Here is a 57,671-nt window from a genome sequence, read left to right on the forward strand (position 1 = left end):
CATCCCGGGCTCGGCGGCGTCGGGCGCGATCATCCGCGTCGCCGGGATCACCGGCCGCATCCGGGGCATGAAGCACAAGCGCGTCGACGGCGTGAGCGTGCGCCCGTCGCTGGTGCTGATCGACGACCCGCAGACCGACGAGAGCGCCCGTTCGCCATCGCAGTGCGCCAACCGCGAGCGGATCCTTGCCGGCGCGATCTTGGGGCTGGCCGGTCCGGGCCGGAAGATCGCGGGGCTCATGACGCTGACGGTCGTCCGGCCCGACGACCTAGCTGACCGCATTCTCGATCGGGACAAGCACCCGCAGTGGCAGGGCGAGCGGACGAAGATGGTGTACTCGTTCCCCACCGCAGACCGCTTGTGGGCCGAGTACGCCCGGCTGCGTGCCGAAGGGCTCAAGGCCGACCAGGGCGGAGCAGTGGCGACCGCGTTCTACAAGACCCATCGCGCGGAGATGGACGCGGGGGCGGTCATCGCTTGGCCCGAGCGATTCAACCACGACGAACTGTCCGCCGTGCAGCACGCCATGAACCTGCGGCTGCAGAACGAGGCGGCGTTCTTCGCCGAGTACCAGAACGAGCCGCTGCCGGAGGTCGAAGTCGCCGACGACCTGCTGAGCGCCGACCAGATCGCCGCCAAGGTGAACGGGCACGCCCGCGGGCTCGTGCCCCTGGGGTGCTCGCACCTGACGATGTTCGTGGACGTGCAGGGCAAGGCCTTGTTCTATCTCGTGGCCGCATGGGAGGACGACTTCACGGGGCACGTCATCGACTACGGGACCGAGCCGGACCAGAAGCAGGCGTACTTCACGCTCCGCGACATCAAGCGGACGCTCGGGGCCGCTTCTCCCCGTGCCGGCGTCGAGGGTGCGATCTACGGCGGGCTGGAGCGTCTTATCGAACAGACCGTTGCCCGCGAGTGGCGGCGCGACGACGGTGCGATGGTGCGGATCGACCGCTGCCTGATTGACGCCAACTGGGGATCATCCACGGATGTGGTCTACCAGTTCTGCCGCCAGAGCCCGCACGCGAGCGTGCTGATGCCCAGCCACGGCCGATACGTCGGTGCGAGCAGCCTGCCATTCAGCGACTACAAGCGCAAGCGGGGCGAGCGAGTTGGGCTGAACTGGCGCGTCCCGGTGGTCACCGGCAAACGAGCGGTGCGGCACGTGCTCTTCGACACGAACTTCTGGAAGTCGTTCGTGCATGCGCGGCTCGCCGTGCCGATGGGCGACCCGGGCGGTCTGTCGCTCTTCGGTCACAAGCCCGAACATCACCGCCTCCTCGCGGAACACCTGACCAGCGAGTACCGGGTGCGGACCGAGGGACGTGGACGCACCGTCGACGAGTGGAAGCTCCGCGTCGAGGGTCTCGACAACCACTGGCTGGACTGCATGGTCGGGTGCGCTGTGGCGGCGTCGATGGAGGGGGCGGTGCTCTTCGGGACCGACGCCAAGGTGGTCGCGCGGCCGCGGCTGAAGCTCTCGCAACTGAGGAGAGGCAAGCCGTGAACGAGCCCAAGCCATCACCACGACCGAGCGGGGTCCAGGCCAGGGGGCTGGCGTGTCCGAAGTGCGGGTGTCGTCACTTCGAGGTGCTCTACACCCGTGCGGCGCTTGGAGGCGTGATCCGCCGCCGTCGCGCGTGCCGGAACTGCGGCCGGCGCGTGACGACCACCGAGCGGCTCGGAGCCTAAGCGAGCCAGCCGAGTTCTACCGGTGGAACAACTTCGCACATTCGGGACACGCGGTTCGGGATCAGAGTGTGCAACGGGTTAGGTGCTCTATGGAGAACTGCGCCTTGCCCGACCCCACCCCCAATCTTGACCAGGCCATCCGCGACAACGCGTCGCAGCCTGCAAAGGCGTCCGTGGACGGCCAGTCCGTCGAGCAGCACCCGCTGAAGGACCAGATCGAGGCCGACCGCTACCTCGCGTCCAAGGACGCCGCGAGGAAGCCCGGCCTCGGCATCAAGTTCGCCAAGATCGTTCCTCCCGGTTCCGTCTGACCCGATCTCACGCCCATGCTGAAAGCCATCGCCAACATCATGAGCCGGGTCGGTCGCGGGACGCAGACCGGCTCCCCCTCCCCGGCGGCGTCGCGAGACTCGCATGGACGTGGGTCGCGCGGCGGCCGTCGTTTGGTCGTCGCCAAGTTCGACTCGGCACAGACCACCGCCGACAACCGCAAGCACTGGGCGAACGCCGATGGCCTGTCGCCCAACGCCGCCATCAACCCCGAGGTCCGTCGCGTCCTCCGCAACCGGGCCCGCTACGAGGTCGCCAACAACAGTTACGCCAAGGGCATCGTCCTCACGCTCGCCAACGACACCATCGGCACCGGTCCCCGGCTGCAGATGCTCACCGGCGACGCCGAGGCCAACGCCCGTATCGAGGACGCGTTTGAGCAGTGGTCCCGGGCGGTCGACCTGCCCGGCAAGCTCCGCACCATGCGGATGGCCCGCGCCGAGACTGGCGAGGCGTTCGCGCTCTTGGTGAACAACCCCGGAGTCCTGTCCCAGGTCTCGCTCGACGTGAAGCTCATCGAGGCCGACCAGGTCTGCTCGCCCCTTATCCGTCGTGGCCGGAGCGATGAGATCGACGGCATCCTGCTGGACCAGTGGGGCAACCCCTCCGCGTACCGCGTGCTCAAGCGGCACCCCGGCGACAGCAGCGCTCTCCGTGCCCCTGCCGACGATCTGCTGGCGTACGACACGCTCCCCGCCGCGGCGGTGGTGCACTACTTCCGGGCCGATCGGCCGGGCCAACTCCGCGGCATCCCCGACATCACGCCCGCGCTCCCGCTGTTCGCGCAGCTCCGCCGGTACACATTGGCGACGATCGCGGCCGCCGAGACCGCCGCCAACTTCGCCGCCGTGATCTACACCGACGCGCCGGCCAACGGCGAGGCCGATCCGCTGGAGCCGATGGACGAGGTGGAGCTTGAGCAGCGTCTCGCCACGGTGCTTCCGGGCGGATGGAAGCTCGGCCAGGTCCATGCCGAGCAGCCGACGACGACCTTCGGCGAGTTCAAGCGCGAGATCCTCAACGAGATCGCCCGCTGCCTGAACATGCCGTTCAACGTCGCGGCGGGCAACTCCTCGGGTTACAACTACGCCAGCGGCCGCCTGGACCACCAGGTGTACTTCAAGAGCATCCGCGTCGAGCAGCACCAGATGCAGCTCGCCGTGCTCGACCGCATCCTCAAGGCCTGGCTCAACGAGGCGGTGCTGGTCGAGGGTCTGCTCCCGCAGTCGCTCCGCACGATCGCACGCACGCTCCCGGACCACGCGTGGTTCTGGGATGGCGTCGAGCACGTCGATCCCGCCAAGGAAGCAAGCGCCCAGGCTACGCGTCTGGCCAACCACACCACCACGCTCGCCGTCGAGTTCGCCCGGCAGGGTCGCGACTGGGAGCAGGAACTCCGCCAGCGGGCCAAGGAGCTCGCGCTCATGAACGAGCTCGGCCTCGCACTCGCAACCGCACCGGCTGCCGCTCCGGCCCCGAACGCGCCCGCCGAGAACACCGACCCCGCAGACACCGTTGACGAGGAGACCGCCAGTGCCAACTGACTCCATGAAGATCCTCCCCGCGCTCACGTTCACCGCGACTGCGGACATCACCTTCTCCGCCGCGGCGGACGGTCAGAGCGCGCCGCTGCCCCGGTTCAAGATGGTCGCGTACACCGGCGGCGCGATGCGCGTCGCGGGGTGGCGCGCCCCTGTCGTGATCGATCTCGCGGGCCTGGCTGTACCGTCGCAGGCACGCCCCATCCGCTTCGGGCACGACCCGCTCTCGGGCGTCGGCCACACTGACGCGATCCGCGTGGAGGCCGGTCAGCTCGTCGCGACTGGGGTCATCTCCCGCGACACGCCCGCCGCCAAGGAAGTCGTCGCCTCCAGCCGGAACGGATTCCCCTGGCAGGCCTCCGTCGGCGCGAGCGTCGAGGAGTTCGAGTTCATCAAGGACAACCAGAAGGCGACGGTCAACGGCCAGGAGATCACCGGCCCGGTGAACGTCGTCCGCAAGGCCACGCTCGGCGAGATCAGTTTCGTGGATCTCGGCGCAGACGGCCGCACCAGCGCGAGCATCGCCGCGCGTCTTCACAAGGAGCCCAGCGTCATGGCCGACGATTCCAATCCCACTCCGTCTCCCTCCGCGAATGCCCCCGTCACTGGCACCGAGCAGACGCCCGAGCAGATCCGCGCCGCGGCGCTGGCCGAGACGGCCCGCATCGACGCGATCCGCAAGGTCTGCGGCGGCAAGCACACGAGCATCGAGGCCCAGGCCATCCGTGACGGCTGGGACGCGACCCGCACCGAGCTCGAAGTGCTCCGTGCCAGCCGCCCCAAGATCCCGTTCGTTCAGACTCCGGACACGAGCGTGACCACCGAGGTGCTGGAGGCCGCGTGCTTCCAGAGCGCCAAGCTCGAAGGCATCGAGAAGGTCTGCTCGGAGCAAGCAATGGACGTCGCCGCCAAACGCTTCAATGGCGGCCTAGGCCTGCAGGAACTCCTCTTCGAGGCCGCGATCGCCAACGGCTACACGGGCCGCACGTTCCGTGACAGCCGCCGCGTGCTCGAAGCCGCCTTCGGTCGCGGGATTGAGGCGGGCATGACCACCATCGATGTCGGCGGCATCCTGTCGAATGTCGCCAACAAGTTCCTGCTCGAAGGGTTCTTCTCGGTCGAGCGCGTGTGGCGGAACATCTGCGCGGTCCGCAACGTCAACGACTTCAAGACGGTCACCAGCTACCGCCTCATCGGTAAGGACCAATACGAGGAGATCGGCGCGGGTGGCGAGATCAAGCACGGCACGCTCGGCGAAGAGACCTACACCAACAAGGCCAGCACCTACGCCCTGATGCTGTCGATCGATCGCCGCGACATCATCAACGATGACCTCGGCGCGATCACCACGGTGCCCCGCAAGCTCGGCCGGGGCTCGGGCCTGAAGATCAACGACGTCTTCTGGACGGCGTTCCTGAACAACGCGGCGTTCTTCAGCGCCGGCAACAAGAACTTCGTCACCGGCGCGGATACGGCGCTCGGCATCGATGGTCTGACCAAGGTCGAGCAGGCGTTCATGGACCTGGTGGACTCCGATGGCAAGCCCACGGGCGTGATGCCGTCGATCATGCTGGTGCCCACGGCGCTCTCGGCCATGGGCACGCAGCTCTACAAGAGCGTCGAGCTCCGGGACACCACCGCGAACACCAAGTTCCCGATTGCCAACCCACACCAGGGCAAGTTCCGCATCGAGGTCAGCCGCTACCTGGCCAACGCCGTCTACACCGGCAACTCCGCCAAGGCGTGGTACCTGCTGGCGGACCCCAACGACCTGCCGGTGATCGAGGTCGCGTTCCTCGACGGCAAGGAAGCCCCGACGGTCGAGAGCTCGGAGGCCGACTTCAACATGCTCGGCATCCGGATGCGTGGGTACCACGACTTCGGCGTCAACCTGCAGGACCCGCGTGGCGGCGTCAAGAGCAAGGGCGAGGTGTAAGCCATGCCCGGGCAGGTCAGCACAGGCGCTGGGGGGCTCGGCGAAGAGCTCCCCGGCGACCTTCAGAGCGGCATCGATCAGCAATCGGGCATCGACACCGATGGCCCACCAACAGATGGAGGTTCAGGTATGGCTTCAGGACCAGCGAAGTTCGTTCAGGAAGGCGGCTCGATCGACTACACCCCGGGCGCGGATGTGCTCGTCGGCGCAGTGATCGTGCAGGCCGATCTCATCGGCGTGGCGCAGGCACCGATCAAGGCGGGGCAGTTGGGGTCGATCGCCGTCACCGGCGTCTTCGACTTCAACAAGGCGGTCGGCGCTGGCAGCGCCATCCCCGCGGGCACGCTCACGTACTGGGATGCGGCCGCCCAGAACGCCACCAAGAACGCGGCGGCGGGCGCGAACAAGCTGATCGGCAAGGCGGTGAAGGCCACCGTCGACGCCGACACCGTCGTTCGCGTGCGGCTGCAGCAGTAGCCCCCAAGGAGCCACTCGTGGGTGACCTGCTCGATCGCGGCGCGGCGTTCCTCGACGCCCAGCGTCACCAGCACCTCTCCCGCCCGGTCCTTTACCGGCGTGGCACGGACGAGAAGGAAGTCCAGGCCACCATCGGCAAGACCGAGTTCGAGCAGGTCGACGACGTTGGGGGGGCGGGGCTCATTCACCGGGTGGAGTCGCGGGACTTCCTCGTGCGGACGGCGGAACTGGATCTGGGCGCTGGCCCGATCCTCCCGCGGGCGGGCGATCAGGTGCGTGAGACGGTTGGGGCGAGCGTGTTCGTGTACGAGGTCAATGCCCCCGGTGGACAACCGCCCTGGCGCTACAGCGACCCGTACCGCAGGCTTCTTCGGATTCACACCAAGCACATCGGCACGGAGACGTGATGGCGGACTCAGGCAACAACTCCAACGGACAGAATGGCAGCGCCCGTTGGGCCGGCGTGGTCGTCACGGTTGTGCTCGCGGCCGGCGCGATGACCGTCCAATGGGGCGTGGTCACCACCAAGCTCCAGCAGGTGGAGAAGCGGCTCGACGAGTTCATCGGCGAGGCCCGCAGCATCCGCGCTCAGTACGCCGAGATGGAACGCAAGATCTGGTTCCTGGAAGGCAAGCTGTCCGGACTGACGTCCAACTCGCCGCGCCAGAGTGTGCCAACCACGGGCTCCCCGGTGATCGGAGGTGGTCCGTGAGCACCATCGCCGCCCTCGCCGACGCCGTCGCGGCGCACGTGAGCGCCGGGTCCTACGGACAGCCCGTCACGGCCGTCCGGATGTACCAGCCCGCGTTCACGCTAGAGGACCTCAAGGACCTCAGCGTATCGGTGGTGCCGCGCACGGTGCAGATGACCCCGGTGACGCGGGACAGCCTGGCCATCGAGTATGTCATCGACGTGGGCGTGCAGAAGAAGCTCCCTGCCGAAGGGGCGGACGCGGCGATCGATGAGCTGCTCGTGCTGGTCGAGGCGATCGCGGATCACCTGCGGTTCAAACGGCTGGAGGACTTCCCCGAAGCGGCGTGGGTCGGGATCAGCAACGAGCCGGTGGTGTCGAGCGAAGCGCTCGAGCAGCACCGGGTGTTCACGAGCGTGCTCAGCGTCACCTACCGGGAGCGGAGGTAGCCATGCGCAACACGATCATCTTCGGCGTGGCGATGACCGACGAGCTCAAGCCGCTGGCGACGCAGAAGACCATCGCCACCTTCACGCTCACCGCGTCGCACAAGAACACGCAGGACCTGCTGCTCTCGGACGGCAAGACGGACCCGATCGATGTCGCGCCGGGCACGCAGTACTACTTCGAACGGGTCAACCTGGCGGACATTCTGGTCAAGAGCAAGGCGGGCGAGATGGTCTTTGTGGTCGGCCACAGCGCCGAGTGAAAGGAGTCAGCGATGGCGATCAAGCTCGGCATGGAGGCAGCCCTCAAGTACAAGGTCGGCGGTCAGGGCGGCGCGGGTGCGTGGACGGCGCTGGGCAACACGCGGGACGTGACACTCAACCTCGAGGCGGGCGAGGCGGATGTGACCACGCGTGCCAACAGCGGCTGGCGGGCGACGGTCGCCACGCTTAAGGAGGCGAGCGTCGAGTTCGAGATGGTCTGGGACACTGGCGATGCCGGGTTCACCGCCATCAAGAACGCCTTCTTCAACAACGACCCCATCGGCCTGCAGATCCTCGACGCGGCCGCGGGCCAGGGCCTGCAGGCGGACTTCTCGATCACCAACTTCAGCCGCAGCGAGGCCCTCGAGGAGGCCATCACGGTGTCGGTGACGGCGAAGGTGACGTATTCGACCACGGCGCCCTCATGGATCGGCAGCTAAGCACGGAGGCACGGATGCGGCAGTTCAAGGACAACGCGGGTCGGACCTGGACGGTGGACATCAACGTCGCCACGCTCAAGCGCGTGCGCGGGCTCACGGGCGTCGACCTCATGCAGGTCATCGAGGGGACGCTCATCGAGAAGCTCATCCGCGACCCGGTGCTCCTGTGCGATGTGGTCTACGCCGTCTGCAAGCCCGAGGCCGACTTGGCCAAAGTCTCCGACGAGGAGTTCGGCAAGGCGATGGCGGGCGATGCCATCGAGGCCGCGACGGGCGTGATGCTGGATGAACTCATCAGTTTCTGCCCGAGCCCGAGGGACCGGGCCAACCTCGGGCGGGTGCTCCAGGCCACCAACCGGGTGCTGGACAAGGCCCGCGACCTGACGGAGAAGCGGATCGAGAAACTGACCAGCGAGAGCGAGCTGGACAGGCTCGTGAACCGGATGGTCCCCGACCCGCCGACGCCTGGAAGTTCATCTACCAGTGCGCCGGAGCCCTCGGCCTCGACCCCGGGCCCCTGACGCTGCGGGAGTTGGTCGCCATGCTCGACGGCCGTCAGCGCCACGACTGGTCGATCGCCGCCGCCGTCATGTCCGTGGTGGCCAACACCGCCCGCGATCCCAAGCGATCCCGCCTGCTCAAGCCATCCGACTTCGACCCATTCAACAAGCCCGCCCGCCCCGTCAGGGTTGACGTGTCGGTCCTCAAAGACGTGTTCATCGACCGCCGCATGCCGGAGGTCGCCAAGGAGACTCGCGCATGAAGAGCCTGTCCACTCGCCACTACGTCTACATCGGTGCCCTGATCCTGCTGGCGCTCGTGCTCGCGTCGTGCGCCGGCCTGGACCTTGGTGACATCGTCAAGGTCAAAACGCCCAACACCATCCAGCAGACCACCGGCCTGCCGTCGACGCTCAGCCTCAACGAGGCGGAGGTCGAGTACCAGAACTGGTTCAACCTCACGCAGACCACCGGCGCGCAGTGGAAGGGCAACATCGAGAAGGCCGGCGAGATCCGCGGGCTGCTGGGACAACTCACGCTCTCGGCCCTCGACACCGTTGGCCCGACCGTCGCAGGCTTGCCCGTGCTCGGGCCGGCGCTGCCCGCGCTCACCGGCATCGTCGGACTGTTCATCGGGTCGGGCCGTCTCCGTAAGGAGAAGGAGGCGTCGTTCAACAAGGGCCTGGAGAAGGGCAGCGGTCTCGCTGGCACCGGCGGCGGGAATGGCGGTTCGGTTGGGGGGGCGGGGAGTGGTGCGTGATCACCATGCGGATCAAAGACATGTTCTTCGACCGCCACGTCGTCATGGCGGCGGTCGACAACGCCAAGCGGAAGGTGCTCAGCAAGGCCGGCGCGTTCATCCGCACGGCGGCCAAGACGAGCATCCGCATACGCAAGGGGTCGGCTCCTCCCGGGGCCCCGCCCCATTCGCACGAAGGCAGCCTGCGTCGGCTGATCCTCTTTGGGTACGACAAGCCCAACGACTCGGTGGTCGTCGGGCCGGTGGGATTCAAGAAGAGCGAGGCACCGAGCGCTTTGGAGCATGGCGGCGAAGTCATCGTGCTTCGCAGACGCGGTGGCAAGCTCACCTCGCAGAAGGTCAAGATCGCGCCGCGGCCCTACATGGCCCCGGCGCTGGAGAAGGAGCGGCCCAACCTGCCGCTCCTGTGGCGGAACTCGATCAAGAAAGGGTGATTGAACGTGGCCGATACGCGGGGCATCCGAGCCGGGCGAGCCTTCATTGAGCTGGGCGTCAGCGACAAGCTGTCGGCTGGCCTGAAGGCAGCCCAGAAGAAGCTCGAGGCCTTCGGCGCTGGGCTGCGGTCCATCGGCACGAAGATGGCGGGCATCGGTGTCGCGGCGATCACCGCGTTGCTCGGCACGGCGAAGGTGTTCAGTGACTCGGGCGACGCGCTCGACAAGATGAGCGCCCGCACGGGCGTGAGCGTTGAGGCCCTCAGCGAGCTCGGTTATGCGGCTGACCTCTCGGGCACGGACATGGAGACGCTGGAGAACGGCCTCCGCGTCATGCAAAGGACGCTCACGGAGGCGTCACAAGGGTCCAAGGGTGCGAACGAGGCTCTCGCGCGGCTGGGGCTGACGGTGCAGGACCTCGCCAAGCTCTCGCCCGACGAGCAGTTCAAGCTGCTGGCCGACCGGATCTCCCAGATCCAAGACCCGGCGCTCCGGGCCGCGATGGCGATGGAGCTCTTCGGCAAGGCGGGAACGAAGCTCCTGCCGCTGATGGCCGACGGCGCTGCGGGCATCAACGAGATGCAGGAGCAGGCCCGCAAGCTCGGGCTGACGGTCAGTACCGAGACCGCTCGCGATGCTGCAGAACTGAACGACGCGCTGGGCACGCTCTGGAAGGTCCTTAAGCAGGGTGTGTTCACGATTGGCGGGGCGCTCGCGCCGACGATCAAGGACCTGACCGAGCGGATCACCCGCATCGTCGTCAGCGCCACCGCGTGGGTGAAGGCGAACAAGGAAACGGTCGTCTGGGCGCTCAAGGTCGCGGCGGCGGTCGCCGTCGCGGGGATTGCCATCGTCGGCCTGGGCTACATCATCTCAGGCATCGGCGCGGCGATTGGCATCGTGGCCGCCGTCATCGGCGGGATCGGCACGGCGTTCAGCTTGATCGGAGCCGCCATCGGCGCGATTCTGACTCCGGTCGGCCTGACCATCGGCGCGATCGTGGCGCTCGGCGGCACACTGCTGGTGGTCACCGGCGCGGGCAGCGAGGCGCTGTCGTGGCTCGCGGAGAAGTTCACCGAGCTGCGAGATTGGGTCGGCAAAGTGGTCGGCGGCATCTCCGACGCCCTCGCCGCCGGCGACATCGCACTCGCAGCCGAGATCCTGTGGCTGTCGCTCAAGGTCATCTGGCAGCAGGGCGTCGCGGCGCTCAACAAGGCGTGGCTGGGCGCGAAGGAGTTCTTCGCCTCCACGGCGTATGCCATGTGGTACGGAGCTCTGGCGGCGGCGGAGATCGTGTTCCACGCACTCGAGGTCGCGTGGATCGAGACCACCGCCTTCCTGTCAAAGACATGGACCAACTTCGCCACCGGCTTCCAGATGATCTGGGAGGAAGCTTCGTCGTGGGTCGCCAAGCGAATGCTGGAGATTCAGGGGCTGTTCGATGACGGGCTCGATGTGGACGCCGCCAAGAAGGCAGTCGATCAGCAACTCGAATCCCGCCTTGTCGAACTGGAGAACGCTGCCCAGCAGTCGGTGACGGCACGCGAGGGGCAGCGCGAACAGCAGCGCCGCGATGCGGCGGCGATGCACGAAGCGACGCTGGCCGCGATCGGCCAGGACTTCGAGAACGCCCAACAGGCCCTGCGCAAGGACACGGAAGCCGGGCTCGCCGAGTCGCAGGCAGCGCTCGATGCCGCAAAGCAGAAGCTCGCGGCCGCGATCGAGGAGGCCCGCAAGAAGCGCGAGGCCGCAGACGCCGAGAAGGGGCCAGGTCGGCCACAGCGGGATCTGCTGGCCGACTTCGAGGATCGCCTGTCCGGCCTCGGGGCGGCCATCGGCAAGGGCATCAGCGTCACTGGGACGTTCAGTTCGGCAGCCGTCTCCGGTCTGGGCACGGGTGGCGACGCCGCCGAGCGCACTGCCAGCGCCACCGAGCAGACCGCCCGCAACACCAAGCGTCTGCTGGATGCCAGCGTCGACAACGGGCTGCGGTTCGCCTGACCCCATCCCACAGAAAGGAGTTCATCGTTCGTGCCGGTTGAGGTCTTTGAGAAGTTCGAGAGCCGCCGCTCCACCAAGGCGAACCAAGCCTCGCAGTCGTCTGCGGAGCTTGGCTACATCGTGCGCGGCACGGCCGACGACCTCGCGGCCCGCACCGCAGCGCAGGCGGCCTCCCCAGCGGCCTACGACACGCTCCCGCGCCAGACTATCCAGATCGAGCCCATCGGCCCGCAGCTGTGGGACGTCACCGTCCGCTACAGCCAGAACGCCTCCACTGGCACGAGCACCCCGAGCGAGTCATCGTTCACGTTCGAGACCGGCGGCGGCACCCAGCACATCACCCAGAGCCTGCAGACCATGCAGCGCCGCCCAGCGCCGGGCACCACCGCGCCCGACTTCGGCGGCGCGATCGGCGTCACCGCCGACGGCGTCGAGGGCGTGGACATCACGGTCCCCGTCTACCAGTTCTCCGAGACGCACTACTTCACCGATGCGCAGGTCACCGCGTCGTACAAGGGCGCGATCTTCTCGTGCACGGGCAAGACCAACGCGGGCTCGTTCCGCGGGTTCGCGGCGGGCGAGGTGCTGTTCCTGGGCGCGACGGGCTCCAAGCGCGGCGACGGCCCCGATGACGACTGGGAGATCACCTTCCGGTTCGCCGCGAGCCCCAACCAGACCAACCTGACCGTCGGTCCCGTCAGCGGGATCAACAAGAAGGGGTGGGAGTACCTCTGGGTCCGCTACGCCGACGCGGAGGACTCGGGCTCCGGCGCGATCATCAAGAAACCCATCGCCGCGTACGTCGAGCGCGTGTACGACCAGGCCAACTTCGGAGCGCTGGGAATCTAAAACATGCCCGATGACCTCCGCAAAGTCCGCTCCGGCCAGCCCCTCCGCATCCCCGCGGGCGCGTACAACGCGTTCGTCGATGCGGCGGTCGATCTGCGCTCGCGTCAGGGGCGCAATCAGGCCATCGCCGGGCCGCTCGTCGAGTCGGCTCAGCGCGGCATCGGCGTGGTGCTCGTCCGCAACGACTCGGGCGAGCTGATCGAGGCGCACCACGCGCTGGCGATCACCGGCGTGCTGGTTGAGCCGGGCGAGGACGACCAAGAGCGGACCTTCCACAGCCGCACGCCACTGACTGGCGATGTCGCCACCGAGGAGTCCGACACGCTCGCGTTCGCCGTGGCGCTCCAGCCGATCAAGCCCAACGCCCTCGGCCCCTGCGTGCTCACCGGCGTGACGACGGCGCGGGTCTACATCACCAACGAGACGGACACCACCTGTGAGCTCGCGGCCGAGGAGACGGTCCTGGCCAGCACGCCCATGGGCGGCATCCCGATCCTGTGGAAGGAGGACGGCACCGGCGAGAAGTGGGCGGTGATCGAACTCGGCCGGCCATCGCTGGGTCGCATCACCGCGATCCTCGGCGCGGCCCAGCCGATCCCCACCGAGCGCAACCGCTGGCGGTACCCGTGGGTCGAGGCCCAGATCGACGGCAACCCCGGAAGTCCGGACTACCTGCGGTACGTGCCGGTCGAGAACGGACTGACCTCGCAGGCCCCCAGCGGCGGCGAGGACCCCACGCGCCTGGCGATCAACCGCTTCGAGGCCCACCACATGAACGACTTGGAGCCCGGCTCGGGGTTCGGCGGTCTGCTCGGTCTAGGCCCGGTGTGCGAGCTCCCCGGCGTGCTCCCCAAGTGCCCGCCCGCGCGGTCGCTCAAGCCCAAGCTCGTGCCCATCCCCGAGGGCGTCTGCGTGCAGATGACCTGCGAGCGCAACAGCCGGGGCAAGCCGGTGTGGGTCTTCGAGGCCATGAGCCTGATCGAGATCGCCGACCCCGCCGACGAGGACCGCAAGTTCAACCTCTACATCGGAGGTGCGGAATGACGACCACTCCGACCCCCACGACCACACCCGCGCCGGCGACGCCGCTGGACGCCAAGCGCGCCAAGGAGCGGGCCAAGTACCTGGCGCTCGCCAGCAAGCCCGGCCCGACGTACGGCTCGTCCAACCACGGCCGCGCCGCGATCCCGCTCATCCAGGAGAGCAAGCCGAGGTTCGTGGTGGACTTTGGCTGCGGCCGCAACGACCTGGTCCGCGAGCTGCGGCGCCTCGGCATCGACGGGCTGGGCATTGACTTCGCGTTCCCCGAGGCGGACCTCGTGCGTCCGATGCACGCGACCGCCTTGAAGGCGGGCATCGCCGACGTGGTGACGAGCTTCGACGCCCTTGAGCACCTGCTGCCGGAGGACGTGGATCTCACGCTCGCGGAGATGCGCCGCGTCGCGGTGCCGCGCGGGCGGTTCATCTTCTCGATCTGCACGCGGCCGAGCACGACCACCGTCGCCGGCGAAGGTCTGCACCCGACGGTGCGACCGCTGGACTGGTGGCTGGAGCGCATCGCCCGCGTCGGGGTCGCGAGCAGGCCCAAGTCGGGCTCCCGGTACATCGTCGGGAGGTTTAAGAGTGATCGGGGGTGCTGTGGTGCGTGAGAACCAGTCCGACATCGCGGCGCTGCAGGCTGGGCTCAAGGCGCGCAAGCCCGCGCGCGATGGCCTGCGCCTCTACACCGCCCCGCCGACGTTCGAGTCCGTGTCCCTGAGTGGGTTCTATCGGGGGCGGTCCGCCTTCCTCATGCTCTCCGGTCCGTCGCTCAAGCAGGTCGACCTGTCGCTGCTCGACGCCCGCGGCATCGTCACGATGGCCGTCAACAACGCCTGGTCCGTGCGGCGGCCGACGCTGTGGACCTGCGTGGACGACCCCGGCCGCTTCATCGACGTGGGGTGGAAGGACCCGGGCGTCCTGAAGTTCGTGCCCACGTGCATGTGGGACAAGCGGCTCAAGGTCATGAACCCCGACGGCACGCTGCGGAACAGCGCCTTCAAGGTCCACCAGATGCCCGGCGTCCTGTTCTTCCGCCGCAGCGACCACTTCGACCACGAGCGATTCCTCACCGGGGACACGATCTCATGGGGCAACGACGCGAAGAACCCCGACTCGCTGGGCATCACCGGCAAGCGCTCGGTCATGCTCGTCGCCCTGCGCCTCCTCCATTACCTCGGCTTCTCGACGGTGTACCTGCTCGGCTGCGACTTCAAGATGGACGCGGAGCGCAAGTACGCCTTCGACGAGCACCGGGCCCAGAATGCGATCCGGCACAACAACGTGCTGTATGACTCGCTGTCGAAGAGATTCGAGGCCCTCAAGCCGCACTTCGAGAAGCACCGATTCCGCGTCGTCAACTGCTCGCCGGGCAGCGCCCTGGAGGTCGTCGAGAAGATGGCCTTCGAGGACGCGGTAAAGGCGGCGTCGTCCGAGTGCGGCAAGCCGATCCGCACCGACGGCTGGTACGAGCCGAATCCCAAGACGAGCGCCCCGCAGCAGGAGGCCGCACGATGAGCGACGGCCCCACGCGGTACTACCTCTACATCCCCGTCTGGGCGACCGGACGTGCTCCGCAAGGCGGAGGGTCGAGCAACTACTCCACCCCGTCGGGCTCGACCCCGGAGAGCACGTACTCGACGCCGACGAGCACGCCGAGCATGCCGCCGAGCTACTCGACCACGGGAGACGTGATCTATACGACCGGCCCGGGCGGCACGCCGACGCTGACTTTCTACACCACCGGCGCGTTCACGAGCAACACGTCCGGGACAACGCACACGCCCTCAAGCAGCGGCCCGAGGTCGTCGAGCGGGATGACGACGAACTCGTCACAGACACCGACGAGTTCGCAGACGCCATGGAGCACGGGCTCGTCTGGCATGAGCAGCTCGGGCATGAGCAGTTCCGGCGGCGGGAGTTCGTCCGGCGCGTCCAGCGGGATGTCATCCGGGGCGAGTTCGGGCGCATCGTCGGGCATGTCTTCCGGCGGTAGTTCTGGTATGTCGTCGGGAGGATCGTCCGGGGGCTCATCGGGCGGCGGCTCTTCCGGAGGCGGATCGTCGGGTGGTGGCGGATCGAGCGGCGGTGGCGGCTCATCGGGCGGCGGCGGTAGTTCAGGTGGAGGGGGCAGCTCTGGTGGAGGCGGCTCCTCGGGAGGTGGCGGCAGCAGCGGCCCCGGTTCCAACTGCGTGCTCGCGGGCACGCCCATGGTGCTGGCCGACGGATCGCTCAAGCCGGTCGAGGCGCTCCAGCCGGGCGACCGCGTCGCGGCGCTCGACGTGGCGGGCCTGGATCGCGATGTGCCCTGGCGTGCGCAGTACCAGTGGCTCCGACCCTGGGCGGAGGCGGCGCTGACACCCGTCACCGGCACCGTTAGCAGCGTGAGGCTCGGCACGCACGAGGGATTCATCACCATCAACGGCCGCCTACGCCTAACCCCCGAGCACCCGGTGCTCTTGAAGCGCAACGAGGAGATCGGTTTCGCGTCGGCGGAGTTTGTGCAGGTCGGCGATGCGCTCATCCGTCAGGACCTGAGCGAGGAACTGGTCGAGACGGTGGAACGCTCCGGCGAGCGCGTGACGACCGTGGCCGTGCATGTGCCGGGGCTGAATGTGTTCCTGGCAGGTGGCGTGTGGATCCACAACGACATGCCCGCGACGCGGCAGAGTGGTTCGGGGTCTTCTTCGGGCTCGGGATCGGGTTCCGGGTCTGGATCAGGCTCGTCGAGCGGAAGCGGGTCGGGCAGCGGCAAATCCAGCGGCTCATCCATGTCGAGTTCTGCGTCCAGTTCCGGGTCGAGCTCCGGCAGTTCGTCGGGCTCCTCGAGCGGGAGCGACAGCGGCTCTGGGCCGCCCGGATCCGGCTCAGGTTCCGGCAGCGCTCAGCAGTCAGTGGCGCTCGGCGAGGGCGCATCGTCCTTCATCGAGGGCGGCATGGAGGGTGTGCCACCCGCAAAGTGGCAGCAGAGTGGCGTGGGCAGTCTCAGCAGCGGCATCGAAGAGGAGGTAAAGGCTTGATCCCGAAGGTCATCTACACGGCGGACCTCAGCGAGGTTCCCGACAAGGAGCGGCTCACGGCGTGGCGGCACGCGTGGCAGACCATGCACCCCGAGTGGGACGTGGTGACGCTCACGCTCGACACCAAGCCGCCGATCCTCAACTACGACCAGTGGCAGCAGACCTTTGGGCTCGCCGAGCCCGCGGCGTCAGCCGCGCGGCTGAACCTGCTGCGCTACGAAGTGCTGGCCCGCGAGGGCGGCGTCTTCGTCGATCCCGACCGTCTGCCACTGCGCCCCCTCGACGAACTCGTCGCGGGCGTCGGGGCGTTCTGCTCGACCATCGCCAGCCACGGCGCGAGTAGGCCGCACATGCTCTCGCCGTCGGTGCTGGGCGCAACGCGGAACCACCCGATGCTGTGGCACGCCATCCGCGACCTGCCGCACTCGGTGCTGGTCTATCGCGGCGTGTGGGACCAAAGCGGGCCCGGGTTCCTCACGCGCGTGGTCCGCGACCACGGGCACTTCCGCGACGTTGTGCCGTTCCACTGGGCGCTGTTCGAACAAGCCGAGGAGGCCGCCACGGCCCACGGCGGGGCGTTCGCCTTCTTGCAGGCCAAGCCTGCGGAGGTGGTGGCGTGAGCACGGCCACACGCACCACCTCAATCCCGCGGGTTCTGCACCAGATCTGGCTGGGCAAGGGCGAGATGCCGCTCAACCAGCGGCGATGGCGGCGGCGCTTCGCCGAGATGAACCCGCATTGGGAGATTCGGCTGTGGACGGACGACAAACTGCCGCCGATCCTCAACCGCAACGCATGGGCAGCCTGCGGCAACGTCGGCGGCACGCCGGGCTGTGTGATGCGCTCGGACATCCTGCGCCTGGAACTCCTGGCCCGCTTCGGCGGCGTCTATCTCGACACCGACGTGAAGCCGATCCGTCCGCTCGACGAGATGTGCCCGCCCGAGGTACGGGCGTGGGCCGCATGCGAGCAACTCGACATCGTCTCCAACGCGGCGATGGGTTTTCCAGTCAACCACCCGGCCATGTGGCAGGCGGTGGCGATGGTCGAGGAGTCCTTCTTCGAGCGCCGGTACGTTGGCGATCAAGCCGGGCCGGGCCTGATCGCGCGGGTGGTCACGCAGTACGACGATGTGACGTTGTACCCGCCAGCGTACTTCCACCCGACAGTCGCGGAGTCAAAGTCCAATCCCGATGCACTGGGCTTCCTGAAGGCGGCGCATCTCTTTGCCGGGACATGGGTTGAGGAGAACAGGATTCACCACACACGCCTCTGGCTGGCGAACAAAGCGCCGTAAACTGTGGGCGTGCAAGCCATTGTGCTACGGGGCTTGCCTCCCGAAGATCCGCGCTTAGGGTGTCGCCACCCCCCATAGGAGTCCGTCATGAATGAGGCACAAGCCAATGCGATCGCAGAGATCTTCAGCGGAGAAGCGTGGAACAGCGGAGGCGGAGCATGGCTGGCCGCCTACTGGCGCGGCGATGGGAAGTACATCGTCTTCTCCGGTGACGCAGTTTGCGAGTACGAAAGCGAAGAGGACTTCGACGCTGCCAAGGCGAGCAACACGCTCGTCCTTGCCAGCGGCAACGAGGAATGGTGGGTCGTCTTGGACACGAGCGGCAATGTCATCCACCGCAACCCCGACCTCAAGACCGGCTGGCGGTTCCGCGAGGAGGCAGAACACGAGGCGTCTGGCCTCCAGAGCCGCACAGGCGAGCGGTTCTTCGTGAAGGAGCTCGTCAGCGAATGAACTCGATTCTCGTGCTCGACGGTCAGCAGAGAGAACTCGCTGATCCCGCCTGGTACTCTCTGGCTGAAGCCTCATGGGCCTGTGTCAACTCAACTGCTCGCCTGTGTACTAAATGAAGAACGCAGACACAATTCCTGTAATCGACATCTTCGCTGGCCCGGGTGGCTTGGGCGAGGGCTTCACGGCGTTCAGGCCTTCAGCCGGAACTATGCCCTTCAAGATCAAACTTTCGGTCGAGATGGACGAGTATGCCCACCGAACGCTCTTGCTCCGGAGTTTCTTCCGTCAGTTTGACCCCGGAAGTGTGCCATCTGCCTACTACGAGTACCTTCGCGGTGAGGGCAAGTGGCAGGGGGCCACGTGTGAGACGCTTCTGAACGCATTCCCGACCGAAGGAGAACGAGCACGCAAGGAGGCTTGGCGCGAGGAACTAAGGCCTTCCATCGCGGAAGAGGTAGACCAGCGGATCATGGCCGCGCTTGGGCCGCGCAAAACTCGCCCTGCGTGGGTGCTCGTTGGTGGACCGCCCTGCCAAGCCTACTCACTCGCAGGACGAGTACGGATGCTTGGTGAAATGGGCGCAGCTTTCTACGCGGACAAGCGGCACACACTCTACAAGGAGTACCTCCGTCTCCTTGCCAAGCACGCGCCATCCGTATTCATCATGGAAAATGTCAAGGGGCTGCTGTCGGCCACCTCGCAGAGCGGAGCTGGAGTATTCGAGCAGATTGTCAGGGACCTGCAGCGGCCACCCGGCAGCGACAACAAGTATCGTCTCTTTGCACTCTCCCGTGGTGAAGGTGGCGACGACCAGCTTTTCCACGATGACGGTGATCCGCGACAGTTCATCGTGGAATGCGAACGTCACGGAATCCCGCAAGCACGCCACAGGCTGATCATCCTTGGAGTGCTTGAATCCGAATTCGGCTGCGATACCCGACTGCCCCGTCGGCTTGCAGGGCGGGCGACCATGGCAACGTGCCGAGACGCCATCGGCGATCTGCCCCGTCTTCGCAGCGGCCTTTCGCGAGAGGAGGACTCGCCCGGACGGTGGAAGCAGTTTGTCAGCTCAGCGATCCGTGAATCATGGTTCAAGCACATCGCTCGCAACGGTGAGGCTCGTGTGGCGGACGCGATTCGAACCGCGATTGATCGCCTGACATGCCCTCGAGAGGATCGCGGCGGGCGCTTTATCCATTGCGAATCATCGCCCGAGTTGAGGCCCGACTGGTACAAGGATCCGATGTTGAAAGGTGCATGCAACCACGAGGCGAGGTCGCATCGCTCTGACGACCTGCACCGATACCTGTTCGTATCCGCATACGGGACCGTGCACGACTATTCCCCACGCCTCCGCGACTTCCCGACCGCACTGCTCCCTGCCCACCTGAACGTGGGATCGGCGCTTGATGCGGGCATGTTCAACGACCGCTTCCGCGTGCAGTTGGCCGGGGCCCCCGCGACGACCATCACCTCGCACATCTCGAAGGATGGGCACTACTTCATCCACTTCGATCCATCGCAGTGCCGGAGCATGACCGTCCGTGAGGCGGCGCGCATTCAGACGTTCCCGGACAACTACTTCTTTGAAGGGCCCCGTACCGAGCAGTACCGCCAAGTCGGCAATGCCGTGCCGCCGTTGCTGGCGAGAGAGATCGCCGGCATCGTTTTCGAGGGGCTACGACGGCAGTGGAAGTGACGGTTGTGGCCGACAGAATCAGCAAACGCGATCGCAGCGACCTGATGAGCCGGATCCGCTCACAGGACACCGCACCGGAGCTGGTCGTTCGCTCCTGCGTCCATCGGCTTGGGTACCGGTTTCGCTTGCACGACCGAAGATTGCCCGGTTCTCCGGACTTGGTGCTTCCCCGACTGAGCAGTATCGTGTTTGTGCACGGTTGCTTCTGGCACCGCCACGCGGGCTGCAGACTGTCGTACCAGCCAAAGTCCCGAGTCCGCTTCTGGTCGGACAAGTTTGAGGCAAACGTCGCGAGAGATCGTCGAGTCGTCACAGCCCTCCGCCGGGCTGGCTGGCGAGTGCTGATTGTCTGGGAATGCCAAACGCGAGATGAGCAGCGGCTGACGGAACGCCTGGCCCGACTCCTTGGCAAGAGCGATTCAGCACGTCCCGATTGATTCGGCCTTTCGGCTCGAAGGTCGGCGCAGTCACGAAATGGCCCCTGGGGCGTAGGGGGCCCGCGACCCGCCCGCACGCTTTGCCCCGAAGAACTCCTCCTCGGGGGCGTGGGGCGTTACCCTGTCAGGATATGCGGGTACTGCCCTCCACAGTTCACAGTTTCCGGAGCAACGCGGAGTGGAAGATCTTTGACCTCCTGCAGGCGACGGATCTGGGGCCGAAAGCTCTCGCCCTGCACTCGCTGAACCTCTCTGCCACTGCTCAAGTACTTGTCGCCCCGTGCGGGTTGTCGGGCAAAGGTGATTGACGACTCATACCGTTCGCCGAGGTACCGATGAAACCCAGTCGCAGAATCACATCGATACGCACGAGAGCGGCTGCTGCCAGCCCGACACTGCCCGGACAGGAGCCGAGCGACGACCGTGATTTGGCACCGCCCCACGCGGCGGCGCTGGCGGAGAGCCTTCGGGCCTTCGGGTACGACTTGGCGACAGCACTCGCAGATCTCGCGGATAACAGTCTATTTCATCATTGTCGCACGCTTCGCATTCACTTTCATTGGGCGGGAGAATCCTCCGCGATCGCAACGGCGGATGATGGCGACGGCATGGACGAACCGACGCTGATCGATGCGATGCGAGTCGGGAGCCGGAATCCAAGGGAGCATCGAGACCCGCGTGATCTTGGTCGCTTCGGGCTGGGCTTGAAGACGGCGTCGTTTTCGCAGGGGCGTCGAGTGACCGTGTTTTCGCGGCGAAGTGGTGGCGTTCAGATTGTCCGTTGCTGGGATCTCGATCACATCGCAGAAACAAACGAGTGGCGGTTGCTACGACAGCCTTCTGCGCTAGCTGCAACGCTCGCCGAACAGCTGGCCGATCCGAAGCATGGCACCGTCGTTGTCTGGGAGAAGCTCGACCGCCTGACTGCCGGAACCGTCATGGAGGATGATTCGGATGAAGATGCCTTTCTACGGCAGGCAGAGTACGTCGGCAAACACTTCGCGGCGGTCTTCCACCGGCTCATGACGGGAAAACACGCAGTGTCGATGTCCCTCAACGGAAGCCCTATCAAGCCCTGGGACCCGTTCCTGGCCGATGAGTCGGCGACGCAACGGCTTGCGGTCGAACATCTCAGATTCCAAGGTCATCCCATCGAGGTGGAGCCGTTTGTTCTTCCACACTTGTCCAAGCTGGATGCGGAAGCCCATCGCTCGGCAAGCGGCTTGCGGGGCTGGAACGCGCATCAGGGGTTCTACATCTATCGCAATTCTCGATTGCTCGTGCCCGGCGACTGGCTGGGGATCAAAGGATGGCGACAGGAGGAGCACTACAAACTTGCTCGCATCCGAGTGGACTTGCCGAACGCACTGGACCACGAGTGGGAGATTGATGTCACAAAATCCCGTGCGCGACCCCCGGAGAAGCTGCGAAGGGAGTTGGCTCGGATTGGTGAAAGGACGCGCAGCGTTGCAAAGCGAGTCTACTCGCATCGAGGCGCGAAGCTCCTCCCAGCTTTGGGGCACGAGCGAGTCTTCCTTTGGGAACAGACCGCCAAGCACAACCAAGTCTTCTACCGCCTCAACCGCGACCATCCGCTCGTGAAGCGGGTACGGTTGGCTTGCAATGATGTTCCGATGTTGACTGCCCTCCTGCGGCTCATTGAGGAGACGATTCCCGTGCCGCTGATCACGACGACTGACCGGGAGATGCCGGACCGGACGATTGGACCATTCGAGGCGGCAAAAGAGTCTGAGATTGTAGAGGTCATGCGTCATGTGTTTGCGGCACTCATGGCGGGTGGCTTGTCTAGGGCTGATGCACTGTTGCGGCTGGCCCACATCGAGCCATTCGGTAGTTTCCCTCAACTTCTGCAAGTCCTTCAAGAGGAACGTCCACAGTGAACGAAGCATTCAATCACGCGAGAGTGCTGGCAGTGACGCTGCTCAACCTCCAGCAGGCACGGACTCCGGATGTCATCCGCGCACAGGTAGCGCTTGCGGCCCAGACCACGCGCGCCGCTGGCAAAGGTGAAGTGGACGCCGAGGCGTTGGTCGCGCAGCTGATGCACGAAGCGAACGTGTATGTACCTGACGCAACTATGATGGACGACCCCACGGATCACATCGAATGGCTTCCCGCAAGTCGCGGAAGCATCGAATGGAAATTCTGGAATCGGTACAAAGCGTTTCTCGAGCAGGAGAAGCAGCTTCCAGAACCGGCTGTAATCTCACTGAGCAAGCTCACCGATGAAATCCTTGGGAAACTGGAGCAGCCTGAACGAAGCGCGCCTTGGGACTGTCGCGGCATGGTTGTTGGCAGCGTCCAATCTGGCAAGACGGCCAACTACTGTGGACTGATCTGTAAGGCCATCGATGCCGGGTACCGGCTTGTTGTGGTACTAGCGGGCATGCACAACAACTTGCGCAGTCAAACCCAGTATCGCCTTGACGAGGGTGTGTTAGGGCTCGACAGTCAAAAGGACCGGCAGCTCGATCAAGGCAACAGCCTTCTTGGTGTGGGAAAGCTGTTCGGGCAACCCTTGGCGATCCACTCCCTTACCAGCAGCTTCGAGGACGGAGACTTCCGAGCGCCCAAGGCCGATACGAACGTCACCATTGGTGGCGACCCTGTGATTCTCGTCATCAAGAAGAATGGGAGCGTGCTGCGCAACCTGCTCAGGTGGGTTCTCCATGTTCGGGGTGTGGACGCGCCCGACGGCAAGCGGAAGATCATCCGTGGAATACCGCTGCTAGTGATTGACGACGAGGCCGACAACGCGTCAATCAACACCAAGGACCGTCGGGGCAAGCCCGCCGACGAGGCTGACGTGACCGCAATAAATGGTCGAATCCGGGAGCTCTTGGACGCATTTGAGAAAAGCGCCTACGTCGGCTATACCGCGACTCCCTTCGCCAACATCTTTATCAATCCGGATGCCGAAACGCCCAAACATGGAGAGGATCTCTTTCCTCGCAGCTTCATCTTGAACGTGTCGCCGCCATCGAACTACGTCAGTCCTTCACGAGTGTTCGGACTTGACGGCGATCCAGATTCTGGAATCGAATCGAAGCAGGAGTTGCCGCTCGCACGGATCGTGGATGACTACGCGGATGCCTTTCCGCCAAAGCACAAGAAGGACCTGATTGTCCACGAACTGCCTGGCTCGCTCAAGCACGCACTGCACAGCTTTGTTCTTGTGTGTGCGGCCCGCAGAGCGCGCGGACAGACAGCGGTCCACAACTCCATGCTCGTTCACGTGACTCGCTTCGTAGACGTTCAGCATCAGGTTGCGCAACTGATCCTCGGACAGGTAGAGTCCATGAGGTTACGACTGACTATGGGTGAGGGTGAGCGGCGTCCGACGTTGATTTCAGAGCTTGAACGGATATGGCATGAAGACTTCGAGCCCACGAGCGAAGCGATCCGTCGCGGTTCTCCCGACGAACACCTGCCACTCGTGTCATGGTCGCAGGTCGCGGCAGAACTGCCTGAGGCAGTGGCGCGAATGGAGGTGAAGGAAATCAACGGACACGCGACTGATGCCCTCGACTACGTCGCGCATCGACAGGGCTTTACGGTTGTCGCTGTTGGCGGAGACAAGCTCTCGCGAGGTCTCACGCTTGAGGGGCTCTCGGTGAGCTACTTCCTTCGCGCGTCGCAGATGTACGACACTCTCATGCAGATGGGGCGCTGGTTCGGCTACCGTCCTGGCTATCTTGATCTGTGCCGCTTGTTCACAACGGATGATCTTCGCCGCTGGTACAGACACATCGCGCTCGCTGAGGTCGAGCTGCGCCGCGAGTTCGACCGCATGAAGGCCGCAGGGCTGACGCCAAAGCGCTATGGCTTGCGCGTTCGGCAGCATCCAGGTGGGCTACTGGTGACTGCGATGAACAAGATGTCGCACGCTCAAACACAGAGGCTTTCATATGCGGGCCAACTCGTTCAGACTGCTCACTTTGTTACTGCCGTGGATGTTGTACGCAACAATATGGAGGTCGTGAGCAGGTTCCTCAACGGGCTTGGAGGTCCGCAGACTGCAAAGCCACCAAGTGCTGGTGCTTGGCTATGGCAATCGGTAAGGTCCGAGCTGCTCGTTGACGGTTTGCTTCGTGACTTCTCGGTGGCGTCCGAGGTCTGGCGCTTTCAGAAACCAGAGATGATCGAGTTCATCCGACGGCAGGCCGCCAACGGCGAACTCGTGAACTGGACAGTCGCGCTCGTGGACACGGACGGCAACGCGGGATCGTGTGAACTGGCCGGGTGCCGGGCTGGCAAGGCAGAGCGCAAGCCAGAAGAAGGCTCGTGGGATGATGACAAGCCGCCATTCCTCTACAGGGCTCGCAACGCGAATATCCAGAGCCCGGCCCATCAAGCCCTTGACTTGACCGAACTCACTTTCGACGGAGCGATGCTTGCACACCTCTTGGCAAAGCGGACCGACGAGAACGGCGGGTTGCTCTTCAACGCTGACGAAGCGGCGTTGCTGCGGGGGTGTCTGGATCAGAGAGCAACGCTGCGTCAGGCAGCCGAACGCCTGTCTATGCACCGAAAGCCACCAGTAGAAACGAGCGAGAGCAAGCGTGCCCGCATCAACGGTGAAGTGGCCCGACAGTTGCGCCCTAGCACTCATGGTCTCCTGTTGATTTATCCGGTGGTACCCACCGAAGGAAGATGGCCGCAAAACGAGCCGCCATTCATGGGACTGGCCTTTAGTTTTCCATCGAGCCATACCGCGAGAGCGGTGGAATACCGAGTGAATCGGGTGTGGCAAGACACGTTCCAGGACAGAGACTATGCCGACGAAGATTAATGACCTGTGGGCAGCGATGGACCGGGACATCGCCACCGGCGAGAGCGCTATAGGCGGCTGGCTGCTGCGCCTGGCGCGACCGACAGCGGACTGCCCACTGTTTGCGGCCATCGATCTGGCATCGCGGCGGCGCGCCGTTCTGCTTCGTCTGCCTGTCGAATCGATTCCCTCAAGACGGCGATGGCCGCGCTGCAAAGGGCTAGAGCCGCTGACCTTGAAACTTGATGGATGTGAGCACTTTGGCGTAACTCTGAAAGAAGAGCGCTTCACCGACGTGTTTTCCGCGCTGGCCGAGGATCTGGCCAGACGTATTTCAGAAGCGCTTACCCCGGCCGATCAAGCCCGCGCGTTCTTGGGGCAACTGTCACGCTGGCAGAAGTTCCTGACGGCGTCGTCGGATGGACTCACCGACGAGGCACAGCGAGGCCTGTGGGGCGAACTCCGGTGTCTGCGAGAACGCCTGTTGCCCGCTCTCGGATTCCCAGCGGTCTTCGGTTGGAAAGGACCCGAGCACGCACACCAGGACTTTCAGTTTGCAAGTGGGGCGATAGAGGTCAAGACGACTCTTGCGAAGCAGCCCCAAGTCGTGCGCATCACCAGCGAACGACAACTTGACGACATCGCCTGGCCGACTCTGCTTCTGCACGTCATTGCCTTGGATGTGCGTGACGGCAGCGGCGAGACACTACCAGGTATGGTCGCGTCACTGCGAGCCAAACTGAAGGCAGACCCAGCAGCGCAGGATCAGTTTGAGGATCGCCTGCTCTTGGCAGGATATCTCGAGGCGCACACAGGGCGCTATGCCGAACGCGGTTACCTCGTTCGGTCGGAGGTGAGTCTGCATGTGCGACGTGGCTTCCCGATGCTGACTGAGCGCGACTTGCCAGCAGGCGTCGGTGATGTCAGCTACGGATTGGCGGTCGCCGCGTGCAAGGCATATTCAATAAGCGAGACATCGCTCGACAAGCGGTTAGTCGAGATGACCACCGTCATCAAGCGGCGGAAACGGAGGACTAATGGCTGAAGGGTTGACCCATCTTGAGCAATTCGCACACGACCTTCATCAGGAGGTGCAGGTCAAGGCGGGAAATGACGCGAACCCGCAGATGCGGGAGGACGCCTTCACTGAGCTGGTGCTGGAGCTGTTGAACGAGCACAACGAATCTGACGGTGCCGAGGTGTGCTATCACGCGACCGGCGGGCGCGGCCGACTTCCCGCGGCAAAGGTGAACGCGTGGTCACTGTCCGGAGATGGGGCGACGCTCGACCTGTTCGTTGTGCTTTATCACGGCACCGGTTGCCCGGAACCGGTGCCACGCAGCGCCGTCGTCGATCACTTCAAACTACTTCGGGGGTTTCTGCGGCGGGCTAGGGATGGGTTTCATGTGCAGATGGAGGAATCGCATGAGTCCTTCGAGGCTGCCAGGCGCATCTGCGATGGCAAGGACACACTGACGACGGTGCGATTGTTCCTGCTGACCGACGGCGTCGTGAAGTCTTTGGAGATTGACCAAGAACAGCTGCCCGGGCTTGAAGTGCGGTATGTGCTTTGGGATCTGGAAAAGCTCAGCCGACTGCGCGTAGGACACCGCGAGATCATCAGTCTGGACTTCGTGAACGATTACGGCGGTGCGATTCCATGCCTTCAGATGGCGGACTGCACTGGCGAGTATCGTACATTTCTCGCGTTTCTGCAGGCTCCGCTACTCGCTCGCATCTACGGCGAGCACGGTCAACGCCTGCTGGAACGCAACGTGCGGGCATTCTTGCAGGCCAAGGGAAAGATCAACAAGGGACTGCAGCAGACTCTGCGTGAAGAGCCTCACCGGTTTCTTGCCTACAACAACGGTTTGTGCTGTACGGCGGCAGAGGTCAAACTGCAGGCGGGTCGAGATGGTCACGCCATGCTCGAGCGGGTAAGTGACTTCCAGATTGTAAACGGCGGACAGACTACAGCGTCGATTTTTCATGCGTTGAAGAAGGAGAAGGTTGATATCTCGCAGGTCGTTGTGCAAGTGAAACTGACGGTTCTGAGCGATGCGAAGAAGGTCTCCGAGATCGTCCCACTGATTTCCAAGTACGCCAATAGCCAGAACAAGGTCAACGGCGCAGATTTGTCTGCCAGCGGGCAATTCCATCGGCACCTCGAAAATCTATCCCGCACTGTCTGGTCTCCGCCGATGTCCGGCATGGACCGGGGGTCGCACTGGTACTACGAGCGAGCGCGTGGCTCATACTTGGACGACAAGGCTCGCCAAGGGACTCCCGCTCGCCAGAAGGACTGGGCAGCAAACAATCCGCCGGAGCGCAAATTCACGAAGACGGATTTGGCGAAGTACGAGCATTCGTGGATTGGCGTGCCTCACCTCGTTTGTCGGGGTGCTGAAAAAAACTTCCTGGCGTTCGCTGAGCGGTTGGAGGATGAAGGTGAGCCGTCAGTGGACTTGAACTACTTCAAGCAAACCATTGCAAAGGCCATTCTGTTTCGGACGGCAGAGAAACTGTTCACCTCACTGGACTTGGAGGGGTACCGCGCGAACTCCGTGGCGTATGCCGTCGCGTGGCTCTCGCTGCGTTCGGCGCACCGCATCAACCTCGATCGCATCTGGGACGAGCAACGCGTTCCGCAGCTTACACAGGACTGCCTGAGGGCTGCATGTCAGGCTGCGTATGAGCACATTACGAAAACGGGCGGCAACGTTGGTGAATGGTCAAAGAAATCGGAATGCTGGGACTTGTTCCGAGACCAAGAAATCAACGCGCCAGGCAACTGGGAGGCGGAGTGGGCAGCGAACCCGTTTGTCACACTGACCACGCGACCAGATTCGGCGGCTGACGATTGGGATCGTGTTCGCCAGCAGTTCGTCTCCGACACTAGGACTATCGGCGAACTGGAGGCGCTCACCGGACGGCAGTGGATGGCGAGGTATCGCGGCGAGGAAGTGCGTACCTATGCCGTCCGAGGGTGGTCGGGATTGAAGGGTGCAGGCGGTCGCAGACTGAAGAACCTACGCGACCTGATCGACCTGCTCGCTGCCGCCGCTCAGCTCAGCGGGATGCCCTTCGGGGTTCCATCAATCACCGATGACATGGTGGTGCAGGGCCGCACCGCGAAACTCAGGGATCTCACGGATGAATCTGAGCAAGTCGTCCGTCTGGTTGACGAGGTTGCCGACCAGTCAGAAGACGACGGCATCATGTGTGTGAGCGCGAAGAGCCCGTTGGGTAAGGCGATGCTCCATCGGCGAATCGGCGAGACAATTCAGGTGCATGCGCCGGGCGGAGTAGTCAGTTATCGAATCGACCACGTTCAGTGATACGACATCGCGAGCGTTCGGCGTCCGTTCTTCGACGCGATGTCAACCAGATAACGATCGCCCGAAACCCCCTTGGCGGCCTGGATTCGACGGTTTGAACCCGTTCCGATCGGGAGCTTCAATGGCCGCGTCCAAAGAACGCGGCCCTGTTCGTTTACGGATCGGGGGTCGGGCCGGGCATCGGGAGCCCCTGCAATCCGCGTTGGAAATCGAGGGTTGGGCGGAGGGTCCGCCCGACCGAGAGCGCTCTCTGGTTCGGCCCGCTGGCCAACGGGCCTTGGCGAGACGTGGGGGCGGCGGCACTTTCGGGCCGAGACTCTCGGCGGGCGGGAGAGAGTCCGGCGGTCTGGTTTACGGCGGCCGCTGAGTCGGGCCTTGATGATGGGCGTTTCGTTTCGGGCGGACCTGTCAGGGCCTGAGGATGTCCAGTCCGGCCCGGTCCGCTTCGTGAAAGGCGGTCAAACGGAACTTGGCCCGCAGCATGGACGCGTGGTCCAGGCTCGCCTGACGGTCGTAGATCTCATAGGCATCAGCATCGGTGACGACCACGAGCGGGGCACCATTGCGGCTGGCATATTCGAATGCCTGACGGAGCGCAGAGTCGCGGTCAGGCTCTGAGCGCAGGGAGGTCTTGACTTCAATGACGAACCGCGGCTTCAACACTCGTTCGTAGAGGTGCTCGAGCACATCGTGCACGCGCGAGCCGAGGAAAGTGGCGATCTGCTCTGGCGGCTCGGGCAGCTCCACCTTTGCGATGTACCGGTAGAAGTACTTCCGCGAGCAATGGCGGAAGCACTCGATCCGGCTGTGGGAATAGGTGGGCATCGGAAGAGGCGGATTGTATTGCCCGGGGAGTATCTGTGAGGGGTGTCCTAGGCTCAGCCGTGGCCAAACGACCCGATCCAACATCGACGGAGTGGGGCGAGCGTCTGCGTGGTCTTGCCGTGCTGCTCCCGGTGTTCAGCGCCCCCGGCACAGATCCGGATACCGCGATCAGCGCGCTGAGTGATGTGGCGTACCGCTTGGGATGGGTGCTGACGGACTTCGACTGGTCAAAGTGGGCGCACGGGCCAGAGTGCCAGATGCTCGTGGAAGACCCCGCGAACGTCGCCTCAGCCGATCCACTGACATTGGCTCGCCTCCTCACGGCTCACCTCCGGCAGGACCGCTTCTGCGAGGGACATCTCTTGGCGGCGTTTGAGGATGGACACTTGACGGCCATCGTGCGTCGGGCTGCAGACCTGCTCGGTGCGCGTGAAGGAGCGTCGGCGCGGGAGCAGCGGGGAGAGGCATCTGTCACGCTCTTCACCCGCTACATCGGCATCGACTATTCCGGTGCCCAGACGCCGACGTCGAGCCTGCCGGGGCTTCGGGTATACATGGCCGGTCGGGATGCCACCCCGGCCGAGGTACGGCCAATGCACGGGCCGAAGAAGCACTGGACCCGCCGAGGCGTGGCGGAGTGGCTGGTCGCCCGACTCTTGGGGAATGAGCCCGCCATCGTCGGCATCGACCACGGCTTCTCTTTCCCGATCAAGTACTTCGATCAGCACGGCCTGCCGCACGACTGGCATGCATTCCTCGACGACTTCCACCGCCATTGGCCGACCGATGGCGACAACACCTACGTCGATTTCGTGCGCGACGGGAATGTCGGCCGTGGCTCGGAGAGGATGGGAGACCGGCGCTGGAAGCGGCTGACGGAGGTCCGAGCCGGCGGGGCGAAATCGGTCTTCCACTTCGACGTGCAGGGGTCGGTTGCCAAGTCGACTCACGCAGGCCTGCCTTGGCTCAGGTATGTCCGCGAACGGCTCCCCGGCCGCGTCCACTTCTGGCCGTTCGACGGCTGGATGCCGCCGCCGGGGCGGTCGGTCGTGGCCGAGGTCTACCCGTCGCTGTGGAGCAAGGCGTTCTCCAAAGCCGGCCGGACGCCCGACCAGCACGACGCTTGGAGCGTGGCCGAGTGGCTGCGGCGGGCGGATGTTGGTGGCGGTCTCGTGGAATTCCTGAACCCCGGCCTCGCGAACCTAGATCGGGCGACCGCCGAAGTTGAGGGCTGGATTTTGGGTCTCGGGTAAGCGCCACGGCCCGAGTTCGATCCACCTGTTAAGCGTGAGGTTCCCCATCGGCTATCCGACGCCGATTTCCCGCTCTCTCTGGGCGGCCCAATGCACTAGCGGGCCCCGAACTCATGCCGAGTTCGAGACACCCATCCGATCGGAGTTTTGAGGCCCGTGTCCCGAGTGGACGCGGGCCTGTTTGTTTACGGTGGGTGCGTTGTGATTCGAACCTCGCCGAGCTGTGCGCGAGTCGATGAACTCGCCGTTTCCCGCACGATTCGTGGGTGTATCTGATCACTGTGCGTCCATCACCAGTCTCACCTGTGCGGCTCTCAATTCGCGGTTATGGGATGGCGGCGATCCGACCCCTACGGGTTCCGATCGCGCATGCCCGTGACTCTCGCAAACGACCAGAGAGTCCAGCGATCCGGTTAACGCGAGGGTTTGGATCGCGCTCCTTCCTGTACAAATATTCAGCCCGCCAGAACTAGCGGCCAACTCAGCCCGCAATCAGCATCACGCGGCCTTTCGGTAGTAATGCTTGATCACGCCACCTAGTCTTGATCGGCAGCGGACCTCAAGGCGACCAACCGGCCCGGCACGGGTCGTCGGCCTCCGACCCATCGGTGCCGCGAACTCCAGCGACGAGTGCGGACGGTCACGGTTGTAGTGGTCGACATACTCGCGGAACAGGTAATCCAGATGCCGCGTGCCGAGGATCACGAAATGATCAAGACACTCGGCCTGGAAACTCTGGATCAGCCGCTCCACATGCGCGTTGAGGTTCGGCGATCGGCACGGCAACGGCATCGACCGCATCCCACACTCACCCAACTCCCGTCCGAAGACACCATTGCCGATGAGGAACTTGCTGTCGCGATCGCGCACCAGCATCCTTGGCCTTGCCATATCCCTCGGCACACTCGCCGCGAACTCCCGGACAACACCGGCGAGCCACGTGGCGTCGGGCTTTGTGGTGCTCGTCGACACGTGCGCCCGCCGCGTCTTGGGATGGATGAAGACCAGACTGAACGCCAGCCGCAGCCCCTTTCGCGTCAGCACGCGCGTGGCCATGAAGTCGCAGGCCCACAGCGTCTTGGCGTGCGCCCTGAGGAACTCGTCCCAACTCCGTTCGCCACGAACAGGCCCACTCGGCAGCCCGGCCTCACGCAGGATGTTCACGACGGTCGATCGTGAGACGCTGGCGATGCCCAACTTCTTGAGTTCGCCGAGAATCCGCGTGTATCCCCATCCCGTCTCCCCGCGATCCGAAGGACGATCGCCCGAACATCCTCGGGCGTGCGAGGCCGGCCTGGCTTGCGGTTCGATTGAGCCGCTGGTTGCACCTTCTTCTTCGACTCCCGGAGCCACCTCATGAATGTCTCGGGCTTGACGATCGAGACCAGATTCCTAATGGCCGACCCGAGCGGCATGCCGAGCCGGATCAGCCGTGCCCGCTCCGCAGGCTTTACCCGGATCGGCCTCTCGATCCTCGAACGCAGAATCTCGTTCTCGGCCTTGAGGTACTGGATCTGCCGCCGAAGGTACTGTTGCGTGGACCCGATCAAGACCCGAAGAAGCCGCGTGTAGAGGTGGCTCGACATGGCGACTTGTACGCCGGTTGAACTTCCCGCATCATCTCTATGTACAGCGTCCAGCAAGCCAGACACGGCGACCAGCACGCCGCCCGCGTTCTCAATCCGTTAACCCAAGGGCTACAGTTTTGGGATTCCAGCGTTTAACGCTCCGAGAGAGGCGGGACGGAGTATTTGAACACCGCCGGGCACCCGGCCGGCGCGGCCACGACCCGCATGGTCCAGCCGACTGGATCTGAAGGACACCACCAAACCGCGTTCTGAGCCCGCCAGGCCTGTTAACCAGCCATATTTAGGGAACCATCCCTCGAAATCAGGAGAGAGCGCGTTCGAAACGGTTGTGAACGGGGAGGAAGACGGCTCGCACTCGCTGGTACGGAAACAGACGGCAGCGATTGTCGAGGTTGATCCTCATCGTGCACAAGCCTATTCACTTTTCTTGTGCCGAGGGCATCGAATGGGGTGGGGGCCGATGCGCCTGGATCACGAACGCCTCGCGCGTTGCTCGGAGCGAGTCGGGTTGCGCGCTGCCGCAGGAATCAGTTTCAGCGTGGAGTCACCGGCGATCCGAGCCGACAGACTCGCAGTGCCAGCGTCGCCCTGATGCTTCACTGAACGCTTCGGCGAAAGTAGTGCAAAGGCACAGGAACTCACCGATTCGGCACGGAGGCAATGCTCCGGTGGCCTGTGAGACTACGCCGATCCAGGCGAAAGCCCCCGACCAAACCGTTCAACGTGTCGGCGACATCCCGCACCGGCGGCAGGGTCTGTGGGATCCAAAGCTTCTTCGATCCCCAGTGAACGAGTGGCTACGCCCGAGCACCCCCTGCGGCGGTGGTCAAACTGCCACCACAACCCTATCGGATGCCGAATCATGTCGTGTTGAGCGATTGCAGAGAAAAGCAGGCCAGGCGATTGACGGCGGGATATTTGGTCGATATCTTTATCCAGATATCCGCCAAGGAGTCGGTCATGAGCCTCCACAGCAGCACAAATGCGGTCTCCTCGTCGAGCGGCGAGACGGTCCGGAACGGCACTCAGGAGTGGCACCCGCCACAAGACAGCGGACTGCGAGAAGTCGGGAAGGCTTTCCTCGTGGCCTGCCTGTTGATGGCGCCGATCCTGGGGATCGGCGGACGCGAGGTCTACAAGACGTGGAAGGGGCAGGAAGACGCACGGCTCGCCGCGATCAAGCTGGCGCGAGCGCACGCGGACCTGCTCGCCGCTCCAGCCCTCCCAGTGCTGTCTTTGACTGACGCGACGCATGGGCGTGACCTGTTTGCCGGAGCATGCGTCGCCTGCCACGGCAAGGACGCTCGCGGCGTGACCGGGCTCGGCAAGAACCTCTTGGACAGCAACTTCGTTGCCGCGCAGAGCGACGAGCAACTGAAGCAGTTCCTCGTGACGGGACGCCCGAACGCCAAGCCAGTCGGTATGCCCCCGAAGGCCGGGCGAGACGACCTCACGGACGAGGACCTGCGCCACCTGGTCGTTTATATGCGAGGACTCCAGGACCCAAGACGCATGCCCGAACTTCCAGCGATGGTCGTCGACGCGCCTCCTACCGCAGCGCAGCAGGATGCAGCGCTCGCAGCCGCAGGCGGCGACAAGGAACTCGCCGGATACATCGCCAGCGGAGACAATTGTTCCTGGCTCGTGCATCGCGTGCCACGGCAAGGGTGGAGTCGGCATCGCGGGCAATGGCAAAGCGCTGGCGAACAACGAATTCATCCGTTCGCTCGACGACGACAGCCTGCTGGCCTTCATCAAGCAGGGCCGCTCGCCAACAGACCCGAAGAACTCGACCGGGATTCAGATGCCGCCCAAGGGCGGAAACCCGGCGATGAGCGACGACGACATCCTGGATGTGATCGCCTATTTGCGGACGCTGCAGGGCACCAAGCCCGGCACTCCCGGCGGCAAGTGACTCGCACCCGCGGCAGCGAGCCGGCCTCCGGCATCGCGTCCGCACAACTTGGAGACTCAGCATGAGAATGGCTTCAACGATTCGAGTTCGCACCATGTGGACCCTGCTGCTGGCTGCGGGTGCCGCGCTCACCTGCTTCAGCCCCGACGCGGTGGCGCAGCAGGAGGGCCGCCGTCGTCGCGGCGGCACGCAGGAAGCCAAGCCGGTCGAGATCACCGCCGAGCAACTCTCGCAGCTCACGAAGATCGCCAACGACCGCAAGCTGAACGTCGATGATCTCCTCGCCGCGGCCAAGACGTTCATGCCCAGCGGCCGGCACGACGAGTACGTGCTCTTCTCCTCCGGCGGACAGAGCGGACAGGTCTTTGCGATCGGCGTCCCGAGCATGCGACTGCTCCGTTCTATCGCGGTCTTCACGCCCGAATCGTGGCAGGGCTATGGCTTTGCCGGAGACAAAGACCCGATCCGCGAGTCACTCAAGATCAACGGCAAGCCCGTGGAGTGGGGCGACACCCACCACCCCGCCTTGTCGGAGACCAAAGGGGACTACGACGGCGAGTTCCTCTTCATCGGCGACAAGGCCAACGCCCGGCTGGGCGTCATCGATCTTCGCGACTGGGACTGCAAGCAGGTCGTCAAGAACCCGCTGACCATCAGCGATCACGGCGCGGCGTTCGTCACCCCCAACACGGACTACGTGATCGAGGGGGGCCAGTACGGCACGGTCCTGGGCTACGGCTACGCACTGCCCGAGGACTACAAGAAGTCGTACCGCGGCATGGTGACGATGTGGAAGTTCGATCGAGCCAAGGGTCGCATCGACGAGTCGCAGTCCTTCGCCCTGGAACTGCCGCCCTACTGGCAGGACCTTGCGGACGCCGGCAGCTCGCCAGCGACGGGTGGTTCTTCATCAACTCCTTCAACACCGAGATGGCGACCGGCGGCGTCGAGAAGGGTCAGCCGCCTTTCGAGGCCGGTGCCAGCAAGCGGGACATGGACTACCTGCACATCATCGACTGGAAGAAGGCCGAGGCCGCCTTCAAGGCGGGCAAGGCGGAGAAGGTCAACGGGTTCCCGCTGCTCAAGCTTGCAACGCTGGTGGAGGAGGGCATCCTCCATTTCGCCCCAGAGCCGAAGAGCCCGCACGGCGTGGACGTGACTCCCGACGGCAAGTATATGGTGGTCGCAGGCAAGCTGGACCCGCACGTCACGGTCTACTCCATCGAGCGAATCAAGAAGGCCATCGCCGAGAAGAAGTTCTCCAGCAAGGACGAGTACGGCGTCCCGGTGCTTGACTTCGACTCGGTGAAGGAGGCGCAGGTCGAACTGGGCCTCGGGCCCCTGCACACCCAGTTCGACGACAAGGGCTACGCCTACACGTCGCTCTTTCTTGATTCGGCCGTCGCTCGCTGGAGCCTCGGCGGCGAGACGGCCAAGAAGGCCCCCGAGGGTGACTGGAAACTCGTCCAGAAGACACCGGTGCAGTACAACATTGGGCACCTCTGCGCCGCCGAGGGCGACACCGTGAGCCCCGACGGCAACTTCTTGATCTCCATGAGCAAGTGGTCGGTCGATCGATTTCTGACGACGGGACCGCTGCTGCCGCAAAACTTCCAGTTGCTCGACATCGTTCAGCCCGGCACGACCATGCCGGTCATCTACGACAGCCCCATCGGCGTTGGCGAACCGCACTATTGCCAGATGATCAAGGCCGACAAGCTCAAGACGTGGAAGGTGTACCCCGAGGTCGGCTGGGACCCGCACAAGCAGATGCTCTCGCCCGACGCTCCCAAGAAGGGTGACGAAGGCGTGACGCGCGAGGGCAACAAGGTGCTGGTCAAGATGACCGCCGTCCGCAGCCACTTCAAGCCCGAGCACGTCGAGGTCAACGAGGGTGACGTGATCACCTGGCGCATCACGGCGATGGAAACCGCTCAGGATGCGACGCACGGATTCTGCATCGGCGGGTACAACGTGAACTTGTCACTCGAGCCGGGCGAGTACACCGAGTTCACCTTCACCGCCGATCGGGCAGGGACGTACCCGTACTACTGCACCGAGTTTTGCTCCGCTCTGCACCTGGAGATGATGGGCTATCTGCACGTGAAGCCCAAGGGCAGCGCCGCCGCGCCTGCGAAGGACGCTGGGGCCGCGACGGCATCGAAATGAACGACTCGTCCGTCGCGGGTGACAACCCGCGATGGGCATTGGGCCCGACGCCTGCCGTGAGAGATCCCGACACTCACGTCGCAGGCGGCACCAAGGAATGGAGTTGACGCATGAGCAAGCTCTTCACCGCACTGATCGGCCCGCGGATCCCCCCCGAGGAGCTCCATGCGCGCCGCTGGCGGTATCTGACGCCAACCCTGATTTTCATGGCGGCCCGCGTGCTCTTGCTGGTGTCGATCTTCTTCCCGTACTGGCACATGGGCTCGAAGCGCCCCAGTATCCCAACGGTCTCTTCCTCACCGCGTACTGCAATCATCTCACGGGCGATGTTCGCGAGATCGACGGGCTGAACCACTACATCGGGATGCGACCCCTGGGCGAAGCCGCGGCCTTCGAGCGGGCGGCGGCGGTTTGGATGATCATCGCGATGTTCCTGCTCGTTGAGGGTGCGGCGGCCATCCACAGCAAGTGGGCAGTGCTGCTCGCACTACCGGCGGTCACGTTCCCGATTGGCTTCATCGTCGACCTGTACTACTGGATGCGCACCTTCGGGCTCAACCTCGATCCGGGTGCACCGCTGTCATCGTCGGTTAAGCCATTCGTCCCCACGGTCATCGGCGAGGGCGGCATCGGACAGTTCAAGACCTACGCGGAGTTCGGGACAGGCTACTGGCTCGCGGTCGCTGCCGCCGTGCTGATCGTCGTGGGATTCTTCTTCCACCGCCGGGCGTACAAGCCACTGTTCACCAACAGCCAGATGGAGAAGACCCCGCGTGACACGGGTCAGGAAGGAGCCGCGCGGTGAGTGCTCCTGGACTCGACATTCTCGGGTTAGGCTCACTGTCCTCCACGGCTTCTCGCCCGTGGTCTTCATGGCGGCTGCTCGCCCTTGTGTGCCTCTTGACGGCGTCACCGTGTCTGGCCCAGGAACATGCGGCTCCGCGCGACGTCTCCCCGAGAGCAGCGGCTCAGCGTGAACTTGGTCCCATCGGTCGGCTCCTCGCGTCGGCACGACCCGGCGACACGGTGCGCGTACCAGCCGGCTTCTATCAAGAGCATCTGCGGATCGACAAGCCCGTCACCCTTGTCGCTGACGGCGCCGTGACTATTGACGGCGGTGGCTCCGGAGACATCATCGAAGTCGTCGCGCCCGATGTGACGATCCGGGGCTTTGTGATCCGCAACACGGGCATCGACCTTGACCGGGAGAATGCTGCCATCCGGGTCCTTGCGCCACGCGTGACGCTCGAATCGAACGTGCTTCAGGACATCCTCTTCGGCATCGATCTGCGCGAGTCTCCGGACAGTCGCATCATCGCCAATACCATTGGTGGCAAACGCTTGGACATCGCTCGGCGCGGGGACGGGCTGCGTCTCTGGCGCGCCGACCGTGCCATGATCGAGGGCAACAGGATCCACGATGGCCGCGACGCGATCCTGTGGTACTCCTCCGGTGTCATCGTTCGTGGAAATACCGCCCACGACTGCCGGTACGGCCTCCACCTCATGTTCAGCGATGACGTCACGATCACCGACAACGAGCTCACCGGCAATTCCGTGGGCGTCTATCTCATGTACAGCACGGGCGTCACGCTCACGGGAAATCGACTGCTCAAGAACCGTGGGCCCAGTGGGTACGGCATCGGACTCAAGGAGACCGATCGCTTCACGGTGCGCAACAACCTGATCGCGGGCAATCGCTCCGGCGTCTACCTCGACGGGTCGCCGTTCACCAACGCCCAGCCAGGCCTCTTCGAGGCCAACACCCTGGCTTACAACGACATCGGCTTCACGATCCTCCCATCGAGCCGCGGCAACGAGATTGTCGGCAACAACTTCATCGACAACATCGACCAGGTCGCCGTGGCCGGGAGGGGCTCGCTGGATGCGAACCGCTTCTGGAAAGGAGAACGCGGGAACTTCTGGAGCGACTACACCGGCTACGACCTGAACAGCGACGGCATCGGGGACTTTGTTCATGAATCCCAGACGCTCTTCGAGAACCTGATGGACAAACGACCTGCTCTCCGACTCTTTCTGTTCAGTCCCGCTCAGCAAGCCATCGAGTTCGTCGGACGGGCGATTCCGGCGGTTCGTCCAGAACCAAAGTTCACGGACGAGGTGCCGCTCATGCGCCCTTTGCCGTTGCCGACTTGGAGTGCAGAAGCCGCTCCTTCACACGCACCAGTCCTCGTCGCTGGGGGGACTCTCCTCGCGATTGGCGTGAGCACGATTGCCTTGGGATACGAGCGTCGCCGCTCGGGCAATGGTTCGAGTCCACAGATGACATTGCGAGGTGCCGCGTGATCACGATCACCAACCTAGTCAAGAGATTCGGACGGACTCCCGCCGTGGATGATGTGTCCTTGTCGCTGGATCAAGGCGACGCCGTCGCGTTGTGGGGTTCAAACGGTGCCGGCAAGACCACCCTGATCCGATGCGTGCTCGGTCTTCTGCGCTATCGAGGCGCGATTCGCGTCGGTGGCATCGACGTGCGCCGCAATGGCAAGGCGGCACGGATGCTCATCGGCTATGTCCCGCAGGAACTCGGCTTCTACGACGAACTCAGGGTGGATTCGGCCATCTGCTACTTTGCTCGCTTGAAGGGCATCGCGAATGCCTTGCCCGCGGCCTCACTTCAAGGGGTTGGTCTCGAAGGAAGCGGCAGCAAGCGTGTGCGTGAGCTCTCTGGTGGCATGAAGCAGCGTCTGGCGCTGGCGATCGCGCTTCTCGGCGATCCTCCCATCCTGGTGCTCGACGAAGTCACCGCAAGCCTCGATGCGCTCGGACGTCACGAGTTTGTGGGGCTGCTCAGGCAGCTCACCGGCTCGGGCCGGACATTGCTTTTCGCCTCGCACCGTCTCGAGGAAATACGGTCGCTGGCGCGCCGCGTCGCGGTGCTCGAGCGGGGACGACTGCTGCGGATCGACGACTGCGCTTGCTTCGCTCCGGATGCGCAGCACGCCGCCGTACTGCACCTGCACCTTTCGTTGGATGTACGAATGCCTGCGATCCGGGCTCTCGCGGCGGGAGGCTTCTCTCCGACGCTCAACGGCACGGGCATCCTGGTCCCGGTAGCCTCGGAACACAAGGCGGCACCCTTCCGCATCCTCGCCGATGCGCAGATCGCGGTCGACAACTTCGAGGTCGATGCGGTTGAGCATTCGTCCGCAGCTCCTGCGCCCGGCGGCGATCGGCGCAAGTCATCCCCACCTCCCGACTCCGAGGTGACCCAATGAGTACCGCGATGTCAGCCGGGGTCGCGTTCGCTTCTCGTCGCCCCCCTTCGATGGCTTCCAACACGCTCTGCATTGCACGCCGTGAACTCCGCGATGCCCTGAAGAGTCGGTGGTTCGTGCTGTACACGCTGGCATTCGTGGTTCTAGGCCTGGCGGTGTCCTTCGTCTCCGCCGCCGGCACCGGCGGAACCGGCTTCTCGGGCTTTGGTCGCACGACCGCCGGGCTTGTGAACCTCATCCTTCTCGTCGTGCCGCTCATGGCTCTCACCGCGGGGGCTGCAACGATCGCCTCGGATCGTGAGCGTGGCATGCTTGCATACCTGCTCTCGCAACCCGTCTCTCCCGTCGAAGTCCTGCTCGGCAAATACATCGGCCTCGGGACCTCGCTGCTGGCCGCGATCAGTCTGGGGCTCGGCGCGTGCGCCGTGATCCTCTCCTGGCGCGGCGGCGTGTCGTCGCCTCAGGCCATCCTGTGGCTCGCTGGTCTTTCGTTCGTGCTCGCCCTGGGTATGCTCAGCGTCGGCATCATGATCTCGTCGCTTACCCGGCGTGCCTCCGCCGCGGTGGGCGTCGCAATCTTCGTCTGGCTCACGCTGGTGTTCGTCTCCGATCTGGCGCTGATGACCGGCGCGGTAGCACTGCACCTCCGCATCGACGAGCTGTTCGCGCTCTCGCTTCACAATCCGCTGCAGGTGTTCAAGATGTGGTCCCTGCACGCAATCGACGCCAATCTCGACGTGCTCGGTCCAGCAGGCCTGTACGCTGTTGAGGAGTATGGCCGGAGCCTCCACGCGATCTTCACGACTGGGCTGTCCGTGTGGATCGTCCTCCCTCTAGTGGTCGCATCGCTCGTGCTCGCTCGGAAGTCTCCTCTATGAAGACAACCACGTACATCGTGATTTCGTTGGCAGCGTTGCTGCTCTCGGCCTGCGAGCGAACCCCGCTAGCGGGTCCGCCCGACATGCCCCTCGGGCGCCACGAGTGCAAGGCCTGTGGGATGCTTGTCAGCGAAGATCGCTGCTCGAGCTCGCTGTTGGTCGAGAGTCACGGGCGACGCGAGTACTACTTCTACGACGATCTCGGCTGCATGCTGGATCAAGTGCGAGAAGGAATCGAGAACACGACGATCGTTGAACACTTCGCTCGCGACTACGACAGCCGCTCTTGGGTGTCCGCGGCAGAAGCTACCTTCCTGTTCGCCGACCCTGCCAAGCTGCAGACGCCCATGGGGTCCGGGATCGTTGCGTTCTCATCGAGCGGAGATGCGGAGCGAGCCAAGGCCCGCTTCGGCGGGCGGACGATGAACTACGCAGACCTCGCCGAGGCGCGGCGTGTGTGGATGGAAGAACGCTATGGGCGACCGAAGTCACAAGACGGCCACCCGGCCGGAAAGGGACCCCCATGATCTCTCAGACCATGGAGTATGCCTTGCGGGCCATGACCCACTTGGCGAGTCTTGGGGACGCCGTCGGAACAAGCGAGAAGCTCGCAGAGGCCACCCAGACGCCGCACGACTATCTCAGCAAAGTCCTGCGCGATCTGGTGCGGGCCGGACTGGTCACTTCGACGCGGGGTCGACAGGGCGGTTTCGCGCTGGCACGCCCGGCATCCACGATTTCAGTGCTCGACATCGTGAACGCGGTTGAACCTCTCCGCCGAATTACGTCATGCCCGCTCGGTGACCCCACGCATACGCAGCTCTGTCCGCTGCACCGCTGCCTTGATGACGCGATGGCACAGATTGAGCACGCGTTCGCGCGAAACACCCTCAGTGATCTCGTCGCCGGAGCAGCGGTCCCAATGGGCTGCCGCCGGCTGGTCGGTCTGGGACTGGCCGTTGATCTGAAGCGTTCGGAGAACCAGTGACGGCCCCCGAGTCGGAATCGCTCGTCACCTGTGGTGTCTCGATCAGATTCGGAGATGTGCTATGAGTCATGCCAGCCAACGCATCCTCGCGTCGCTTGTACTCCTTGCCGCGAGTGGCACCGGTTGCACGTCGATCCCCGCTACGCGTGCGAGCCCCCTTCCCAAGTCTCCGGTTCCAGTTGAATACAACACCCCATCCGCCGACCAGAGCGCCGGAGCCACGGTACCCACATCGGACGAGGCCGCGGCGGACTTCATGGACCGGTTCCCGATGAGCCGCTGTCCCCTCTGCGACTCGTACCTCGGCGCGCGCGGGGAGGCCGTCGAGATCGTCCACTCCGGCCGGCAGATCCGTCTCTGCTGCGACTCCTGCCGTCTCGCCTTCGAGCGGGATCCTTACCAAGCACTCGCCCGCGTCGATTCCGTGCTAGTCGCAGACCAGATGCCGCACTACCCGCTGAAGACGTCCCTTTTCGACGTTCGTCCGCTCCCGGAGCGGCCGATCGACTTCATCTGGGGCAACCGGCTCTTTCGCGCGGTCGATACGGCTGATCGTGATCGCATTCTCGCTAACCCGGTGACCGCGATCCGCCGCCTCGATCAGGCCGTGATCGAGGCACAGCGCCCGACATACGGCATGCCCGACAAGTGCCCGGTGCAGGGCGACATCCTGCCCAATGAAGCCCGCATCGACATCGTCGTTGCGAACCGCATGATCCGCGTGTGTTGCGGCCGATGCGTCAAGGTCGTCAAGGCCAGGCCGTACCAGTACCTCGCGATGGTTGAGTTCGCCAACCGCGAGCGTGCTCTACGAATGGATGCCGACCCTGAGGAGGAATCGCGGTGATCTCGCAAGAGACGCGCGAGGCGTCAGCATGCGTGGAGTCCTGTTGATGGTGAGCCACGTCGGGTAGTGAGAATCTCGAGGAGTGTGCAGGTGAGCGGCCAAGCAGCGGACAAACTCGAAGCACGTCGGCCGACTGTCTTCGTCAGCGCGCCATCCATCTCTGCCGGATCGCGTGCGAGGCCGCACTTCAACCGGTCTCAGTTCTTCCTCGACGCGTTCCGTCCGTTTTATCTGGGCGGCGCGCTGTTTGCCGCGGTTGCAGTGCCGCTGTGGCTGGGCATGTGGTACCACAACTACTTCACGCCGTCGCTGCCATCGCTGTACTGGCACGCCCACGAAATGGTCTTCGGCTTTGCAGCGGCCATAATCATCGGGTTCCTCTTCACCGCAGCTCGCAATTGGACCGGGCTGCCGCTGCCCGCCGGGCTGCCGCTCGCGCTACTCGCTGGGTTGTGGCTCGCTGCTCGCGTTGGCATGTTCTTCGCATACGGGCCGGGGACGGCCGTGGTTGACTCTCTGCTCCTGCTGATCGTGGCCGGTGTGCTGGCGAGGAAGTTCATTCTGGCCCGCAGTTGGTGCAGCATGCCAATGGTCGTCGTGCTCTCGCTTCTCGCCGGCGCGAACATCTCGTTTCACGCGGCCGCGCACAGTCTGATCCCGATCTCGCCCCTCCAGGCGATCGAGGCCGGGCTGTTCATGGTGGTGCTGATCGAGATGATCGTCGGCGGGCGGGTCGTGCCTGGTTTCTCCACCAACGCCGCGCCGGGCGCGTGGCGTTGGCGTTCAACGTGGTTGCACCGCGGGTCATTCGCGCTCGCGGCAGCCGCATTCCTTGCCGACTCGTTCCACGCGCCAGGGTTCTTGACGGGAGTACTCGCCCTGGTCGCCGGGGCAGCCGTCGCCGTCCAAGCGATCGGCTGGAATCCGCTCGCGGCACGCGGCAATCCGATGCAGTGGGTCCTCCATGCCGCCTACGCATGGATTCCCATCGGTCTGATCCTGCTGGGCTTGGCCTGCTTCGGCATCGTCCCTCGCTCCGCGGCGATCCACGCGCTCGCCGTCGGTTCAATGGGCGGGTTAATCATCGGGATGATCACCCGGACGGCTCTGGGCCACTCCGGCCGCATGGTGCGTGCCGGGCGCGTCGAGGTCGGGGCGTTCATCCTCCTGCTCCTCGCCGCGGCACTTCGGGTTGCGGCGTCGCTCATCCCGCCCATTTACCTCGCGGGCATGCTCGCCGCGGGAACGGCATGGACGGCTGCCTTCACGCTCTACGTGGTCTCGTACGGACCGACACTGTTGGGCAAAAGCCCACCCGCAGACGATGTCCCCGTGCCCTTGAACCGTCCCCGATCGATCGGAGTTCAACCATGAACGACCAGCGTCTCCGCCCCGCACCCGAGTCACGGTTTGATGAGCATTCACTGGTCTTTGATCTTGCCGCGGAAGCGGCCACGGTTCGTTCGGAGGGACCAGCACCCCATGGCCACCGACAGAAGACGCTGTACAAGCATGGCAATCGCACAATCGCGTTGTTCGCGCTCGAACCCGGCGCATGCATCCGCGAGCACAGGACTGCGGGACCGGTCACGATTCAGGTCGTTGAGGGCGAGATCACGGTCGTGGCCGATGGACAACCACACCGCCTGTGCGTTGGCAAGGTTCTGGTTCTTGCGCCCAAGGTTGCTCACGAGGTGAGTGCGGAGCATGCTGCTTCATTTCTGCTTCAAGTATCTCTCGTCGTGCAATGACCCAGCGGCGTATGTGCATCGTTCCCACCGATCGCCTGAAATCGGAGTCCTTGAATGCTGGCTGAGCCGCTCTCCATCATCATTCTGTAGCGGTAATGTGTTCCCGGCTGCGAGGCGGTCAACGCTCCGCTCAAGTCCCAGACGCCCTTCTCCTAACGCACTTCTCGAACAGCTCAGGCAGAGCTCCTCGCTAGCAGCCTGGTTGTGGTCTCTTTCGCTCGTGAACCGGTCCGTCGCGCGTCAACCTGCCATTCCTTGGGACTTCACGCCAGTAACGGCAGAGAATTCGTTCGCCGGGGTTGCGGATACGGAGTTCTAGACCGGCCCGCGAAAGCGGGCCGGTTGTCGTTTGGGAAGGCGAGAGTGGCGGCGGTCACGAGGAAGTGCCAGAATTCGCGGGATTTGCAGATTTTCTTTCTTGGAATGGGCCGGGCGCGAGACGCTCGCGCCCGCAAGGCCCTTGGGGGATCGATCGAGTCACCGCAGTGTTCCGTTCGACTTCTCCGCCCGAACTCTCGAACTCTCGACCTCTCCGGGTAGGGCATGCCGCTCGTTTACACCACACCTGCAGCCGGAATCAGATGAACCAGGGGGTTTGCTCCAGCACAGGATGAAGGCGAAACTGCCCCCTTCCTGTACAAATTCTCATCTCGCCAATTTCAGCGGCATTTCAGCCCGCATTCGACATCAAGCGGCCTTCCAGTAGTAGTGCTTGATCACACCGCCAAGCCTTGATCGGCAGCGGACCTCACGGTGACCAGCCGGCCCGGCACGGGTCGACGGCCTCCGACCCAACGGCGTCGCGAACTCCAGCGACGAGTGCGGCCGATCGCGGTTGTAGTGGTTGATGTACTCACGCAGCAGGTAGTCCTGATGCCGTGTGCCGAGGATCACGAAATGGTCGAGACACTCGGCCTGGACGCTCTGGATCAGCCGCTCGACGTGCGCGTTGAGGTTCGGCGATCGGCACGGCAACGGCATCGACCGCATCCCGCAATCACCCAACTCCCGCTCGAAGACACCATTGCCGACGAAGAACTTGCTGTCGCGATCGCGCACCAGCAGCGATGGCGGGCTCATGTCCCTCGGCACACTCGCCGCGAACTCCCGGACCGCGCTGATGAGCCACGTGGCGTCGGGCTTTGTGGTGCTGGTCGACACGTGCGCCCGCCGTGTCTTGGGAAGGATGAACACCAGGCTGAACGCCAGCCGCAGTCCCTGTCGCGTCAGCACTCGCGTCGCCATGAAGTCGCAGGCCCACAACGTCGTGGCGTGCGCCTTGAGGAACTCGTCCCAACTCCGCTCGCCACGAACAGGCCCGCTCGGCAGCCCGGCCTCGCGCAGGATGTTCACAACCGTCGATCGCGAAACACTACCGATCCCCAACTTCTTCAGTTCGCCGAGAATGCGTGTGTAGCCCCACCCCGTCTCGCGCGCGATCCGAAGGACGATCGCACGGACCCCGTCGGGCGTGCGTGGCCGGCCCGGCTTGCGGTTCGATTGAGCCGCTGGTTGCACCCGCTTCTTCGACTCCGGGATCCACCTCATGAATGCCTCGGGCTTGACGATCGAGACCAGGTCCCTAATGGCCGACCCGAGCGGCTTGCCGAGCCGGACCAGCCGTGCCCGCTCCGCAGGCTTTACCCGGATCGGCCTCTCGATCCTTGAACGCAGAATCTCGTTCTCGGCCTTGAGGCAGCACGCTCGGACCAAGGTTCGCGTCTGTGGGCATGGATGGGATCCCGGGGACAATGCCGACCGAGGATAGAATACACGGAGGTGACTGGCACAACAGAACGATGCATGCGTGGGCGGAGTATGCCAAGAAACGCTTCGGCGACAACTTTGTGCGATTCAACCAAGCGACCCATAACTGGGACCTTGGACGGAATGGATCGCGTCTCAGGCCAGACATTGCTGTGTGGGATAAGGATAGGCAGAAGTGGTTTGTGCTAGAGATGTCGGACATGCATAGGTACAAGAACGACTTTGAACGCAGGAAGTTGGTTGCTGCCGGATTGGGTTTACTTCCAGATCAAATCGAATTCAAAGTGATTCGTCCCGGCGAAGGACGTAAGCCCGGATTCAGCTTACGTGAAGCACTTGGGTTCTTTGGCCGTCCTGTAAGGCGAAGGTGAACCTGTGAATCTGTGGAAACTGATACGGTCCACTTCTCAAGTACCTGAGTACTGGGAATGCGCGGTAGCGTCGTATGGCTGCTTTGGCCAACGTACTCATCGTGTCAAAATACACAATCGCACAACCATCTCTGAAGCGCTCACTGAATCTGTTGCACACTTCGTGGTACGTTTTGCCCCTCGGCATGGCGATATGGTGAAGATAGCCGGGTATCGAAACCATACTCACACGCCGATTGGTGCTGAGTCGCCTATCGACCTTGGAGTACACGCACGGCTGTCGTCTTCAGCCGCATCTCGCACTATTAAGTCTATACCAAGCAACACTTGTGTGTCACACTTATTTCTTGAAGGCAATGTTTGGCAGTTGATGTTTGACTGCGCATCGCGGCCTCATGATCTTCCTAGTCCACCGTACGTGGTATCTAGAATTGAACTGGGGCATTTTCAAGGAGATGAGGGGCTCACTCAGCGAGGACCACACGATCTCTGCGATCAATCACTTGTAGCGAATGAGTACTCGGATGCCATATTGACATTCTTTGATGACTTGGACTTGATCGGATACGGCTTTGTAGATTCAGACAGTCGTTCTGAGCTAGTCGGTGAGCGATACACGACTTCTTCACATCTCGGTATTCGCTTCAAGCAAATACAAGAATGGCGGAGTTGGGTCGAGTCCTTCGAGGCTGGCGATCTCCGAGCCCTCAACGTCTTCTGGATCAACTTCTTCGGCGAGGAGATGCAACGCAAGCTCCCCAAGAGCCTCATCGACGACTTCCTCGCCCTCCCCGACATCGATAACGAGGCGTCCACACAGTGGGTGAAGCGATTTCCCAATGGTGGATTAGCGATAGCCCTTAGCAATGACGCCCTCGAGGTCTACGTCGCGCCAATGAATCGGCTCTCTACCGCGATGCGTAACGCCGTCTGGCTCTCCAACCAACTCCGACGCTGCGGCCTGTTGTAGTCCCTCGGCCGTCTCATCCGCACGCTCTCGCCCTGGCCGTGGGCGGGGGCCGATCCTGGCTGGGCGGTTGCTGAGCGGTACTTCTACGACGGCTTCCGGCGCATCCAGGAGGTCATTACCGAACCCCTCCCGCTCGACGCCGAGGGCAAGCCCACCGAGGTCGAGAAGGAGACCGACCTCACCTCCATCACCGTCGGCTATGAGTCACGCCTCCGCCGGGCGTATGTCTGGGACCCGAACGACACCGATCGCCTCCTCGCCCTCATCGACGAGGCCGGGGTCACCGGCGGCGGCAGCGAGGGAAGCCTCTGGTTCGTCGAGACCGATCTCGACTCCACACCCATCGGCCTGACCGACGACGAGGGCCGCCTCGTCGAGCAGCGGTCGTTCGATCCCAACGGCGAACACCTCAACGTCGAAATCTTTGACGGTGTGTGTACTTCTTGCGATATCGATGAGCAGTTTGGGGTGGTTCTGTACAACTCGATCGTGAATATCAGGAGTTCGAGTCAGTCTCCACGTCGGGCGACGATATGAAAGACGTGGTGGTGCTTGGTGCCGCCCATGGCGTCGCTGCCGTCCTTTTCGACCTCGTCGATGTGCTCGGGAGTGAGGTTTGCGTGTGTGAGGAGGGTTTCGATCTGTTGGCGAGTGTGGTGGCTGCCCGGACGAATGGCGGCCCAGCCGTCGCGGTCGCCGAAGAGTTGGCCGCTGAATCGTGCGGTGGAGTATGGACTCTTCGTGAGAGTGTTCGCGATCCATTGCCAGAGCGCGGGGAAGCGTGGTGGCTCGCAGAAGGGGAGTGCGAAACTCGCGTTGATGAGGGAGATGGCGTGAGGCATGGGGAGCCAATCGGGTGGTGCGCCGTGTCCGGCGAGAGCGTCGAGGAGTGGGTTGGTGAGTCGATCGATCGGCGTGTCGGCGAGTTCCTCGAGGGAGAGACGGACGCGGTGGATGCGGACGAGTTCGGTCTGGAGAAGCCCGCGTGGCACTCGAGAGAGTCCCTCGTCGGAGGAATCGATGGCGACGACGATCCAGCCGGTGGGCCTCCCCCACTTCGATCGATCGGGGTGTGTGAAGGCGTCCTGGGATCCGTGGCGAATGATGGCGCGGGTGTCGCGGCCTTCACCGCAGCCGAGGTCCAGGGCCAGACGGAGCGGCCGGGGGTGTGTGGGATGGCGTTCATCATCGGCATCGAACGCGGCGAGTGCACGCAGGAGCGTTTCGCGGGGGGGCTGGTCGGTGACGGCGTCGAAGTAGCGGGGCCAGTCACGCTGGTAGCGTTCGGAGATTGTGCGTTCGGGATCGGGGAGGGGCATGTCGATATCCTGTGGCTTCGATTGCTGTAGTCCGGTTACGGATAGATGGCGAAACGAGTGGTGATGGGTTTGTTGGTGAGTTGTAGTAAGGTGTAGGCACAGGCGGGATGGTGTGCCACGAGATGGGGTAGAACCATTGAGCGAGACGCTGCGTGACTTTGTAGAGGCGTTGGACAAGGCCGGGGAGTTGCGGACGGTGACTGCACCGGTCTCGCCTGTGCTGGAGATCACGGAGATTGCGCATCGGGCGAGCCGGTCGAAGGCGCCCAAGTTGCCCTCGGCGGGGACGCGGGCGACGGACCCTCGATTCCACATGCTGGGTGGGCCGGCGCTCTTCTTCAAGAACGTGGAGGGGCCGACGAAGGGTTCACTGAGTGAGTTCCCGGTACTGATAAATGCATTCGGGTCGTATAGCCGGGTGGAGCGGGCGCTCAAGTGTGATGATTCGACAGATGGAGGGGGGCTGGAGGGACTGGCATCGCGGCTGGGGGCGCTCCTGAAGCCCGAGCCGCCGGCGACGCTGCTGGCGAAGTTGCAGAAGGTGCCCGAACTGCTCGAACTGGCGAAGATTCCGCCCAAGAAGGTGAAGTCGGGCGTGTGCCAGGAGTTGGTGCACGAGAAGGAGGGGAAGGGGAAGGATGGCGTGGACCTGACGCGTCTGCCGATGCTTCGGTGCTGGCCGCATGACGGCGATTTCGCGGCGCTGGGGTATCCCAAGGGGATCAATGACGCCGTGCCCGGCGTTGAGCATGGCAAGCACTGGGATGCGCACCACCGGGGGCGGTATATCACGCTGGGGCACGTGCACACGATCCATGCGGACGACTGCGACGCGAGCGTGCCGGCGTCACGGAACATCGGGCTGTATCGGGCACAGTTGCTCGGTCGTGATCGTCTGGCAATGCACTGGCACATGCATCACGACGGGGCGCGGCACTGGCGGAGTTGGAAGAAGGCCGGGAAGGCGATGCCCGTGGCGATCGCGCTGGGTGGGGAGAGCGTGTTGCCGTATGCGGCGACGGCGCCGATGCCGCCGGGGATCAGCGAGTTGCTGCTCGCGGGTTTCCTGAATCACGGGGCGATTCCGCTGGTGCGTGGCGTGAGCGTCCCTTTGGATGTGCCAGCGAATGCGGAGATCGTGATCGAGGGATTCATCAAGACGGATGTCGAGGCGCCCACTGGCGGGATTGGGTTCGTGCCCGATGAGGTGGCGAAGCGTGCGGTCTCGCCGCCGAAGACGCCCGCGGATTGGCGCGAGTTGCTGGGTGAGGGGGCGGTGTTTGAGGGGCCGTTTGGCGATCACACGGGGTTCTACTCGCTGCCCGATCGGTATCCGATTTTGGAGGTGACGGCGATCACACACCGGCAGAACGCGATCTATCCGACGACGGTCGTGGGGTTGCCGCCTCAGGAGGACTATTTCCTGGGGAAGGCGACGGAGCGGATCTTCTTGCCGCTGCTTCGGACGATCGTGCCGGACATCGTGGACTATGACCTTCCGATGTTCGGTGTCTTCCACTCGTGCGCGTTCATCAAGATCCGGAAGGAGTATCCGTTGCACGCGCGGCGGGTGATGCACGCGATCTGGGGCGCGGGGCAGATGTCGTGGACGAAGATCATCGTGGTCGTGGACGAGGATGTGGACGTGCACGATCAGGACGAGGTGCTGTTCCACCTGTGCGCGAATGTGGATCCTTCGCGGGATATTGAGATCACGCAGGGGCCGCTGGATATTCTCGACCATGCCGCGTCACGACTTGGTGCGGGAGGGAAGATGGGGATCGACGCGACGCGGAAGATCGCGGGCGAGGAGTGCGGCGGGCATGCGGTGCGCCAGTGGCCGCCAATCATCCGGATGGACGAGGCAACGAGGGCGCGAGTGGATGCGCGGTGGCGGGAGTATGGGCTGGATTTCTAGTGTTGCTCGACCAAGCGGCTAGAAGGAATATATAAACGTAGACACAGGCGGAACGCCCCCACCACTACCTGCGCCGCAAGGGTAGGAACTCAGTTGATCGGCTTGTTGAGCGGGTTGGCAGCCCTGGCGGCGTCATCGGCATCGACGCCGTTGAAGATGCTGCCGGAGGGGTACCAGTAATCGATGCGGCTGTAGACCTCGTCGGTCTTGAGGAGTTTGACGTGCCCATCGAAGAAAGCGGCGTTCATGGAGAGGTTGCTGTGGCGGAGGGAGAGTTTGACGTGGTCGGTACGACCGTTGGCGAATCGACGCCGGCCATAGGCGGTGGACTGGTTGTAGCCTGGGCCATCGGTGAAGGAGCCGAAGAATCCCGGATTGGGTGCCACATCGAAATCGAGCACGAAGCCACCGCTGAAAGCGAGAAATCGAGTGCCATCCATGACCAGCACCTTGGAACTCAGTTGGTTGCCGATCTTGTCAAGGCGTGGAACAAATCCGTTCGGCACCGTGCAAGGGTTTGCAAACTGCCCGAGAAGATTGACGGTCGTTCCCGTAGGCGAGCGATATGTTCTCGCAGATGAACCGGGCAAATGGAATCCAGTGGGCGAGAGGTAGCTGACCTGTCGGTACCCCTTTGATGAGGCAATGGAGTTAAAATCGGCGATGTCACCCGAAGCACCAAAGAGTTGCTGATTGACATTTTTCGCTGACGGGCAGGCGAACCGGTTGAAGATGTCCCAGGTTCGCTCGGAACGCCGCGTGGAATAGTTCATGGAATCACCGAACGTCGGGCTGATCCAGTCGTAGGTGCTGGTGGGCATAGTTTCCGTTGTGGTACCGATGAGCGAGGCCCCATTGTTGGCCACATGCTGTGCTCCTGATGCGTAGTAGCCCGCAATGAACTCTTTGTTCCCATTGGCATAGGTCAGTTGTGCCAGCGCGAGTTGACGAACCTGACTTGCACACACGAGCGACTGGGCGGCCTCTCGTGCCTTAGCGAGAGATGGAAGCAGGATGCTGATGAGCAGCGCGATGATCGCGATGACCACGAGGAGTTCGATGAGGGTGAAGGCGGCGACACGAGCGAGTCGCGTGCGGACGTGGCCTTGGTGGCGTGGCGTGCGTCGGATGGTGGAGTGCGTCTTCATGGGTTCCTCGTGACTCGCTTTGATTCGGGCGTTGAGTTCACCACACATCGATCGATTTGGGCTCGCCGGGAAGGACCTTGACCTCACCGGATTTGAGATTCTCGACGACCTTGACCTTGTCCTTGGGCATCATGGCGACCTGGGCCCGGAAGAGTTCGCCGATGAACCATTTACCCTCGACCTGATCGACGGGCATCAGGGTTTCGGCTTTGGTGCTCGGGTTGATCGCGGGATAGACGACAGAGCGGCGTGAGGGGAAGGGGGCCTTGTAGAGTTGGCCCGTTTCGACATCGACGAGCGTGACCGAGTCCGCGAGTTGGACGGTCTCTTTGGTGAGGGCGAAATAGAGGGAGACGCCCAGCGCGAGAAAGCCCAGGACGACGACCACGAGTTGCCAGGGCTTGGCTTTGTTCATCCGCACGATGCTCCGACATGCTGGCCGAGCGTCGTGCCCGGCGTGTTGCGCGATCTGTACGCCTGTTCGAACGACCGACCGGAAAGAGTCCTTCTCAACCGCGATCCCGCCGACCCCCCCGCTTCAATGTCCCAACGCCCCACATCGCCGACTGTTCCTGAATCCGACCTCGTCCTTCGCGTTCAACGATCAACAACCCAAGGGCAATCGGGATGGTTTGTGTGGCGGTAGTGTAACCGGCGTGGCTGTGTGGAATCCAGCCGAAAACCCAACCGACAACCCGAACATCTGCCGGATTTTACGCGATCCAAACACGGCGAGACTCGTACCATGTGCGGTCTCATGCACCTGATCCTTTCCAATCCTCGTGGGTTCTGTGCCGGCGTCCGGATGGCGATCGATGTCGTCGATCAGGTCGTCGGGCTGTTCCCCGGCGAGACGGTGTATGTCTATCACGAGATCGTGCACAACCGGCACGTCGTCGGGCGGTTCGAGCGACAGGGCGTGGTCTTTGTGGATGACCTTGATGAGGCTCCTGAGGGGTCGATCGTGGTGTTCTCGGCCCATGGCGTCTCGCCCGCGGTGCGAGAGCACGCGAGACGGCGGAGGCTGAACGCGATCGATGCGACGTGCCCGCTGGTGACCAAGGTCCACTCCGAGGCGATCCGGTATGCGCGGCAGGGGTACCAGATTCTGCTCGTCGGCCACCGCAATCACCAGGAGGTCGTGGGCACGTCGGGCGAGGCGCCGGAGGCCACGCTCGTCGTCGAATCGCCCGAGGACATCCTGCGGCTTCCTATCAAGGACCCGGCGAAACTGGTGTATCTGACACAGACTACGCTGAGCACGGACGACGCCGCTGTCATCATCGAGGCGCTCAAGGAGGCGTTCCCGAAGATCAAGGAGCCGCCGAGCAGCGACATCTGTTATGCGACGACGAATCGGCAGCACGCGGTGCGCGAGATCGCGCCGGAGTGTGACGTGGTGCTTGTCGTGGGCTCCAAGAACTCGTCGAACTCGATCCGGCTGACAGAGATCGCGAGGAACGTCGGCACCCGGGCGTATCTGCTGGATGACGCGTCGGAGATCGATTGGAGTTGGTTCCCGACGGGGCAGGAGCGTGTGCTGGTGACGGCCGGGGCGTCGGCGCCGGAGGATCTGGTGGCGGAGTTGTGCCGGGCTCTTTTGGAGCGGTTCAAGGAGGCGGGCGGGACGATCGAGCAGCGGGACATCTCGGCGGAGAACGTGGAGTTTGCCGTTCCCGGGGCGCTGCGGCGGATCATGATGGATCGCGGGATCGACCCGGAGACGAGGCGGGTTCGGGTGACGACGCCGAGGCTGACGGCGGAGTATGGGACGGAACTCACGGTCTCGGCGCGGCGGTCGTCTACCCTCTAGCGTGCCGCCGATGAGCCACATCTTCTCGCACACGCCGGAATCGCTGCAGGAATGGGCGAAGGGACACGGCATGCCCGCGTTCCGGGCGAAGCAGATCCTGGAATGGGTCTATGCCAAGGGGGTGATCGAGCCGACGAGGATGACGAATCTGTCGGCCTTGGATCGAGAGACGCTCTCGCGAGAGATGCGGTTTCTTTCGGGGGCGACGCTGGCCGACTCGATCGCGACGGATGGCACGCGGAAGTTGCTGGTGCAGTGGGACGCGGAGGGTGACGTGGGCGGGATAGCGACATCGCTGCCCGTGCTCAACGACACGACGCGGCAGACCGAGTGCGTGATGATCCCGAGCCTGGAGATCGGGCCGAACGGGCAGCCGACGCGGCGTACGGCGTGCATCTCGTCGCAGGTCGGGTGTCCGGTGGGGTGCAAGTTCTGTGCGTCGGGGCTCTCGGGGCTGGATGGAAATCTCACGGCGGGGCGGATCGTGGAGCAGGTGTGGCGGCTGCGATCGCTGCTTGGGCCGGAGCCGAAAACGGGCGAGATGCAACGGATCAGCAACGTCGTGTTCATGGGGATGGGCGAGCCGCTGGCGAACTTTGAGAGCGTGACGAGTGCCGTGCGGACGATCGCGGCGCCGTGGGGGCTGGGGATCTCGGCTCGGAAGATCACGATCTCGACGGTTGGGTTGCCCAAGTACATCGATCGTCTGGCGCGGGAGTTTGATCTGCCGGTGACGCTGGCCCTCTCGCTGCACGCGCCGAGCGACGACATCCGGCGGCAACTGATCCCGTGGGCGGAGTTCACGACGATCGCCGACCTGCTCGCGTCGTGCCAGCGGTGGTTCGAGAAGACGGGGCGCGAGATCACGCTGGAGTACACGCTGCTGCGGCACGTGAACGACCGGCGGGCGCACGCCGAACTGCTCGCGGGGCACGCGAAGACATTGCGGGCGAATGTGAACCTGATCCGGTACAACGAGGTAAAGGGGATGCCGTTTGAGCGGCCGACGGATGAGGATGTGCGGGTGTTCCAGGAGACGCTGCGGTCGAAGGGCGTGAACGCGCACATCCGGGCGAGCCGGGGACGGGATATCGCCGCGGCGTGCGGGCAGTTGCGCCACGAGCACGCGGCTCAGGCGGGTGATACCGCGGGCGACGCTCTTTCCCACAAGGCGGACTGACGCATGCACGCCGACTCATTGACGCTTGGGTCGTGGCTCGACACGGAGTTCAAGTCCTTCACGGCGATGCACGCGGCGTGCCTCGTGGTTTGTTTCGCGGTCATCTTGCCGATCTGCTTCCTCGGGCGTCGGCACATGGACTCGTCCGGCGAGCCCGCGTGGCGGACGCGCGTGGCGTGGTTCATGATCGCGTACTGGATCGGGAGCAACGCGTACTACGTGACGTACACGCCGATGGACAAGGCTCTGCCGCTGCACCTGTGCGACATCGCGGGGATCTTTGCGCCGATTGCCCTTCTCACGGGGCTTCGCTGGCCGCGGGCGATCCTGTACTTCTGGGGGCTGGGCCTGAGTTCGATGGGGTATATCACGCCGGTCATTACCGACACGCCTCAGTCGATCGAGTTCTGGCTCTTCTGGTTCAATCACACGATCATCATCGGCACGGGGTGCTATGAGTTGATCGCGCGGCGATTCGTCCCCACGTGGCGTGACTTCCGCTTCACGCTGCTCGCGTCGTGGGTGTACATCGTGCCGATCTTTCTGATCGACTGGTCCATGGGCTGGAACTATGGGTATGTCGGCGACTCGGTGCCCCAGAACCCGACGGTTGTGGACAAACTCGGTCCGTGGCCGCTGCGTGTGATCTTCATCGTCGGGCTTGGGTTGCTGGCGCTGACGCTTCTATTTCTACCCTGGGGGATCGTGGCGCGGGTGCGCCGGCGTCAGGAAACCTCGGCCTCGGACGCGAGGAGCGCGTCGATAAAGACGCCGGGATCGAAGGCCTGAACATCGGCGGGGGTTTCGCCGAGGCCGACGAACTTCACGGGGATGCTGGTCACGTCCTTGATGGCGATCACGATGCCGCCCTTCGCGGTGCCGTCGAGTTTGCTCAGGAAGATGCCGGATATTCCGAGGGGCTTGGTGTTCGGAGAGTCGGCGTTCGCGGCTCGGACGGCCTTGTCGAACTCTTCGGCCTGTCGGAGGGCGTTCTGGCCGGCGGTCGCGTCGAGGACGAGGAGCGTTTCGTGCGGCGCACCGGGGATCTGCCTGGCGATGACGCTTCGGATTTTCGATAACTGCCGCATCAGTGGGTCCTGTGTCTGAAGGCGCCCGGCGGTATCGACGATCAGCACATCGACGTTTCGAGATAGGGCGGCAGAGCACGCGTCGAAGGCGACGGCCGCGGGGTCGCCACCCTGCTGCCCCTTCACCACTTCGACGCCCAAGCGTTCGGCCCAGATCTCGAGTTGGCGGACGGCACCCGCGCGAAAGGTGTCGCAAGCGGCGAGGAGGACGGACTTGTCCTGGTCTCGCATCGCCTTGCAGAGTTTGGCGATGCTGGTGGTCTTGCCGACGCCGTTGACGCCGATCATGAGGATGACGGTCGGGCCCGAGGGCGCGAAGCGGATCTCGCGATCTTGCTTTGGCCACATGGCCTTGAGTTCGCGGCGGAGGTAGTCGAGGACCTCGTCGCCTTTGGAGATCGTGCCGGCGCGGAAGTCGGCGCGGATGCCGTCGATGAGTCGTGAGGTGGTCTTGACGCCGACGTCGGCCTTGAGCAGTGTCTGCTCGAGTTCGGTGATGAGCGACTCATCGAGTTTTCGCCCGAGGAGGAGATTGCGGACGCCGTGCGCGCCCTCGACCATGACCTCGCGGGTCTTGGCGAGTCCCTGGCGGACCTTGGAGGCGAGTGAGGAGAAGAAGCCCATGCGTCGATTCAGGCGTGTGACGTGGTGGGAACGGGGAGGTCTGTGATCGGCGTGACGCTCTCGCCGGCGAGGCGGCGCATCACGCGATCGAGGAGGGCGTTGATGAAACCGGGGGCTTTCTCGGTGCTGAACTCTTTGGCGAGTTCGACGGCCTCATTGACGGCGATGGCGGGCTCGACGGCCTTGCTGGACAACTCGTGATGAGCGAGGCGAAGGATCGCACGATCGACCGCGGCCTGACGATGGACGGGCCACGCGGGTGCGAGCGCGGTGAACTCCTCGTCGGCGGCGGCTTTGGCGTCCCAGGCCTTGACGGCGGTCTCCATGGCGCGGTCGCACTCGCGGGGCGAGAGGCCTTCGACGCCACCGAGCGAGGCACGCACAGCCTCGGCATCGCCACCCCGCGCGTCGAGTTGGTAGAGGCACTGGAAGGCCAATCGCCGGATTTCGTGCGGTGTCGCCAACTACCTGCTCCTTGTGCCGTGTGTCACGGACGGTTTGGATTTTCGTGGAGTGCTCGGTTTGGCCTCCGCCTTCGCGACTTTGTCGTGACGCGTGGCGATCTCGAAGCGGTCGGAGCCGCCGAGGAGAGCCGCGACGCCCTGGATCGCATCGAGCGTAGCGGCCATGGCCTCGCGTCCCTTGTTGCCGTGCTTGCCGCCGGCGCGATCGCGGGCCTGCTTGGCGTTCTCGGTGGTGAGGACACCGAGGCCGACGGGGAGTCCCGTGCGAAGCGAGACGCTCATCAGGCCCTGGGCGACGGCGTCGGCGATGTAGCGATCGTGGCGTGTCTCGCCACGGACGATGCAACCGAGCGCCACGACGGCGTGGACCCGATCGGACATCGCGGCGGCGAGCGCGAGCACGGGGAGTTCGTAGGCCCCGGGTGCGTCGATGTGCACGAGGTCACGGACGTGCCCGCCCCGCTCGACGAACTCTTCGACGGCGCCCTCGCGCAGAGCCTCCGTCACGCTGGGGTTGTAGCGGCTGGTGATGATTGCGACGCGGAGTCGCGGCGGCGATGGTGGAGAGCGTTTGGCCATTTATGCGAGCCCCGGGCCGGTGATGAACCCCGAGCCGAAACCAGTCCCACCGACGGGCGCGGGGCGCGGCGACTGGGCTGGCATGGGTGCCGCCGGAGGGCGAGGAGCACCGGGCGCTGGAGCGCCGGGACCCGCGTTCCCGGCGGTGAGTCGGGCGCGGAAGATGTAATCGGTCACCCGATCGCGCACAGTGTCGAGCATGCTGACGAACATGTGCGAGCCTTCTCGCTTGTACTCGATGCGCGGGTCCTGCTGGCTGAAGGCTCGCAGGCCGATGGAGTCACGCAACTGGTCCATCGCGTAGAGGTGGTCCTTCCACGAGCCGTCGAGCGTGTCGAGGAGGATGGTGCGCTCGAAGAGAAGGAGTTCGGCGCGAAGGATCGACTCGATTCGTGAGCGGATGGCGTTGTCGCGCTCCTCGTCCTGGAGATACCGCATGGTTTCGGGCATACCCACGCCGTATTTGTCCTTGAGGAAGGCCTCGAGTTCGGCATCGGTCTTGAGGGCCTGAGCGACGGTGATGTCCTTTTCCAGGCGT

General features: G+C 64.0%; 59 protein-coding genes and 2 pseudogenes (2 of these 61 only partly in view). 49 read left to right on the forward strand and 12 right to left on the reverse strand.

The genetic code is table 11. The annotated features are described in order from the left end of the window. The 30 genes from IPK69_02385 to IPK69_02530 all read left to right on the forward strand — a co-directional run. Positions 1 to 1,510 carry the 3' portion of a phage terminase large subunit family protein gene (locus IPK69_02385; GenBank protein ID QQS09491.1) on the forward strand. It extends 776 nt beyond the left edge of the window, so the window shows 1,510 of its 2,286 coding nt (coding positions 777-2,286); its start codon lies beyond the left edge, outside the window; it ends in the stop codon at positions 1,508 to 1,510. After that, a complete protein-coding gene (locus IPK69_02390; GenBank protein ID QQS09492.1) occupies positions 1,507 to 1,695 on the forward strand; it encodes a hypothetical protein in 189 nt (62 codons plus the stop codon). The genes IPK69_02385 and IPK69_02390 overlap by 4 nt, the downstream gene beginning before the upstream one ends. A gap of 89 nt (positions 1,696 to 1,784) precedes the next feature. Continuing rightward, a complete protein-coding gene (locus IPK69_02395) occupies positions 1,785 to 2,006 on the forward strand; it encodes a hypothetical protein (GenBank protein ID QQS09493.1) in 222 nt (73 codons plus the stop codon). Positions 2,007 to 2,021: 15 nt separating this feature from the next. Continuing rightward, complete coding sequence (locus IPK69_02400) at positions 2,022 to 3,569, forward strand: phage portal protein (protein ID QQS09494.1); 1,548 nt, start codon at positions 2,022 to 2,024, stop codon at positions 3,567 to 3,569. After that, the gene (locus IPK69_02405; GenBank protein ID QQS09495.1) at positions 3,559 to 5,502 is read left to right on the forward strand and encodes a hypothetical protein; all 1,944 of its coding nucleotides are present in this window, start codon (positions 3,559 to 3,561) and stop codon (positions 5,500 to 5,502) included. The genes IPK69_02400 and IPK69_02405 overlap by 11 nt, the downstream gene beginning before the upstream one ends. Positions 5,503 to 5,631: 129 nt before the next feature. Further along, on the forward strand, positions 5,632 to 5,979 hold the full coding sequence (locus IPK69_02410) for a DUF2190 family protein (protein ID QQS10399.1): 348 nt from the start codon (positions 5,632 to 5,634) through the stop codon (positions 5,977 to 5,979). A 17-nt stretch (positions 5,980 to 5,996) separates the two neighbouring features. Further along, positions 5,997 to 6,386 (forward strand): hypothetical protein, encoded by a 390-nt coding sequence (locus IPK69_02415; protein ID QQS09496.1) that lies wholly within the window; start codon positions 5,997 to 5,999, stop codon positions 6,384 to 6,386. Then, positions 6,386 to 6,691, forward strand: coding sequence for a hypothetical protein (locus IPK69_02420; protein QQS09497.1), 306 nt, complete (start codon positions 6,386 to 6,388; stop codon positions 6,689 to 6,691). The genes IPK69_02415 and IPK69_02420 overlap by 1 nt, the downstream gene beginning before the upstream one ends. After that, complete coding sequence (locus IPK69_02425) at positions 6,688 to 7,119, forward strand: hypothetical protein (GenBank protein ID QQS09498.1); 432 nt, start codon at positions 6,688 to 6,690, stop codon at positions 7,117 to 7,119. The genes IPK69_02420 and IPK69_02425 overlap by 4 nt, the downstream gene beginning before the upstream one ends. Positions 7,120 to 7,121: 2 nt before the next feature. Then, positions 7,122 to 7,379, forward strand: a complete 258-nt coding sequence (locus tag IPK69_02430; protein QQS09499.1) for a hypothetical protein — start codon at positions 7,122 to 7,124, stop codon at positions 7,377 to 7,379. A gap of 12 nt (positions 7,380 to 7,391) precedes the next feature. Next, positions 7,392 to 7,820: a hypothetical protein gene (locus IPK69_02435; protein ID QQS09500.1), complete on the forward strand. Its 429-nt coding sequence runs from the start codon at positions 7,392 to 7,394 to the stop codon at positions 7,818 to 7,820. Then, complete coding sequence (locus IPK69_02440) at positions 7,805 to 8,341, forward strand: hypothetical protein (GenBank protein QQS09501.1); 537 nt, start codon at positions 7,805 to 7,807, stop codon at positions 8,339 to 8,341. The genes IPK69_02435 and IPK69_02440 overlap by 16 nt, the downstream gene beginning before the upstream one ends. A 20-nt stretch (positions 8,342 to 8,361) precedes the next feature. Then, positions 8,362 to 8,583 (forward strand): hypothetical protein, encoded by a 222-nt coding sequence (locus IPK69_02445; protein ID QQS09502.1) that lies wholly within the window; start codon positions 8,362 to 8,364, stop codon positions 8,581 to 8,583. Next, positions 8,580 to 9,080, forward strand: a complete 501-nt coding sequence (locus IPK69_02450; GenBank protein QQS09503.1) for a hypothetical protein — start codon at positions 8,580 to 8,582, stop codon at positions 9,078 to 9,080. Before IPK69_02445 ends, IPK69_02450 begins: the two co-directional genes overlap by 4 nt. Further along, positions 9,077 to 9,514: a hypothetical protein gene (locus IPK69_02455; protein ID QQS09504.1), complete on the forward strand. Its 438-nt coding sequence runs from the start codon at positions 9,077 to 9,079 to the stop codon at positions 9,512 to 9,514. The genes IPK69_02450 and IPK69_02455 overlap by 4 nt, the downstream gene beginning before the upstream one ends. Then, positions 9,515 to 11,515, forward strand: a complete 2,001-nt coding sequence (locus tag IPK69_02460; GenBank protein ID QQS09505.1) for a hypothetical protein — start codon at positions 9,515 to 9,517, stop codon at positions 11,513 to 11,515. 30 nt (positions 11,516 to 11,545) lie between these two features. Further along, positions 11,546 to 12,364 carry a hypothetical protein gene (locus tag IPK69_02465; GenBank protein QQS09506.1) on the forward strand — a complete coding sequence of 273 codons (819 nt, stop codon included), beginning with the start codon at positions 11,546 to 11,548 and terminating at the stop codon, positions 12,362 to 12,364. Positions 12,365 to 12,367: 3 nt separating this feature from the next. After that, a complete protein-coding gene (locus tag IPK69_02470) occupies positions 12,368 to 13,408 on the forward strand; it encodes a hypothetical protein (protein QQS09507.1) in 1,041 nt (346 codons plus the stop codon). Beyond that, positions 13,405 to 14,013, forward strand: a complete 609-nt coding sequence (locus IPK69_02475) for a methyltransferase domain-containing protein (protein ID QQS09508.1) — start codon at positions 13,405 to 13,407, stop codon at positions 14,011 to 14,013. Before IPK69_02470 ends, IPK69_02475 begins: the two co-directional genes overlap by 4 nt. Continuing rightward, on the forward strand, positions 13,988 to 14,920 hold the full coding sequence (locus IPK69_02480) for a hypothetical protein (GenBank protein ID QQS09509.1): 933 nt from the start codon (positions 13,988 to 13,990) through the stop codon (positions 14,918 to 14,920). The genes IPK69_02475 and IPK69_02480 overlap by 26 nt, the downstream gene beginning before the upstream one ends. Further along, entirely contained in the window at positions 14,917 to 16,422 is a 1,506-nt protein-coding gene (locus tag IPK69_02485) for a hypothetical protein (protein QQS09510.1), read from the forward strand. Before IPK69_02480 ends, IPK69_02485 begins: the two co-directional genes overlap by 4 nt. Continuing rightward, a complete protein-coding gene (locus tag IPK69_02490; GenBank protein ID QQS09511.1) occupies positions 16,419 to 17,042 on the forward strand; it encodes a hypothetical protein in 624 nt (207 codons plus the stop codon). Before IPK69_02485 ends, IPK69_02490 begins: the two co-directional genes overlap by 4 nt. After that, the gene (locus IPK69_02495) at positions 17,039 to 17,719 is read left to right on the forward strand and encodes a hypothetical protein (protein QQS09512.1); all 681 of its coding nucleotides are present in this window, start codon (positions 17,039 to 17,041) and stop codon (positions 17,717 to 17,719) included. The genes IPK69_02490 and IPK69_02495 overlap by 4 nt, the downstream gene beginning before the upstream one ends. Positions 17,720 to 17,806: 87 nt before the next feature. After that, positions 17,807 to 18,172 (forward strand): hypothetical protein, encoded by a 366-nt coding sequence (locus tag IPK69_02500; protein QQS09513.1) that lies wholly within the window; start codon positions 17,807 to 17,809, stop codon positions 18,170 to 18,172. A gap of 208 nt (positions 18,173 to 18,380) precedes the next feature. Then, positions 18,381 to 19,871, forward strand: a complete 1,491-nt coding sequence (locus tag IPK69_02505) for a DNA cytosine methyltransferase (protein QQS09514.1) — start codon at positions 18,381 to 18,383, stop codon at positions 19,869 to 19,871. A gap of 5 nt (positions 19,872 to 19,876) precedes the next feature. Beyond that, on the forward strand, positions 19,877 to 20,308 hold the full coding sequence (vsr, locus tag IPK69_02510) for a DNA mismatch endonuclease Vsr (protein QQS09515.1): 432 nt from the start codon (positions 19,877 to 19,879) through the stop codon (positions 20,306 to 20,308). Between the two features lie 335 nt (positions 20,309 to 20,643). Then, positions 20,644 to 22,209: an ATP-binding protein gene (locus IPK69_02515; GenBank protein ID QQS09516.1), complete on the forward strand. Its 1,566-nt coding sequence runs from the start codon at positions 20,644 to 20,646 to the stop codon at positions 22,207 to 22,209. Further along, positions 22,206 to 25,121, forward strand: coding sequence for a Z1 domain-containing protein (locus tag IPK69_02520; GenBank protein QQS09517.1), 2,916 nt, complete (start codon positions 22,206 to 22,208; stop codon positions 25,119 to 25,121). The genes IPK69_02515 and IPK69_02520 overlap by 4 nt, the downstream gene beginning before the upstream one ends. Next, a complete protein-coding gene (locus IPK69_02525) occupies positions 25,105 to 26,145 on the forward strand; it encodes a PD-(D/E)XK motif protein (protein QQS09518.1) in 1,041 nt (346 codons plus the stop codon). The genes IPK69_02520 and IPK69_02525 overlap by 17 nt, the downstream gene beginning before the upstream one ends. Further along, positions 26,138 to 28,438, forward strand: a complete 2,301-nt coding sequence (locus IPK69_02530; protein ID QQS09519.1) for an AIPR family protein — start codon at positions 26,138 to 26,140, stop codon at positions 28,436 to 28,438. The genes IPK69_02525 and IPK69_02530 overlap by 8 nt, the downstream gene beginning before the upstream one ends. 408 nt (positions 28,439 to 28,846) lie before the next feature. On the opposite strand, the gene IPK69_02535 is transcribed toward IPK69_02530, so the two are convergent. Next, complete coding sequence (locus IPK69_02535) at positions 28,847 to 29,263, reverse strand: PD-(D/E)XK nuclease family protein (GenBank protein ID QQS09520.1); 417 nt, start codon at positions 29,261 to 29,263, stop codon at positions 28,847 to 28,849. A gap of 491 nt (positions 29,264 to 29,754) precedes the next feature. Here IPK69_02535 and IPK69_02540 point away from each other — a divergent pair, with 491 nt between their 5' ends. Then, the gene (locus IPK69_02540; protein ID QQS10400.1) at positions 29,755 to 30,516 is read left to right on the forward strand and encodes a hypothetical protein; all 762 of its coding nucleotides are present in this window, start codon (positions 29,755 to 29,757) and stop codon (positions 30,514 to 30,516) included. A gap of 498 nt (positions 30,517 to 31,014) precedes the next feature. Here the strand turns inward: IPK69_02540 and IPK69_02545 are convergent, their stop codons facing one another. After that, positions 31,015 to 31,680 (reverse strand): transposase, encoded by a 666-nt coding sequence (locus tag IPK69_02545; protein QQS09521.1) that lies wholly within the window; start codon positions 31,678 to 31,680, stop codon positions 31,015 to 31,017. Further along, on the reverse strand, positions 31,677 to 32,102 hold the full coding sequence (locus IPK69_02550) for a hypothetical protein (GenBank protein QQS09522.1): 426 nt from the start codon (positions 32,100 to 32,102) through the stop codon (positions 31,677 to 31,679). Before IPK69_02550 ends, IPK69_02545 begins: the two co-directional genes overlap by 4 nt. Before the next feature lie 855 nt (positions 32,103 to 32,957). Here IPK69_02550 and IPK69_02555 point away from each other — a divergent pair. The 13 genes and pseudogenes from IPK69_02555 (at position 32,958) to IPK69_02615 (ending at position 43,892) form a co-directional block, all read left to right on the forward strand. Next, positions 32,958 to 33,602, forward strand: a pseudogene (locus IPK69_02555) (cytochrome c). Positions 33,603 to 33,672: 70 nt separating this feature from the next. Next, a complete protein-coding gene (locus tag IPK69_02560) occupies positions 33,673 to 34,020 on the forward strand; it encodes a cytochrome c (protein ID QQS09523.1) in 348 nt (115 codons plus the stop codon). A 94-nt stretch (positions 34,021 to 34,114) separates the two neighbouring features. Beyond that, positions 34,115 to 36,189, forward strand: a pseudogene (gene nosZ / locus IPK69_02565) (Sec-dependent nitrous-oxide reductase). A 110-nt stretch (positions 36,190 to 36,299) separates the two neighbouring features. Beyond that, complete coding sequence (locus IPK69_02570; GenBank protein QQS09524.1) at positions 36,300 to 36,539, forward strand: hypothetical protein; 240 nt, start codon at positions 36,300 to 36,302, stop codon at positions 36,537 to 36,539. Between the two features lie 14 nt (positions 36,540 to 36,553). After that, the gene (locus tag IPK69_02575) at positions 36,554 to 36,994 is read left to right on the forward strand and encodes a hypothetical protein (GenBank protein ID QQS09525.1); all 441 of its coding nucleotides are present in this window, start codon (positions 36,554 to 36,556) and stop codon (positions 36,992 to 36,994) included. 221 nt (positions 36,995 to 37,215) lie between these two features. After that, positions 37,216 to 38,496: a nitrous oxide reductase family maturation protein NosD gene (gene nosD / locus IPK69_02580; GenBank protein ID QQS09526.1), complete on the forward strand. Its 1,281-nt coding sequence runs from the start codon at positions 37,216 to 37,218 to the stop codon at positions 38,494 to 38,496. Next, a complete protein-coding gene (locus tag IPK69_02585) occupies positions 38,493 to 39,428 on the forward strand; it encodes an ABC transporter ATP-binding protein (GenBank protein ID QQS09527.1) in 936 nt (311 codons plus the stop codon). The genes nosD and IPK69_02585 overlap by 4 nt, the downstream gene beginning before the upstream one ends. A gap of 50 nt (positions 39,429 to 39,478) precedes the next feature. Then, positions 39,479 to 40,306 (forward strand): ABC transporter permease subunit, encoded by an 828-nt coding sequence (locus IPK69_02590; protein ID QQS10401.1) that lies wholly within the window; start codon positions 39,479 to 39,481, stop codon positions 40,304 to 40,306. 119 nt (positions 40,307 to 40,425) lie between these two features. After that, positions 40,426 to 40,833 (forward strand): nitrous oxide reductase accessory protein NosL, encoded by a 408-nt coding sequence (locus tag IPK69_02595; GenBank protein ID QQS09528.1) that lies wholly within the window; start codon positions 40,426 to 40,428, stop codon positions 40,831 to 40,833. Further along, on the forward strand, positions 40,830 to 41,294 hold the full coding sequence (locus IPK69_02600) for an Rrf2 family transcriptional regulator (protein QQS09529.1): 465 nt from the start codon (positions 40,830 to 40,832) through the stop codon (positions 41,292 to 41,294). Before IPK69_02595 ends, IPK69_02600 begins: the two co-directional genes overlap by 4 nt. A 61-nt stretch (positions 41,295 to 41,355) precedes the next feature. Further along, complete coding sequence (locus IPK69_02605; GenBank protein ID QQS09530.1) at positions 41,356 to 42,141, forward strand: hypothetical protein; 786 nt, start codon at positions 41,356 to 41,358, stop codon at positions 42,139 to 42,141. A 90-nt stretch (positions 42,142 to 42,231) separates the two neighbouring features. Continuing rightward, entirely contained in the window at positions 42,232 to 43,515 is a 1,284-nt protein-coding gene (locus IPK69_02610) for an NnrS family protein (protein QQS09531.1), read from the forward strand. After that, positions 43,512 to 43,892 carry a cupin domain-containing protein gene (locus tag IPK69_02615; GenBank protein QQS09532.1) on the forward strand — a complete coding sequence of 127 codons (381 nt, stop codon included), beginning with the start codon at positions 43,512 to 43,514 and terminating at the stop codon, positions 43,890 to 43,892. Before IPK69_02610 ends, IPK69_02615 begins: the two co-directional genes overlap by 4 nt. A gap of 687 nt (positions 43,893 to 44,579) precedes the next feature. Here the strand turns inward: IPK69_02615 and IPK69_02620 are convergent. Then, a complete protein-coding gene (locus tag IPK69_02620) occupies positions 44,580 to 45,605 on the reverse strand; it encodes a transposase (GenBank protein QQS09533.1) in 1,026 nt (341 codons plus the stop codon). Positions 45,606 to 46,562: 957 nt separating this feature from the next. Between IPK69_02620 and IPK69_02625 the strand changes: the two genes are divergently transcribed. Further along, entirely contained in the window at positions 46,563 to 47,000 is a 438-nt protein-coding gene (locus IPK69_02625; protein QQS09534.1) for a hypothetical protein, read from the forward strand. Positions 47,001 to 47,204: 204 nt separating this feature from the next. Here IPK69_02625 and IPK69_02630 read toward each other — a convergent pair whose 3' ends face one another. Next, a complete protein-coding gene (locus IPK69_02630; protein QQS09535.1) occupies positions 47,205 to 47,408 on the reverse strand; it encodes a hypothetical protein in 204 nt (67 codons plus the stop codon). Positions 47,409 to 47,509: 101 nt separating this feature from the next. Beyond that, complete coding sequence (locus IPK69_02635) at positions 47,510 to 48,319, reverse strand: class I SAM-dependent methyltransferase (protein ID QQS09536.1); 810 nt, start codon at positions 48,317 to 48,319, stop codon at positions 47,510 to 47,512. A 136-nt stretch (positions 48,320 to 48,455) separates the two neighbouring features. On the opposite strand from IPK69_02635, the gene IPK69_02640 reads away from it, so the two are divergent. Beyond that, positions 48,456 to 50,237 carry a UbiD family decarboxylase gene (locus IPK69_02640; protein ID QQS09537.1) on the forward strand — a complete coding sequence of 594 codons (1,782 nt, stop codon included), beginning with the start codon at positions 48,456 to 48,458 and terminating at the stop codon, positions 50,235 to 50,237. Between the two features lie 89 nt (positions 50,238 to 50,326). On the opposite strand, the gene IPK69_02645 is transcribed toward IPK69_02640, so the two are convergent. Both IPK69_02645 and IPK69_02650 read right to left on the reverse strand, forming a co-directional pair. Beyond that, a complete protein-coding gene (locus IPK69_02645; GenBank protein ID QQS09538.1) occupies positions 50,327 to 51,385 on the reverse strand; it encodes a prepilin-type N-terminal cleavage/methylation domain-containing protein in 1,059 nt (352 codons plus the stop codon). Positions 51,386 to 51,422: 37 nt separating this feature from the next. Next, the gene (locus IPK69_02650) at positions 51,423 to 51,800 is read right to left on the reverse strand and encodes a hypothetical protein (GenBank protein QQS09539.1); all 378 of its coding nucleotides are present in this window, start codon (positions 51,798 to 51,800) and stop codon (positions 51,423 to 51,425) included. Positions 51,801 to 52,142: 342 nt separating this feature from the next. On the opposite strand from IPK69_02650, the gene ispH reads away from it, so the two are divergent. From ispH to IPK69_02665, 3 genes are read left to right on the forward strand one after another with little or no spacing between them, the layout of a single operon-like run. Then, complete coding sequence (ispH, locus tag IPK69_02655; GenBank protein QQS09540.1) at positions 52,143 to 53,198, forward strand: 4-hydroxy-3-methylbut-2-enyl diphosphate reductase; 1,056 nt, start codon at positions 52,143 to 52,145, stop codon at positions 53,196 to 53,198. A 10-nt stretch (positions 53,199 to 53,208) separates the two neighbouring features. Continuing rightward, positions 53,209 to 54,378, forward strand: a complete 1,170-nt coding sequence (gene rlmN / locus IPK69_02660; GenBank protein ID QQS09541.1) for a 23S rRNA (adenine(2503)-C(2))-methyltransferase RlmN — start codon at positions 53,209 to 53,211, stop codon at positions 54,376 to 54,378. A 3-nt stretch (positions 54,379 to 54,381) separates the two neighbouring features. Then, positions 54,382 to 55,167, forward strand: coding sequence for a TIGR02206 family membrane protein (locus IPK69_02665; GenBank protein QQS09542.1), 786 nt, complete (start codon positions 54,382 to 54,384; stop codon positions 55,165 to 55,167). Here IPK69_02665 and ftsY read toward each other — a convergent pair. The 4 genes in view from ftsY to secA are tightly spaced (at most 8 nt apart) and all read right to left on the reverse strand, a layout consistent with a single transcriptional unit that may run on beyond the window. After that, entirely contained in the window at positions 55,104 to 56,090 is a 987-nt protein-coding gene (gene ftsY / locus IPK69_02670; GenBank protein ID QQS09543.1) for a signal recognition particle-docking protein FtsY, read from the reverse strand. The genes IPK69_02665 and ftsY overlap by 64 nt on opposite strands. 8 nt (positions 56,091 to 56,098) lie before the next feature. After that, complete coding sequence (nusB, locus tag IPK69_02675) at positions 56,099 to 56,554, reverse strand: transcription antitermination factor NusB (GenBank protein QQS09544.1); 456 nt, start codon at positions 56,552 to 56,554, stop codon at positions 56,099 to 56,101. After that, positions 56,555 to 57,133 (reverse strand): 6,7-dimethyl-8-ribityllumazine synthase, encoded by a 579-nt coding sequence (locus tag IPK69_02680; protein ID QQS09545.1) that lies wholly within the window; start codon positions 57,131 to 57,133, stop codon positions 56,555 to 56,557. Continuing rightward, positions 57,134 to 57,671: the 3' end of a preprotein translocase subunit SecA gene (secA, locus tag IPK69_02685; protein QQS09546.1), read on the reverse strand. 3,467 nt of this gene lie beyond the right edge of the window; the window shows 538 of its 4,005 coding nt (coding positions 3,468-4,005); its start codon lies off the right edge, out of view; its stop codon occupies positions 57,134 to 57,136.

The sequence above is a fragment of the Phycisphaerales bacterium genome (assembly GCA_016699835.1).
In the GTDB taxonomy this organism is placed as follows: Bacteria; Planctomycetota; Phycisphaerae; order Phycisphaerales; family UBA1924.

Bases quoted from the DNA above. Each gene is read 5' to 3' on its own strand.
- IPK69_02515 (QQS09516.1), top strand. From the start codon at position 20,644: ATGAAACCCAGTCGCAGAATCACATCGATACGCACGAGAGCGGCTGCT.
- IPK69_02645 (QQS09538.1), bottom strand. From the start codon at position 51,385: ATGAAGACGCACTCCACCATCCGACGCACGCCACGCCACCAAGGCCAC.
- IPK69_02470 (QQS09507.1), top strand. From the start codon at position 12,368: ATGCCCGATGACCTCCGCAAAGTCCGCTCCGGCCAGCCCCTCCGCATC.
- IPK69_02595 (QQS09528.1), top strand. From the start codon at position 40,426: ATGCTTGTCAGCGAAGATCGCTGCTCGAGCTCGCTGTTGGTCGAGAGT.
- IPK69_02420 (QQS09497.1), top strand. From the start codon at position 6,386: ATGGCGGACTCAGGCAACAACTCCAACGGACAGAATGGCAGCGCCCGT.
- ispH (QQS09540.1), top strand. From the start codon at position 52,143: ATGCACCTGATCCTTTCCAATCCTCGTGGGTTCTGTGCCGGCGTCCGG.
- IPK69_02450 (QQS09503.1), top strand. From the start codon at position 8,580: ATGAAGAGCCTGTCCACTCGCCACTACGTCTACATCGGTGCCCTGATC.
- IPK69_02485 (QQS09510.1), top strand. From the start codon at position 14,917: ATGAGCGACGGCCCCACGCGGTACTACCTCTACATCCCCGTCTGGGCG.
- IPK69_02435 (QQS09500.1), top strand. From the start codon at position 7,392: ATGGCGATCAAGCTCGGCATGGAGGCAGCCCTCAAGTACAAGGTCGGC.
- IPK69_02650 (QQS09539.1), bottom strand. From the start codon at position 51,800: ATGAACAAAGCCAAGCCCTGGCAACTCGTGGTCGTCGTCCTGGGCTTT.
- IPK69_02475 (QQS09508.1), top strand. From the start codon at position 13,405: ATGACGACCACTCCGACCCCCACGACCACACCCGCGCCGGCGACGCCG.
- ftsY (QQS09543.1), bottom strand. From the start codon at position 56,090: ATGGGCTTCTTCTCCTCACTCGCCTCCAAGGTCCGCCAGGGACTCGCC.
- IPK69_02530 (QQS09519.1), top strand. From the start codon at position 26,138: ATGGCTGAAGGGTTGACCCATCTTGAGCAATTCGCACACGACCTTCAT.
- IPK69_02665 (QQS09542.1), top strand. From the start codon at position 54,382: ATGCACGCCGACTCATTGACGCTTGGGTCGTGGCTCGACACGGAGTTC.
- IPK69_02500 (QQS09513.1), top strand. From the start codon at position 17,807: ATGAATGAGGCACAAGCCAATGCGATCGCAGAGATCTTCAGCGGAGAA.
- IPK69_02575 (QQS09525.1), top strand. From the start codon at position 36,554: ATGCGACCCCTGGGCGAAGCCGCGGCCTTCGAGCGGGCGGCGGCGGTT.
- IPK69_02395 (QQS09493.1), top strand. From the start codon at position 1,785: ATGGAGAACTGCGCCTTGCCCGACCCCACCCCCAATCTTGACCAGGCC.
- IPK69_02635 (QQS09536.1), bottom strand. From the start codon at position 48,319: ATGCCCCTCCCCGATCCCGAACGCACAATCTCCGAACGCTACCAGCGT.
- IPK69_02560 (QQS09523.1), top strand. From the start codon at position 33,673: ATGCAGCGCTCGCAGCCGCAGGCGGCGACAAGGAACTCGCCGGATACA.
- IPK69_02410 (QQS10399.1), top strand. From the start codon at position 5,632: ATGGCTTCAGGACCAGCGAAGTTCGTTCAGGAAGGCGGCTCGATCGAC.
- IPK69_02600 (QQS09529.1), top strand. From the start codon at position 40,830: ATGATCTCTCAGACCATGGAGTATGCCTTGCGGGCCATGACCCACTTG.
- IPK69_02605 (QQS09530.1), top strand. From the start codon at position 41,356: ATGAGTCATGCCAGCCAACGCATCCTCGCGTCGCTTGTACTCCTTGCC.
- IPK69_02525 (QQS09518.1), top strand. From the start codon at position 25,105: ATGCCGACGAAGATTAATGACCTGTGGGCAGCGATGGACCGGGACATC.
- IPK69_02570 (QQS09524.1), top strand. From the start codon at position 36,300: ATGAGCAAGCTCTTCACCGCACTGATCGGCCCGCGGATCCCCCCCGAG.
- IPK69_02590 (QQS10401.1), top strand. From the start codon at position 39,479: ATGGCTTCCAACACGCTCTGCATTGCACGCCGTGAACTCCGCGATGCC.
- IPK69_02505 (QQS09514.1), top strand. From the start codon at position 18,381: ATGCCCTTCAAGATCAAACTTTCGGTCGAGATGGACGAGTATGCCCAC.
- rlmN (QQS09541.1), top strand. From the start codon at position 53,209: ATGAGCCACATCTTCTCGCACACGCCGGAATCGCTGCAGGAATGGGCG.
- IPK69_02430 (QQS09499.1), top strand. From the start codon at position 7,122: ATGCGCAACACGATCATCTTCGGCGTGGCGATGACCGACGAGCTCAAG.
- IPK69_02400 (QQS09494.1), top strand. From the start codon at position 2,022: ATGCTGAAAGCCATCGCCAACATCATGAGCCGGGTCGGTCGCGGGACG.
- IPK69_02550 (QQS09522.1), bottom strand. From the start codon at position 32,102: ATGTCGAGCCACCTCTACACGCGGCTTCTTCGGGTCTTGATCGGGTCC.
- IPK69_02680 (QQS09545.1), bottom strand. From the start codon at position 57,133: ATGGCCAAACGCTCTCCACCATCGCCGCCGCGACTCCGCGTCGCAATC.
- IPK69_02445 (QQS09502.1), top strand. From the start codon at position 8,362: ATGCTCGACGGCCGTCAGCGCCACGACTGGTCGATCGCCGCCGCCGTC.
- IPK69_02535 (QQS09520.1), bottom strand. From the start codon at position 29,263: ATGCCCACCTATTCCCACAGCCGGATCGAGTGCTTCCGCCATTGCTCG.
- IPK69_02440 (QQS09501.1), top strand. From the start codon at position 7,805: ATGGATCGGCAGCTAAGCACGGAGGCACGGATGCGGCAGTTCAAGGAC.
- IPK69_02615 (QQS09532.1), top strand. From the start codon at position 43,512: ATGAACGACCAGCGTCTCCGCCCCGCACCCGAGTCACGGTTTGATGAG.